Source organism: Thermococcus radiotolerans, from assembly GCF_002214565.1.
GTDB lineage: Archaea > Methanobacteriota_B > Thermococci > Thermococcales > Thermococcaceae > Thermococcus > Thermococcus radiotolerans.
The window spans coordinates 936751-991007 of record NZ_CP015106.1; the positions used below are offsets into that span (position 1 = coordinate 936751).

Here is a 54257-nt window from a genome sequence, read left to right on the forward strand (position 1 = left end):
CAGCCCGGGCTTCTCGTCGTGGCCGGCTATGAGAAACCAGCCGAAGTACGGCATGAACCTGCTGCCGTGAAGGATGTTAGAAGTCAGCGTAGCAAGGGCCTTCACGCTCATTTCATACCCAACCTTCGCCCTGTACAGCTTGGCCTCGGCCCTCAGAAGCCTAACGAGCGAGAGTATGTCTCCAACGCTCCCCGCACCGGCCAAGGCCAGGTGGTCGTCTATCTGGAACACCTTGGTAACGCTCTCTGAAAGCACCATGTTGCCGAGCGATGCTCTCCTGTCCGCCGCTAGGACGACGCCGTCCTTACATACAATGCCGACCGTAGTCGTTCCCTTTAGCTTTTCAGCCAATTACAACACCCCTGCTGGTATGTTTTTAGAATAGAAGAACCTCTACAACGCCAGTTTAGGGGAATAGTATTTAAAGGTTTCGTCCGAAGTGTACGTTTAGACACAGTGGGGTGGTATGATGAAGGAAGTTATCCTGCTCACCGGGCCGCCGCTCAACGGACGGGACGAGTACATAACCGAGGCGCTGAAGCTCGCTGACGGGGAGAGCTACGCCTACTACCACGTCTTCGACTACATCAGGGAGGTCGGAAAGGAGCTGGGCGTCAAGATAACGAGGAAGAACGTTCTCGACTTCGCCATAAGCCACCAGGATTTGATGAACGAGATACGGGACGAGGCTTTCAATAGAATAAGAAAGGAAATAGACGAGAGTGATAGAGGCTTTCATCTCGTTTCAACCCCGAGCCTCTTCCGCTGGGGAAGCGGAAGCGTCATCGGGTTCACAACCAGCAATCTGAAGCTTCTGAGGCCAAACCGCGTGATAATAGTCCTCGACGACGTCCTCTCGGTCAGACGGCGCATCATCAACGACCCGGAGTGGTTCGAGCGCTTCGGCGAGAACCCAGAGAACATCAAGCTGACGACCCTCGTTATGTGGCGCGAGGATGCCATAAACCACGTCAAAACCCTGATACATGAGCTGAAGAAGGAAGGCATCGAGGTCCGCTATATCCTCCAGTTCGGCATAAGGCACCCTTACCATGTCTTTCTTGATCTGATATTCCACGAGGCCGAGAAGCCCCTCGTATACCTCAGCTACCCAATGACCGGCCACGAGGAGGAGTACTACCACCGCGTTAGGGATTTCTACAACAAACTGAGCGGGCACTTCACGGTTCTCGATCCTGGGGCACTGGATGACTGGTGGGTGGTCGCCGAGTACGACGCCCAGGTCAACAGGGACCCCTCGATAACGCGCATCAGAATCAAACACCTCCTGGACGGTGAACAGGTGGAGGAGCTTGACAGGGAGGACATAGAGCAGGCCACGGACATACTGAGGCGCCAGCTCGTCGAGAGGGACTTCAACCTCGTCGACGTTAGCAAGGCCATAGCGGTTTACCACTACGCGGAAGGCGTTTCCGCCGGCGTTATCAGCGAGATGGCCGAGGCGTACAGGACTCTGGCGGCGATATATCTCTACTACCCGTTCAAGAGACGGCCGAGCCCGTTCATGGAGTTCTACGGCATGCAGAACCCATCGCGGAGGACAATGTTCAAGGATGAGGACGAGATGATAAGGGCGATGATTGAGGAGAAGGAATACTGGGCGAAGGTGTGAGGGGATGGAGAAGAAGACAGAGGAAGGGCTCGAGATTGAGCTCATAGGCTTTCGCACCTTCTTCCATGAATTTTTGAGGGTCCTCTACTACGTCAAAAGCATTCTCCTCGGCCTCTTTACGATAATAGTGGTCTTCGGGGTGATGCTCTCCCTCCAGGAATCCCTGAGCATCGGGGACGGAATATACTTCGCCTTCATATCCGCCTTCACCGTCGGCTACGGGGACATAACCCCCACAACACCTGTGTCAAAGCTCCTCTGCGCCCTCGTGCTGCCGATACTGGGAATGATAATGACGGGAATAATGGTCGCAGCCGCGATGCAGGCGATATCGAGGCTCTACCAGGGGAGGGTCAAAAAGGCTTAGAATCTCTTCTCATTAATTCTCAGACGAACAGAAACGAATAGAAAAGGGGAGAAGAAATCACTTCTTCACCCATCCGCGGTGTTTCATGGCGTCGTAGACCCTCTGGACGGCGACGACGTAGGCGGCATCCCTCATTGGGATGGCCTTCTCCTTGTGGGTGTTGTAGACGTCCCAGAAGGCCTTGGTCATCTTGTCATCGAGCCTCTTCCTGGTCTCCTCGACGGTCCAGTAGAAGCCGTTGATGTTCTGGACCCACTCGAAGTAGCTGACGGTAACACCGCCGGCGTTACAGAGGAAGTCCGGTATGATGAGGACGCCCTTCTCGTGGAGGATCTCGTCGGCCTCCGGGGTGGTCGGACCGTTGGCGAGCTCGGCGACGATCTTGGCCTTGATCTTGTCGGCGTTGTCCTTGGTTATAACACCCTCGATGGCGCTCGGGGCGAGGACGTCGACCTCGAGCTCGAGGAGCTCCTCGTTGGTGATGTTGGTCGCACCTGGGAAGTCCTTGACTGAGCCGTGCTCCCTCTTCCACTTGAGGACCTCGTCGGCGTTGAGGCCGTCCGGGTTGTAGATGCCGCCCTTGCTGTCGCTGACGGCGACGACCTTCATGCCGTACTCCTCGCTCATGATCTTGGCCATGAAGTAGCCGGCGTTACCGTAACCCTGGATGGCGATGGTCTTGCCCTTGAGGTCCATACCGAGGGCCTTGGCGGCTTCCCTGACGGTGAAGCTGGCACCTCTGGCGGTGGCGTCCATCCTGGCGACGATACCGCCAACTCCGGGCGGCTTGCCGGTGATGACACCGAAGCTCGGGCCCTTCCTCCTGCTGATGACCTCGTACTCGTCCATCATCCAGGCCATGATCTGCGGGTTGGTGTAAACGTCCGGGGCCGGGATGTCAGTCCACGGGCTAATGACGTCGTAGATGGCCCTTATGTAGTTCCTGGCGAGCCTCTCCTTCTCCCTGTCGGAGAGCTCCTTCGGGTTGACTATGATACCACCCTTACCTCCACCGTAGGGGAGGTCAACGACGGCAACTTTCCAGGTCATCCAGGTGGCGAGGGCCTTAACGGTGCTGAGGGTCTCGGCCGGGTGCCACCTTATACCGCCCTTAGTCGGACCGCGGGCCCAGTTGTGCTGAACGCGGAAACCGGTGAAAACCTTAACAGAACCGTCGTCCATCTCAAGCGGGACGGTAACTTCCACAATCCTCATGGGCTTCTTGAGCCACTCAAGGGCCTCTTCGCTTATGTCCATGAACTGGGCAGCCCTCTCGAGCTGCTTAACGGCCATCTCAAACGGGTCAATCTCGACCATCTTTACCACCTCGGGTTTCGGTAATTTGCGATAGGCTCTTAGGCATTTGCATATATAAACCTTTCGATAAAGGAGGCCGGAGAACGGTTAATTTTAAACAAAAAGTTATATATGGAAATTTTCGACGAAAAGAAAAACCCTCCCAAAATCTTCGGGCAAAAAGAGGGATGTACATCCAAGATTTTCTATACATCGACGCACATAAAAAAGCACCGTTGAATATAAATGCATGAAACGATATTGAAACGGGCGCCCTCAGCGAGAAGTCGGTCATCATCCCTTCAGATCACTCGCGTTCCAATCATCGGGCACCATTACAATTGTAATCGCCTTCAGTTAAATATTTTGGCGGGTATTGTCGGAAGAAGGTTCGTCATTTTGCATTATTTTGGTCTTTTGATTGTCATAATGTCAAAAAGGCGTTTACCCCCTATTAACGTATTAAAAAAATGACGAGGGCGTGGTTACCTTGGTTTAACGCTTGAGTAAATCGTCTTTTGTCGAAAAAAGCTATTAGAAAGCTTTTTATAGAATGCCTTGCCTTATACATAATGCCCCGGCGCAGTACACGGGGTACTAAAGCCCATACATTTAAGAACGGGGGTGAATTGTGTGGAACAAAGAGATCAATGGGCTACAAAGATCGGTTTGATTTTAGCGATGGCAGGCAACGCCATCGGTCTTGGTAACTTCTGGAGGTTCCCGTACCAGCTCGCCAGTAACGGTGGCGGAGCGTTCATGATACCGTACTTCATAGCGCTGTTCTTCCTGGGTATCCCAGTGATGTGGATTGAGTGGACCACAGGAAGGTACGGCGGTAAGTACGGACACGGTACCATCGGACCCATGTTCTACCTGATGGCCAGGGAAAGCCTGAAGCCCAAGACAGCGTTGATATTCGGTATTATCGGCGGAATGCTGGCGTTTTCAGTCGCTTCGCTGCTGAGCTCGTACTACTACCAGATCATTGGTTGGTCAGCAGCCTATACCTACTACAGCCTCACGGGAGCCTACTTCGGTAAAGACACAGTGCAGTTCTTCGTTGACTACGTCTCCAACACAGGTGCGGTCATAACCTTCTGGGGACTGACAATGGTTATCCTCGGAATAGCGGTTGGACAGGGTGTCAGCAAGGGTATTGAGCGCTGGGTCAAGGTTATGATGCCCCTCCTGTACGTGTTCGCTATACTCCTGGTTATTAGGGCACTTACCCTTGGCTCACCAGTGAAACCGGAATGGAGCGCTATTAAGGGTCTCGAGTACATCTGGAAGCCAAACTTCGAGGTACTAAGCCAGAACTTCTTCAAGATCAGCCTGGCAGCGGCAGGACAGATATTCTTCACGCTGTCCCTCGGTATGGGTATCATCCACAACTACGCCAGCTACCTCGGTCCTGAGGACGACGTTGCCCTCAGCGGTCTCGCGACGGTCTCACTCAACGAGTTCGCAGAGGTCATCCTCGGTGGTTCGCTCGCTATCCCAATAGCCTTCGCCTACCTCGGTCCCGAGCAGGCCGTCAAGAGCGGTGTCGGTCTGGCCTACATGGCCCTACCCAACGTCTTCATGCACATGCCTGGAGGACAGATATTCGGTGCCATGTGGTTCCTGCTCCTCTGGTTCGCAGGATTCACCTCAGCCATAGCAACATACAACTACCTCGTCGCTATGATCGAAGAGGACATTCACATCGACAGGAAGATCGGAACCTGGCTGGTCTTCATATTCCTGTTCCTGCTTGGACTACCCGTTGCCCTTGACAGCAGCCTCGTCTACCTCAGCGAGCTCGATATGTGGGTCGGCAGCTACTTCCTGGTACTGCTCGGTCTCTTTGACGTCATCGTTGCAGTATGGCTCTTCAAGCCAGACAACTTCTGGGAGGAGCTCCACAAGGGTGCCTTCATCAACGTGCCCAGCTGGTTCAAGCCAATAATGGTCTTCATAGCACCGCTCTTCATGATAATCCTCCTCGGAGGAAACACCTGGGACTACTACAAGATGGGTGCACTCAGCTTCCACGTTTCCAAGGCTTACGTTGAAGGTGTCCTTGGAGGAGCCTACCCAGATGCAGTGCCGATCGTCATGAGGGCGAGGATAGTTATCCTCGTGATAATCATCATCGGTGCCATTGAGGCATACATGGCCATCAAGAAGAAGTACGGTGAGGAGCTTGCAAAGAACGAGGTGCTAATAAAGCTCTGAGGTGGTGAAGATGGACACAGGCGCACTTGCATTCCTGGTATTTGCATGGGGCACGATATTCATCATGATGTACTGGAGCATTACCAAGCTCCTACACCATGAGAAACAGCAAAAGGCTTAAAGCCTTCTTTTCTTTTACATTTGGGAGGTGCGGTTTAATGAGGAGTTCAGAGATTCTGCGAGATGTTGCACAGACATTAGAGGATGTTGAAAAAAGAATAAACTCACTCAAAGCTCTTTCGGACAAGAACAAACAGAAAGCTCTCCGGCTCCTCAATGAAGCCAAGAGGAATTTTCTAGAACTCGCCGATAACCTCGAAGTGGACAACGAGGAGCTGGCCAACTTCTTCCTGAAGAGGGCAGTCAAGCTCAAGAACAACACAAACGACAAGTACATCGAGAAGGTTGGCGAGAAGGAGTACATGAAGGACGTCACCGCGATGAACAAGTACTCCAAGGTTGCGCCGTACGATTTCGCTGGCGAGGTCAAGGTTCTCCGCCGGGCGTACTTTGCGTTCCTCGCGGGAATGATCCCGTTCTACATCGTCTCGGGCATATTTGGCCCGATGTACGCGTTCACCGCGCTGATACTGATAATACCCACGCTCCTGGCGATGCTAAGCCTGAGAAAGAGGGGCAACCTTGGCCTGATGCTCTCGTTCGCCGTGATGCCCATTCCGATGGTCATGGGGGCGTTCTCGATAAGGTATGCAATCTACGCGTTTAACGACCCGAATGAGCTAGCCAGAATAGCGGAGGCCTTTGGAAGGAGCATATCGTTCGCCCAGGGGATCGTAGCACTCATAGGCACTCTCGGAGCTGCCACGCTGATCCTGCTCGGGTACGCAAGCTACATGCTCTACAAGCACAGGCACGCTTTCCTCTAAAAAAGAAAGCCCTCAGTAGAGGGCTTCGTTTCCCCTCTCCCCCGTTCTTATCCTGATCGCGTCTTCCACGGGGATTACGAATATCTTCCCGTCTCCTGGTGTTCCGCTCCTCGCGTTCCTGATGATAACGTCAATCACCTTCTCAAGGTCTCTGTCCTTCACGACGATCTCGATCTTCATCTTCGGAAGAAGGTCGTAGGGCGGAACGCCTCCCTGAACGCCCCTCCCCTGTACAGGATAGACCGTCAGGGGCACGATGCCTATCTGCTTGAGGGCGCTCTTCACGCGGTCGAAATCGTTTCCCCTAATAATCGCCTCAACCTTTTTCATGGCAACCACATAGATAGTTTGTAGAAACTCCAGAAAAGACTTTCGAAATGGAACAAAAGGAAAATTCAAGAAACCTGTGCCAGGAACTTTCTCAGCCTTTTGGGCGAAATGCGCGTTTTTCTGGCCAGTTCATCAATGTCCACCATCTTGAGGTCTTCGATGCTATGAACCCCGGCTCGCTGGAGCTTTGCCAGTGTTTTTGGCCCGATGCCCTTTATCCTCAGGAGGTCGCTCTCGACTCTGCCGGGTTTTCCCTTCTTCCACGTCCGGGGCTTTCTGGATTCCTCCGGGCTGGGCCTCTTCACCTTTCTGGGGGACTTAACGGCAATCTCCTTAACGACCTCGGTGGCGTACGCCCTCTCCGGAAGCTCCTCCCTCGGCCGTTCAACTGGTCCTTCACCCCTTTCGGGCGGAACCTCGGACGGTTCGACGTACTCCTGAACATCAGGGGGACTTTCGCTCACGTAGCTACCGACAATCACCGGTCTGAATGCGTTGTCCCTTTCCTCGAGCTCCTCGAGGAGCTTAACGTCGAAGTCTCCGGTTTTGATGTACCTCACCAGCTCGTTGGCCAGCCTGTGGAAGTCCCTGCTGTGCACCAGAATCCTCCTCTTCCCGTAATCCCTCGCCTGGCCGGTCGTTATGAGGAACTGCCAGTCGCTGGCTTCGAGTATCAGCAACTCCCTCGCAAGCTGTTCGAGGATTCTATCGGCGGTTCTGTCCCTTCCGTAGTACGCACTCGCCAGCGCCACCATTCTCTCCTCGGCTCTGTAGACGTGCCCCCACGTCCATTCGGTCTCCTCGTTCCACCAGGTCGAGTGGTCCGCGTTGGCACCCCACGATCCCTCCGGGAGCTCAATCTCATACCTCTCGCCGGTGTAGCCCTCAAGATAGGAGGAGAGCATTGTGGTGACGATTCCCCTTTCCGCCATCAGCTCAAGAACCCTTCCGAGCCACTTGACGCCCTCGAACCACCAGTGGCCGAAGAGTTCCGTGTCGTAGGGCGAGACGATTATGCCCTTCTCCCCGAATCTCTCCTCGAACTCACCCAGCAGCCTCTCCGCCAACGAGACGAAGTGCCTCGCGTGCTCCTCGACCCGCTCCATGGCCTTCTCCGGGTCGTAGAACTCCTTCTCGCCGAGGTCAACGTTTTTCCCCGTTACGCGCCAGTACTGGCCGCCACTTTTTTCGGCCTTCCTGTGGAACTCCCTGTACCAGAAGTCGCCGGGATAGCCGTAGTGCGCGCTCCAGACCTGGTGGCCCGTTTCCCTGTTGCGGGCAAAGACTGCCACCCGAGAACCCTTGATCCAGTAGGGCCTCAGCGTGCTCTTCTCTCCCTTGTAGAGCGGAATCTCGCCGTAGCCCTTCGTCACCGGACCCTCGTCGATCAGGTTGCTCTCCACGAAGAAGTACTCGATGCCGAACTCCTCCAGGAATTTCTCTATGCCCTGCCTCTCAACCTTCCTCCCGTCCGGCAGTTCCCACTCCCCCGCCGGCCGGTAGGCGCATTCGGGCAGCCATATTCCCCTCGGCCTCCTGCCGAAGTGTTTCTCGTAGGTAGCTATTCCATTGGCGAGCTGGGCCCTTATCGCCTCATCCCTTCCGAGGAGCGGCAGGTAGCCGTGCGTTGCCGCGGAGGCTATCACCTCGATGTATCCCGCGTCCTGGAACTCGCGGAACTTTCCTACGATGTCGCCGTTTATGGCCCTCCAGTAGTCGTAGACCTTCCTGAAGTGGTTCAGGGAGGCCCTAACTGCCCTCTCGTCGTACTTGCCCGATTTCAGGTCTTCCTCTGTGGTCTCAATCTTCCGTGTTAGGTACCTCTCGAACTCGGCCTTGATGTAATCGTCGGCCAGCTGCTCGGCCAGGACGGGGGTTATGTTTATCACGAGCTGGAACCTCACCCCGGAGGAGCGGAGGCGCTCGAACTCCATGAGGAGGGGCAGGTAAGTTTCACTCATGGCCTCGTAGAGCCATTCCTCCCCGAAGGGCCATTTGCCGTGCTTCCGGACGTAGGGGAGATGGGTGTGGAGGACGAACGTGAAGTAGCCTTTCATTCTGTATCACCGGGAGTGTTATCGCACTCGGAGTATTTAACCTTATCCGGAACAGAGTTGGCCCCGTGAACACTTGCGAACACCGGTTAGGTTTAAAGGGGAGAGGAACAATCCGTGAGGGGTGAGAGGATGAAGGAAGAGATGAGCAGCGTGGATATCCGCTACATCGTGAGGGAACTGCAGTCCCTAGTTGGCTCTCGCGTTGATAAGATTTACCACGATGGCGATGAGATTAGGATAAAGCTCAGGACGAAGGAGGGGAGGCAGGATTTAATCCTCCAGGCAGGGAAGCGCTTCCATGTGACGACGTACGTGAAGGAGGCTCCGAAGCAGCCGTCGAGCTTCACCATGCTCCTCAGGAAGCACCTCAGCGGCGGGTTCATAGACGCGATAGAGCAGCACGGCTTCGACAGGATAGTGAAGATCCGCGTTGGGGACTACACCCTTGTCGGCGAGCTCTTCCGGAGGGGAAACGTGATACTCGTGGACGGGGAGAACAGAATCGTTGCGGCGTTACGCTACGAGGAGTACAAGGACAGAAGGATAATGCCGAAGGCGGAATACCGGTATCCCCCCGCCAGGGAGAACCCGCTCGAGGTAACGCGGGAGAGGTTCATCGAGCTGATGAGGGAGGATGAAGAGCTCGAGCTCGTGCGCGCTTTAGCCAGAAAGCTCAACATGGGCGGAATGTACGCGGAGGAGATTTCCATCAGGGCCGGCTTCGACAAGACGACCCCTGTCAAGGAGCTGAGCGACGACGACCTGCTGAGGGTCTACGAGGCAATGATGAACACGTTCAACGATGAGCCGAGGCCCAACATAGTCCTCAAGGACGGGAACATGCACGACGTCGTTCCGATAGAGCTGAGAATCTACGAGGGGTTCGAGAAGCGCTATTTTAAAACCTTCAGCGAGGCCCTCGACGAGTACTTTGGAAAGATAACCCTGGAGAAGGCGAGGGTCGAGCAGACGAAGAGGCTCGAAGCCAAGAAGAGGCAGCTCCTCATGACGCTCAGGAAGCAGGAAGAGATGCTCAAGGGCTTCGAGGAGGGGGCAAAGGCCAACCAGGAAATAGGGGACCTGATCTACGCGAACTACGCCCTCATAGAGAGGCTTTTGGAGGAGTTCAGGAAAGCCACGGAGACCCTCGGCTGGAACGAGTTCAAGAAGAGGATAGAGGAGGGCAAGAGGGCCGGCAACAGGGTCGCGCTCATGGTGAAGGGAACCGACCCGAAGGAAAAAGCCGTGACGATAGAGCTTGAGGGGAAGAAGGTCAGGCTGTACCTCAACAGGAGCATAGGCGAGAACGCCGAGCTCTACTACGAGAAGGCCAAGAAGTTCAGGCACAAGCACGAGGGAGCGCTTAAGGCCTATGAGGACACGAAGAGAAAGCTGGACGAGATAGAGAGGCTCATCGAGGAGGAGCTTAAGAAGGAGCTCAGCGTTAAGAGGATAGAGAGGAGAAAGAAGAAGTGGTTCGAGAAGTTCCGCTGGTTCGTCTCAAGCGAGGGCTTCCTTGTTCTAGCTGGTAAAGACGCCGGCACCAACGAGATTCTCATAAAGCGGCACATGGACGATAACGACCTCTACTGTCACGCCGACGTTTACGGCGCTCCCCACGTCGTCATCAAGGACGGCCAGAAGGCCGGAGAAAAGACGATCTTCGAGGCCTGTCAGTTCGCGGTTTCGATGAGCAAGGCATGGAGCAGGGGCGTTTACAGCGAGGACGCATACTGGGCGCATCCGAACCAGGTCACCAAGCAGACACCGAGCGGTGAATATCTTGGCAAGGGTGCCTTCATGGTCTACGGCAAGAGGAACTGGCTCCACGGGCTTCCGCTCAAGCTCGCCGTCGGCGTAATCAACTACGAGGGCGAGGACTTCGTCGTCTGTGCGCCCATCGAGGCCATAAAAGCCCACACTGACAGGTACATCGTAATCCATCCCGGTCAGCTCAGGAAGAGCGAGCTGGTGAAGAGGATAAAGCGCATCCTCGAAAAGTGGGGCTACAAGGTAAGGGAAGAGGACATCATGTCAGCCCTGCCGCCCGGGAATGGCGAGATAGTCGAGGTCGTTGGCTAGAGCTTTTCGCCGCCCGCGACCACGAAGCCTATTACAAAGCTGAGCAGGGCTATAACGTAGCCCTCCGCCAGGATTCCGAAGTAGCCGGAGCCGTAGACGTACCATGAGACCACGGTGAAGACGAACATCCCGACGGTGCCGATTCCGGGCCCGAGCCTGCCGCCCAGGACTCCGAAGAGCACCGCCACGAGGATCATGAATATCCCCGCAAAGAACGCTATGAAGGTGAACATGCCCGCGGTGCTGTTGGGGTTGAGCCACCAGAAGGCCCCCTCGAACCCGCTCGGGATGGTCAGGACTTCGCGGAGGATGCCGATGAAGGTTATCTCTCCGCCGTCAAAGCGGAACCACGGCAGGGCGAAGGAGAGCACGACCAGCAGGGATGAGAGGAAGGAAAAGAGCCTCACCTTCGCCACCTCTCAAATTTTATCAAACCAGTTCCCTCCCGGTGGTCGTCATCACGAGCTTCCCGTGCTTTACCCCCTTCAGGCTTATCAGCCTCTCGGCTATCTCCTTTATCCTTGTGGCCTTGCCCTTGACCACGACGACCTCGAGGCAGTTGTGTTCGTCCATGTGGACATGGAGGCTTGAAATTATCTCGTCAACGTAGTCGTGCTGGAGATCGAGGAGCTCCTTCACGACGTCAGCCTCGTCGTGGTTGTAAACTATCGTGATTGTACCGGCAACGTCCCGGTCTCCCTCCTCCCACTCGTGTCTGACTATGAAGTCCCGCATCATGTCCCTTATTGCCTCGCTCCTGTTGACGTAGCCCTTCTCCTCGATTATACGGTCGAACCTTTCGAGCAGCTCATCCGGAACCGATACACCGAAGCGAGTGATCTTCATGACATCACCGTAATCTCTTTGGACGTCATCGTTAAAAACGTGACGCGAAACCCTTTTATTCCCCCGGGGAAAGATAGGCCCATGCCAATCGAGGAGCTGTACGCCATAGCGACCAGGGAGCTCGCCAAGGACCTTGTGTTCGAGATAGACGAGGAGCCGGTGACCCTCTCCATAAGGGGAGTTCTGCTGGCGAGAACCGACTCCAAAAGCTACAACTTCTCCTTCTTCGAGCTGAGCGAGGATGAATTCGTTCTCGCGGTTCAGATGAAGGGCTTCGTCGTCTACCTCGGCATCGAGTCGGACGAGGAGCTGGAGGAAGAGGTCTACCCCGAACTCGTCAGGGCGCTCTTGGAGCACCTCACGCCCCAGATAGCCCTCCTCATCACGAAGGCTGAGAAGGAGTACCCCGGAAGGGCCGACCTGCTCCTCGACGACGAAATGGGTCCTGACATGAAGGAGTTCTTCTACGGTCTCCTAGTCAAGCACAGGAAGGGCAGACCCGTCTACGAGCAGACGGAAGTGGCCTAGCTGAGGAGCTCCACAAGGACGAGGGTGGCGAGCATAACTGCCAGCACCAGCATCGTTCTCTTCGTGTAGAGCTTTGCGGCCCTTCTCTCGTAGTAACTCCTGGGGGAGACGTTCAGGACGTAGAGTCCAAGTAGAGAACCGCTGAGAAGGCCGAGGACGTTCTCAACGGTGAGGACGAGCGAGCCCCTAAAAATTCCCCACCAGCCCATAGCGAGGGATATCCCTATGACCGTTGTCGGCGGGACGAGGGCAGCGGCGATCGAGACGCCGGCCAGAATCTCCGGGATTCTGCTAACTATGGCAACTATTCCGGCGTAGCCGAGGATTATAGCCAGGAGTATGTAAACCAGCCCGGAGTCGCCGCGGACGAGTATCTCGTGGGTTGGTTCGAGGGGCATTGAGCCCGCAAACCTGAGGGCCAGGGACACAAGGAGAGCCGACAGGAATATGACGCCGAGGAGCTTTAGGATTGAGGAAACGGCATCGAGGGCATCCCTTCCCTTGCCCATGACGATGTTGAGGGAGAAGCCGTAGAGCGGGCCGAGGATCGGCGAGAGGAGCATGGCCGAGATTATCATCACTATACTGTCGTTGATGAGGCCGAAGAGGGCTATGATCGAGGCAACGGCGCCGAGGGTGAGCTGAATCGGGTCGACTTGGGCCTGGTTGTTGGCGTTCTCGATGAGCCCCTCTATGGCCGCCAGGGTCCAGCGGCGCTTGAACTTCTTAAGGGACTTTACCGAGTTTGCGTACTTCACGGACTTCCCGCTAACGGGGGCCCAGGTTATCGAGGAGTGCCCCTTCCGCAGGTCAACGGCCTTCATCAGCTCGTCGACGACGTCGTTAATCACGAAATCCGGCACGAGGACGGTGAATTTGAGCGCCCGGTGCTCGTTGCTCTGCACTTCCTCGGCGTAGAACTGGAGGCTCCATTCGGTCAGAACCTCCCTAACTTTCTCACCCTCGCCCTCGTCGCAGTAGATTTCCAGCCGGAGCATGGCACATCGTTTCAATTTGAACGGCGTCCCTAATAACGCTACCGCTTCAAACGGGTTCGAAGGGAAGGGAGCCGTTATAAAATCCAGCGCCGTAGTGACCATCATGAAGGGACTCGTCCCCTCACTCCTCCTCGGGATTCCCTTGCTCCTCGCGGCGTGGATGGTCGTTCAGCTGAACGAATTGGCCGGAGCTCTGCTCTTCATCACAGCGTTCACGCTCCCGCTCATCCTCCTGAGGGGATATTTTCACAAAAATCCGGGGAAGGCGGCCACCTTCGTGGGCGTCATGGTGGTGCTAACCCTCTTCCTCCGACCACCCTCGGCCTCCGGCCCCAACGTTTATTTCGGCCTCTACTTTGCCACCGGCTGCGGGAAGCCCGAGGAAAACCCCTGGCCTCTTAACGGGAGCGCGGACGTTGCCTATTCCTGCTATTACCTTACCGAATCGGGGGTTCTTCACGTCTCAGGCATGGCGTGGGAGAAGACGTGGGTGAAGCTTCCGGTAACCGGGCGCGTTATTGTTTTGGATACTCCCACAGAGGAAGCGGACAGAGCTTATCTGGCCGCCGTCGAAAGGGCAGAGAAATCGGGATACGAGCCAGTGGCGGAGAATCAGACCCCAAAAGCGACACTCCTGAGGAAGGGAAGTCAGTGCGTCTATATAGCGGAGATGGACGTTTTGGGAGGGGGCGTTGCGGTGGTTTCCGCGCGGGGGAACTGCGAGGCGGTGAAGGAATTCGCCCGAGCCATTGAGATGGCACTTCGAACCCTGGGGAAAGTTTTTATAACCCGAGGGCCAATCCAATAGAAGGTGATACGATGGACGTTCAGGATGAGAAAAAACTGGCCGCGATTCTGATGATCCTGATGGTTCTCGGGGTCGGGATTGCATTCCTCGTTCTCAGGTACGGTAACTGGATGTGGAGCCCGTGAGTCTCCCTAAGATTCTCCTTGGATAGAAGTTCAGGCTGGCTCTGGCCTTTGGAATTTCCATGCCGACGTTTATCCCGAGGCTCATCAAATCCCTCGGGGAGCGAACCTCCCACCTGCTCTCGGCCGAGCTCGTAATGAACCTCGGAACCGAGTACTTGTCAACGAGCTGCCAGGTCTTGGTCATGAAGCGGAGGAGCTGGACCCTCTCGTAGGGATTGGCAGCGAGGAGAGGGGAAAGGGAAAACCCTATCGCGACCCCCTTCTTGGCCGCTATCTTCGCCAGAACGTGGTCGAAGCCCGGGTCCTTTCTCCCCAGCCACGGGCTTATGAGTGCATCAACGCCGGCCTCGAGGGCGAAACGGTTGACCCTCATGTCGCCGCCCTGGACGTAGAGCAGGACCTTTAAATTGCGGTTCTTCACCTCCCGGATGAAGCTCGGCTTTTTGGTGACTATGAGCAGTGCAACCCTTCCGTACCTCTCGCGAAGCTCCCTAATCTCTTCCTTGAGCTCGCCCCAGTTGGGAGAACTTTCGAGGACGAGCTTTTTTGTGAAGACGACTTCATCAAACCACTCTTTGGCCAAATCGTAGGCTTCCTCGCTCCTTACATCCATCTCAACGAAGTAGTCCCTTGAGAAGGAGACCTCCTCGCTCATTCCTCCAGCCACTCCCTAACGGCTTTAACGACCGCTTCCTTCCTCATTGGAAAGGCCTTGACCTTTATCTTGACCTGGATGGTGTCGCCGCCCTCGTCTATCTCCGGCTCGCCGAGGTAAGCTTTCTGCTTGTTGAAGCGGACGTATAGCGTTCCCTCCTCGTCCACCTTTTCATCGAGGTTCTCGATGATGTAGCGCCTGTCCTCCTTGCTCAGCAACTCCTTGAAGTAGTCAATGAACTTTCTAACGGCCTTGCTCCGCTTTATCTCCACGTTGACGACCTTGATGGGGTTTCCGAAGAAGCCCGTGGTCTCGTCTATGTCGAATATAATGTCTTCCTCGTCTATCTCCTCGGGGATGAAGGTAGATATCGCCTCGAGAACCTTGTCCTCGTCCTCGGTGGCGTGGATGAACGTGGTAATCCTGACGTGATGCGCCCTTATCTTTGCCATCGCTCTCACCGGGGTTGATTCGACGCCGTGCTTTAAAAGGTAACCGCTCAGCTCGTACGGCCACATTGCAAAAGACTCCAACCCAGATAGAACAGCGGAACTGGCTTTGGAGAAACTCAACAGAAACCGAAACGAAGAGAGAAAAGGGCTGGAAAATCACTTGCCCTTACCCTTGTTGGCCCTTATGCTGGGCCTGACCTTCTCGGCGCCCTTGCCCTTGTTCCTCAGGCCGCGGCTCTTCCTGCCGGCGCTGGTGAGTCCGCGGAAGACGCGACCCTTGTGGGCCTTGCCGGTGATCCAGTTAATCTTGGGGTCAGCCTTGATGACCGGGTGGTGCGGGTCGACCATTATGACCTCAAACCACCTGTACATTCCGTCCTCGCCGACCCAGTAGCTGTTAAGGACCTCGAGGTTCGGGAACTTTCTCGCGGCCTTCTCCTCGGCTATCCACTGGAGGCTCTTCTTCGGGCTGTACTTGACCTGACCCATCTTGCTCGGCTTCCTTCCGCCCTTCCACCTGGGCCTCTTCCTTCCGCCCTTCCTGACTCTAACCCTGACCATGACGTAGCCCTGCTTGGCCTGGTAGCCGAGGCTCCTGGCCCTGTCAAGCCTGGTCGGCCTCTCGATCCTAACGACGACAGGCTCACGGCGCCACTTTATCATCCTAGCCTTGAGAAGCTCCCCGACGTAGCTCTTCTTGGGGCTCTTCCAGGCTTCCCTAATGTACTTGTACATTCCCATCTTGCTCCCTCCTTCCATGTTTGTGGTTCTCCCTTACGGGAACATCCCGCGGGCTTGGCCCGCCCAGTCGGTCGAGGTTCGAGGTTGAGTTTTTAAGCCTTGCGGAGTAGTTAATACGGTGAAACCGATGCGCCTTCAAAGACTCGTATCCCTCATGAAGGAAAGGAACTTCGACGGTGCTCTAATAAGCCCCGGGACGAACCTCTACTACCTCACGGGGCTGAGGATACACGAGGCGGGCGAGAGGCTCACAGTTCTGGTTGTAAGCGCCGACGGTGAGTACCGGCTCCTGGCCCCGAGCCTCTACGAGAACGTGGTCAGGAACTTTCCGGTGACGTTCTGGCGCGACGGGGAGAACCCCTACGACAAGCTCGCCTGGATTCTGGCGGAGTTCCACCTATCTGACGGAAGGCTTCTCATAGAGGACACGATGCACGCCGACTGGCTGATGAACGTCATAAGGCTCGGCCCCTTCGAGTTCTATCCCCTGAGCTCGCTCGTCAGGGAGCTCCGCATGAGAAAGGACAAGCACGAGATAGAGATGATGGGGCACGCCGCCAAGGCAGCGGACAGGGTCTTCGACGAGATTCTGAGCTGGGACCTCGTGGGAATGCGCGAGAGGGAGCTGGCCTTGAAGATAGAGCTGGCTATAAGGGAGCTCAGCGATGGAATCTCCTTCGAGCCGATAGTGGCCAGCGGTGAGAACGCGGCCAATCCACACCACGAGCCGGGAAACAGGCGGCTCAGGAAGGGGGACATGGTGATACTCGACTACGGGGCCAAGTGGAAGGGCTACTGTTCGGACATCACAAGGACAATAGCCCTCGGACGGCCGAACGAAAAGCTCGTAGAGATCTACGAGGTAGTTAAGGAGGCCCAGGAGAGGGCGTACAAGGCCGTCCGTGCGGGTGTTCTCGCAAGGGGCGTGGACGAGGCGGCAAGGGAGACGATAGCAAAAGCCGGCTACGGCGAGTACTTCACCCACAGGACAGGACATGGATTGGGCCTGGACGTCCACGAGGAGCCCTACATAGGGCCGGACGGAAACGTGGTCCTAGAGAACGGTATGACCTTTACGATAGAGCCCGGAATCTACGTTCCCGGCCTCGGAGGGGTTCGTATAGAGGACGACGTCGTCGTTCACGATGGAAGAGGAAAGAGGCTGACGAGGGCGGAGAGGGAGCTTATCAGGCTTTGAAGACCCTCTCCCCTCCTAGGTACGTTTCAAGGACCTTTATTTCCCTCAGCTCCTTTTCATCGACCTCGAAGGGGTCATCGCTGACGACTATGAAGTCCGCGAGCTTGCCTTCTTCGAGACTCCCCAGCTTTTCTTCCATGAGGACTTCCGCGGAGCCTGCGGTGTATGCATGAAGCGTCTCTTCAAGGCTCAAAGACTCATTCGGGGTGAGCTCCGCGAGGGGAACGCCCTCATACTTCCCGCGCGTTACCGCGGCGTAGACTGTTTCCCAGGGATCGAGGGGCTCCACCGGCGAGTCCGTGCTGAGCCCGAAGGGTATCCCTGCCTCGGCAATGCTCCGGAAAGGATAGACCCACTTTGCCCGCTCCTCGCCAACCCTCTCAATCACCCACCAGTCGGTCATGACGAAGTGCGGCTGGAGCGCGAGTCTGATACCGAGCCTCTTGGCGCGCTCTATCTGGTCGGGTCTCATGAGGGAGGCGTGTTCTATCCTGTGGCCGGCCCCTTCAACGTTCCCAAGGGATTCGTAGACGTCGAGGACCATGTCCATAGTCGCGTCGCCTATCGCGTGAACCGCCATTTGAAACCCGGCCTCGTGGGTTTCCCTCGCCACCAGCTCAAGCCACTCCTTCGTTACGTTTGGATGTCCACTCGTCTCGGCATCGCTGTAGGGGCTTGATAGCCACGCGGTCCTCGCCCCGAGGGAGCCATCGGCGAGAACCTTTATCCCACCTATTTTTAGTCTCCTGCCGCCGAAGCCGCGCCTTATCCCGAGCCTTTTAAGCGATTCGAGAACCCCGAGGTCCTCACCCGGGTTCAGGTAGACCTTCACCCTCAGCCTGAGTTTCCCCTCGGCATCGAGCCTGCTTAGTGCCTTCAGGGCCCTCTCACCAACACTGACGAAGCCGACGGTTGTTACACCCTTCGAGAGGGCGTATTCAGCCGCCTGGAGCATGTACTCCCCGTATTCATCCTCGGTTACCATCTCGTCAAACTTCCTGACGGCATAACTGAAGGCATCTTCCTTCACGATGCCGGTGGGCTCTCCGTTTTCGTCCCTGAGGACGTCCTCTGAATCCCACTCAATCAGGCCAGTCTCCTCGAGGGCCCTCGTATTCAGAACGGCAGCATGGAGGCAGACGCGGGAGAGCATGACCGGCCTGTCGTTCACGACCTCATCCAGATCGTGCCTCGTGGGCCAGCGCCTCTCCTCGAAGAGCTCCTGGTCCCAGCCGTGGCCGCGGAGCCAGCCGTCTTTTTTCTCCGCGAACCTTCTAAGCTTTTCCTTCAGCTCTTCGATGCTCCGCACTCCCCGGAGGTCGAGCATGTTGAGGTACTCCCCGAGCTCGTCGAGGTGCATGTGGGAGTCTATAAAGGCCGGTAGAACCGTCCCCCCGTCGAGGTCGATTATCTCGGCGTTCAGAACTTCGGCAGTCTTGAGGATTTCCTCCGTGCTTCCGAGCATTGTTATCCGCCCATCCATGACTAAAAACGCCTCGACGCGCCTGACGGGACGGAATGAGACGTAGATGTTCCCGTTTATAAAAGCACGTTTCAAGCACATCACCGGTTAGAGATGGCAAAACGGAAGAAAAGGGTTTCGAAGTATCAGAGGATGTCCTCGACCGAAACCTCTATCTCCCATCCCATCATCCTTATGTCCGGGGACTTGCATATCCTGCCTATCAGCCTGTTGCCATCGAGCCTGACGTCCAGGAAGGTGCTCGCGATCTTCTCCAGCTCGGGCAGGGGATTGATGGGGATCCTTTCGCAGATGTTCCTGTCGAGCAGGTAGAACGCTTTTCTCTTCCGGTTTCCGAGGAACCGGTCTATGCTGGAGATTATCTCGTAGAAGTTGCGGTAGTCCTCAACGAAAGCGAAGAGCTTTTCCAGCCCGATAACCACGTTTATGGACTCTTCCAGACCAGAGAAAGCCTTGGCACTTGCTTCCGCATATCTGCGCAGGTAGATCGAGGCCTCACTCTCCACCTTCACCCTGTCAATAACCTTTCCGACGTTGACGACTCCCCCGGTCTTCAGAACGATGGCATCGTCGAAAATATTCCTCACCCCGAAGAACCTGAGGTGCTCGTTGATAACGTGGAGGGTATCTAGGTGATCGTCGACGACGAACGGATGGCCCCTGTCATCGGCGTAGCGTTTCAGAAGGAGCACCATGAAGTCCAGGGTGTAGTTGGGTGAAGTGTACTCAACGAGCACGGTTTCCCCAAATCCGATGGAATCCAGGAACTGGAACACCTCACCGAGCTTTCCCACAGCCATCATCCCACCAATCTAACCAAACGAACCCAAGATATATAACAACTTTGGTTCGGAAGACGCCAAAAAGTGAACGGGGAGAACCACCCGAACCCAGCAAAAGATTTAAATATCAGGAATCCTACTCGCTCCGATGCCAATGAGGGGGGAGTGTCTTCTCCATCGCTGGAATCGCAACCGTGCCTGATTTCCCGAATAGCCCCCCTATTCTGGAGTATCACTCACGCTCTTTTGAAAAAATTCTGAGGAGGTATGGCCATGGCTGAGCTTAACTTCAAGGCCATTGAGGAGAAGTGGCAAAAGCGCTGGCTGGAAGAGAAGGCCTTCGAACCAAAGGCGAATGAGAAACCAAAGGAGAAGAAGTTCTACATCACGGTCGCCTTCCCGTACCTCTCGGGACACCTCCACGTCGGCCACGCGAGGACCTACACGATTCCAGATGTCATAGCACGCTTTAAGAGAATGCAGGGCTACAACGTCCTCTTTCCGATGGCCTGGCACATCACCGGTGCGCCGATAGTCGGAATCGCCGAGAGGATAAAGCACCGCGACCCAAAGACGATACACATCTACCGCGACGTCTACAAGGTTCCGGAGGATATACTCTGGAAGTTCGAGGACCCAAAGGAAATCGTCAAGTACTTCATGAAGGCCGCCAGGGAGACCTTCATTAGAGCGGGCTTCTCCGTCGACTGGACGCGCGAGTTCCACACGACGAGCCTCTTCCCGCCCTTCAGCAAGTTCATAGAGTGGCAGTTCTGGACGCTCAAGGACAAAGGACTGGTCGTTAAGGGTGCCCACAGGGTCAGGTGGGACCCGGTCGTCGGAACGCCCCTCGGAGACCACGACATAATGGAAGGGGAAGACGTCCAAATACTGGACTACGTCATCATCAAGTTCATCCTAGAGGAGGACGGCGAGGAAATCTACATGCCGGCCGCGACGCTAAGGCCCGAGACGGTTTACGGCGTCACCAACATGTGGCTGAACCCCGAGGCAACCTACGTCAAGGCGAAGGTCAAGCGCGGCGAGAAGGTGGAGACGTGGATAATCAGCAAGGAGGCGGCATACAAGCTCTCCTTCCAGGACAGGGAGATTGAGGTTCTGGAGGAGTTTAAGGGCGAAAGGCTGATCGGAAGGTACGTGAGGAATCCGGTCACCGGCGACGAGGTCATAATCCTGCCGGCAGAGTTCGTTGACCCGGACAACGCGACCGGAGTCGTCATGAGCGTTCCTGCTCATGCTCCATTCGACCACGTTGCCCTTGAGGACCTCAAGAAGGAAACCGAGATTCTGCTCAAATACGACATCGACCCGCGCGTCCTTGAGGAGATAAGCTACATCTCGCTGATCAAGCTCGAGGGCTACGGCGACTTCCCGGCGGTTGAAGAGGCTGAGAGGCTCGGCGTGAAGAGCCAGAAGGACGTTGAGAAGCTCGAGGAAGCGACAAAGAACATCTACAAGGCCGAGTACCACAAGGGCGTCTTCAAGATAGAGCCCTATGCCGGCAAGTCCGTCCAGGAGGCCAAAGACCTCATAGCCAAGGAGCTGCTCGAGAGCGGAAGGGCGGAGATAATGTACGAGTTCGCCGAGAAGCCGGTGATAAGCCGCTTCGGCAACCAGGCGGTCATCAAGATAATCCACGACCAGTGGTTCATAGACTATGGCAACCCTGAGTGGAAGGAGAAGGCCAGGGAAGCGCTGGCAGAGATGACGATCTACCCCGAGAGCAGAAGGGCTCAGTTCGAGGCGGTGATAGACTGGCTCGACAAGAAGGCCTGCGCGAGGAAAGTCGGCCTTGGAACGCCGCTCCCGTGGGACCCCGACTGGGTCATCGAGAGCCTGAGCGACTCGACCATCTACATGGCCTACTACACGATAAGCAGGCACATGAACAGGCTGAGGGAGGAGGGCAGGCTCGACCCGGAGAAGCTCACGAGGGAGTTCTTTGACTACCTGTTCCTGGAGGAGTTCAGCGAGGAGCGCGAAAAGGAACTCGAAGAGAAGACCGGAATCCCGGCCGAGACGATCCACGAGATGAAAGAGGAGTTCGAGTACTGGTACCCGCTCGACTGGCGCTGCTCTGCCAAAGACCTCATCCCAAACCACCTGACGTTCTTCATATTCAACCACACGGCGATTTTCAGGAAGGAGCACTGGCCGAAGGGAATAGCCGTCAACGGCTTCGGAACGCTGGAAGGCACCAAGATGAGCAAGAGCAAGGGCAACGTGCTGAACTTCATCGACGCCATCGAGGAGAACGGTGCGGACGTCGTCAGGCTCTACATAATGGGCCTGGCCGAGCACGACAGCGACTTCGACTGGCGCAGGAAGGAGGTTGGAAAGCTCCGCAGGCAGGTTGAGAGGTTCTACGAGCTGGTGAGCGAGTTCGCCACCTACGAGGCGGAGGAGACCGAGCTCAAGGACATCGATAAGTGGATGCTGCACAGGCTGAACAAGGCCATCGAGGGGGCAACCCAGGCTCTCGAGGAGTTCAGGACGAGAACTGCCGTGCAGTGGGCGTTCTACAGCGTACTCAACGACCTGCGCTGGTACATGAGGAGAACCGAGGGAAGAGATGATGCCGCCAAGCGCTACGTCCTTAGAAAGCTCGCCGAGGTCTGGGTCAGGCTGATGGCGCCGTTCACGCCGCACATCAGCGAGGAGCTCTGGGAGAAGCTCGGCGGAGAGGGCTTCGTGAGCCTGGCGAAGTGGCCGGAGCCGGTTCCGGAGTGGTGGAACGAGACCATCGAGGCCGAGGAGGAGTTCGTCAAGGCCCTCATCGAGGACATCAAGGAGATCATCCGCGTTGCAAAGATAGAGGACGCCAAGAGGGCCTACGTCTATACCGCACCGGAGTGGAAGTGGCGCGTTGTGGAAGTGGTCGCTGAGAAGAGGGACTTCAAGTCAGCCATGGCCGAGCTTATGAAGGACCCGGAGATGAGGAAGCACGGCAAGGAGATAAGCAAGCTCATCCAGAGGCTCATCAAGGAGAGGGCCTTCGACGTCAAACGCATCAATGAGGAGAAAGCCCTGAGGGAAGCCAAGGACTTCATGGAGAAGGAGCTCGGCATCGAGATAATCATCAACCCGGAGGAGGACAAGGGAGGAAAGAAGAAGGCCGCGATGCCGCTGAAGCCGGCGGTGTTTGTGGAGTGAGCTCCTTACTTCTCCTTTTATTCTGTTCAAAAGGCATAGAGAGAGTTAAGGCCGCCAATATTTGACCCAGAGACCAAAGAGGATCGCCCCAAAGAAGAGCGCTGAACTTGCCCACATCTGTTTTTTGGCGTCATCACTCCGCAAACCCTTTATCCCGACTATCACAGAATAAAGAAGAAATGTGACACCAACGAGGGCACCCGTTACGTCTGCCCCCATACCACATCACCCGTTAATGTTAGCTACTCTACTCCTTTCCCTCCGGTTCTTTCACCGCTTCTGGTTCCGGAACGGCCCCGGCCTTCTCACCCTTCGGCAAGAGGAACGAGAGCAGGGCGCTGATAATGAGTATGCCCATCATGAAGATTATCGCGACCTTCATGGTGTCTATGAAGGAGTTGTTCACGATTTGGAGCACCGCGTCGTGGTACTCGGGCGGAATGTTAAGCTCCCCCTGCTGCATCTTGATTATCCACTGAATCACAGCTTCCTTTATTTGCTCCTTGCTACCCTCGAAGAGGCCGGACTCGTAAATCTGCCGGGTTATGCTGTGGATAACACCGAGAACCAGAACCGCACCGATGAAGGCCGTTCCGAGGGATAGACCGAACTGCTTCTGGGCGTTGAATATTCCCGAGGCGTCCGCCTGCTGCTCCGGCTTTGCCCCCATCATGGCGAGGTTGGTTATCTGGGAGAATATCAGGCCAAAGCCAGTGCCGTAGAGGGCGAGGCCGATGGCGAAGTCTGAACCTTCCACGCCGGGCTTCAGGACGCGCAGGACGAGGTAGAGACCGAGGAATGTTAGAACTATGCCGAGCTGGATTATCTGCTTCGGAGTGAGGTACTTTGCGAACCTCTGTCCGCTCATGGAGAAGATGAACATCATTATCGAGAGAGGGACTATAACGAAGCCCGTCTCGATGGCGTTGTAGTGGAGGTACTGCTGGACGAAGACCGGGACGGTGAACATTATGCCCGCGAGGGTTATCTGGAAGAAGATGCTCACTAAGTTGGCGGCGGTGAAGACCTTCGACTTGAAGATGTCAACGTCTATGAGCACGTCCTCGCCCCTGTCCTTCCTCCTTTCCTCATACTTCCAGAACGCCACCAGAACGACCAAGCCGGCAACCATGAGGAGCAGAACCGGCGGGTTCGAAAGCGGATCCATTATGAGCACGGAGAGCGTGAGCAGGAACAGGCCGATGCCGACAAGTGCCGCCCCGATAACGTCGAGCTTTATCCGCCTCTCCGGCTTGTAGTCGGAGAGTATCTTCATGTAGGCGAATATCCCCGCGGCGATGAAGGCTTCCATGAAGAAGCCGAGACGCCAGGTGATGTAGGTCGTGAAGAAACCACCTATTATCGGACCGAAGGCTGCCGCCGCTCCGCCGACGCCTCCCCAGACGCCGAAGGCGAAGGCCCTGTCCTTGCCGGTGTAGGCCTTGGTGATGTACGTAACCGTTGCGGGCATCATCATCGAGGCGCCGATGCCCTCAAGAATCGACCAGCCGAGAAGAAGAACCGCGAGGTTTGGAGCGAAGGCGGCCATCAGCGTTCCAACGGTGTATACGACCAGCCCCCTGAAGAAGACCTTCTTCGTCCCCCATATATCGGCGAGCTTCGCGCCGGTTATCATGAAGGCGGCCATTACAAGGGCGTAGAGCGTTATTGCGCCCTGGACGCCGGCCACGGTTGTGTCAAGATCCCTCACAAGGGCGCTTATAGAAACGTTCATCATCGTGGTGTCGATGAACATTATGAAGAGCGCCGCGCTCATTATGATGAGAACTCCCCACTTAGACTGTCCCATGTTTTCCACCAGAGAAGGATTAGGGGGAGCGATGTTATAAGATTTTGCATGAGAACCCATTGGTAGGATAATCAAAGGAGAGAGGCCAAAATCAGAACTCTCTTTCGACGAGGAACTCGGCGAGCAGCTCCAGATCCTTTCTCGCTTCGCTCTCGGGAAGAACCTTCAGGGCTTCGTTGGCCTCCCTAACGAGGTTCTTGGCGTACTGAGCGGCATAGTCTATGCTGCCGTACTTCCTGAGGAGCTCGATGGCCCTCTCAACCTCCTCCTTGACCTTCTCGTCGTGTATCAGCGCGTCGCCCTTTGCATCGCCCGCGTACTTGCCGAAGACCTTCAGGAACTCGGCTTTATCCTCTTCGCTCGCGTGGTCGAAGAAGTGACTGACTATCAGCGTCTTCTTGCCCTTCCTTATGTCGCTGCCGACGGGCTTTCCGAGCTTCTCCTCGTCGGCTATGAGGTCGAGCACGTCGTCCCATATCTGGAAGGCTATGCCAACGTTCATTCCCCACTTGGCGAGCGCTTTGATGTACTCCTCGTTCTCAGTTCCGACTATCGCGCCTATCTCCGCCGAACCCTCGAAGAGCGCCCCGGTCTTGCCGCTTATCATCTTGAGGTACTCCTCAACGCTGACCTCATCCCTCGTCTCGAACTCTATGTCGAGCGCCTGACCCTCGCAGAGCATGTTGGAGGTTCTGACAAGAACGTCGAGGATGCGAGCCTTTTTCTCAGGGGTTACCTCGGCCCTAGCGATGGCCTCGAAGGCCTTGCTGAAGAGCAGGTCACCTGCCAGAATCGCCATGTTGACGCCCCAGAGCTTGTGAACGGTTGGCCTTCCGCGCCTCAGCTCGTCCATGTCCATTATGTCATCGTGAACCAGCGAGTAGTTGTGGATGAACTCGACAGCGGCTGCCGGGTAGAGGGCCTTTCTCGGGTCGCCTCCCACTGCCTCGGCAGCACGGAGAACTACGAACGGCCTGACGCGCTTTCCACCGGCGAGCGGATAGTGTCTGGATGCGTCGTAGAGGTTCTTCGGCTCCTTCTCAGGGATGAGCTCGAATATAGCCGCGTCAACGTCCTTCGCCATCTCCTTAACCCTTGCGAACAGCTCATCGTACTTCCCCATTATATCACCCCGTGAGTGATGAAAGCAATCTAAAGGAAAAATAGGGCAACTCTTTATCAGTTTTACCCTACCTTATCTCGACCAGGTAGCCGTTCCTCGACACGAAGACGTCCCTGCCTATCAGGTAGCCCTCCTCCTCGGCGAGCTCGGCGTAGTGGGTGAGCATCCTGAAGTCTCCGTGCGCTGGAACTATGTTCTCCGGATTGAGCATCCTGAGAAGGTAGCGGTGGTCCTCCCTGCTGGCGTGACCGCTGACGTGGAGGTCCTTTATCATCCTAACTCCCTTCATCTTGAGCTTCGTCTCAAGGACGTAGCGCTGGGCCCTGTTGAGCGGGTTGGGTATCGTTCCGGCGGAGAAAACCACGGTGTCGCGCTTGCCGATGTCATAGAGCTCACCGTTGGCCATCCTCGTGAGGACCGCGCCGGGCTCTCCCTGGTGGCCGGTGACTATGAGCAGATAGTTCTCCCTCGCTCCAGAAACCTCCTTGAGAACCTTCCTGACGGCGTTTGGGCTCCTCACGGCCTTCGCACCCTTCATCTTGATGAGGCCGAGCTGCTTGGCTATTCCAGTGTACTTGGCGAGCGAGCGGCCGACCAACACCGCCTGCCTGCCCATCTTGTTGGCTATCCAGATGAGCTCCTGGAGGCGGGCAATGTGGCTGGCGAAGGTCGTCGCTATCAGCCCATCGGCCTCCATGCCCTCGTAGAGGAAGAAGTCCTCAAGGAGCATCTGGGCCACTGCTTCGCTGGGTGTTTTGGTCGGCTGTTCTATGCGTGTTGATTCGGGAATGAGAACTTTAACGCCCTCCTTGCCGAGCTCCCTCAGACGCTTGTAGTCCGGCCTCTCCCCGAGCGGGTTGTTGTTGTCGAACTTGAAGTCGCCGGTGTGAACTACCGCACCCTCTGGGGTGTGGACGACGACCATGGAGGACTGGGGGATTGAGTGGGTTATCCTAACGAACTCTATCGCCAGGTTCTCACTCACCTGAACTATCTCGCCGTACTCGGTCTCGTACATCGGGTTCTTGACCTCGAAGTACTGCTCGCTCTTGACCTCGCCCTTCGCGAGCTTTATCGTGTAGGGCGTGCCGTATATCGGGACGTCAGGGTAGTGGGGGGCGAGCTTGGCAACCGCGCCGATGTGATCGAGGTGACCGTGGGTGAAGGTTATGGCGACGACCTTCTTGTTCCTTATCGACGAATCGTCAGGAATCGCACCGAGCTTCTGAAGTTCCTTCGTGGGGAACTGCTGGATGTTGACATCTTCATGAATGAGAACGCGGTCAAGCCTAATTCCCATGTCGATTATAACGACTTCCCCGTTGTATTCGACGGCGGTCATGTTCTTGCCTACTTCCTCGTAACCGCTAACTGTATGGATTTTTATCATGTCTATTCCTCCTTACGCCCCCAGGCCTCTCCTGAGGCGTGGGGCTGCGTTGGTCTTAGTTGTGGGCAGGGGTTTAAAAAGGTGTGCATTTCTGAGAACTGAAGAAGAGGGATAAAAATCACCGACTCCGGAGGTAGGCCGGCAGGTCGATCCTCTGGTCCAGCCACTCCCTCGTGAAGCCCGTAACCACGAGCGGAACCTTCCTCAGCTCCTCGACATTTCTTGCCCCGACGAGGAACATCGCGTTTCTGAGCTCCTCGATGTAGCGCTGGAGGACTTTGATGACTCCCTCGACGTCGCCCTTCACAGCTGGCTTGAGGAGCGGCAATGCAACGCCAGCGAAGGTAGCTCCCATGGCTAAGGCCTTCGCCATCGTTATCCCATCGCGCATTCCGCCGGTGGCTATAATCGGCAGGTCGGTGGCGTAGCGAACCTCGGCGACGCTTACCGCTGTCTTTATTCCCCAGTCCCAGAACCTGAGGGCAAGGTTCCTGCCCATCTCGTCCTTGGCGCGGTAGTACTCAACGGCACTCCAGCTCGTCCCCCCGAGGCCGCCGACATCAATCGCGTCTATTCCAATGCTTTCGAGCCTTATTGCAACCTCCATAGAAACGCCGGCGCCGGTTTCCTTCGCTATTATCGGGTAGGGGAACTCGGCCTTGAGCTCGGCTAAGGCCTTCAGAACGCCCCTGTACTGGGTATCGCCCTCCGGCTGGACGCTCTCCTGGAGCGGGTTCATGTGTATCGCCAAAGCGTCCGCCTGAATGGTCTCGACTGCTTTCAGCGCCTCCTCAAGGCCGTATCTGCCGGGCATCGTCTCGGCGAACTGGGGAGCGCCGAGGTTGCCGACGAGGAAAACGTCGGGCGCGACATCGCGAACGTAGTAGCTCTCCCAGGTTTCGGGCTTTCTTATCATCGCCCTCTGGCTGCCGACGCCCATAGGTATGTTAAGCTCCTGGGCGGCCTTCGCTAAAGTCTTGTTTACTTTTCCGGCCAGCTGAGAGCCCCTCGTTCCACCGGTCATTCCGGCTATGAAAATCGGATAGTCGAACTTCCGTCCGAGAAACTCGACGCTCAGGTCTATTTCCTCCTTGTCTATCTCGGGCAGGCTCATGTGGACGAAGTGGATGTCCTCAAAACCGTTGGAAACGTGGGCCTGGACGTTTCTCTTCAAGCAGTGCTCGATGTGCTCAAACTTCCTGATGATCGTGAGTTCCTCCTTATCAAAAGCCTCCATTTCAACCACCGAAGAGAGAATGGAGACGAAGGTTAAGAGGTTTTTGGAGCGCAACTCGGGTTACAACCCCGGCAACGCTTATATACATCAACGTAGGATTTGGTATATTACGGCTCATTTCACGGAGGAATGAAAAAATGTCAATATCATCTGAGCGGAATGTTGGGGACATCCTGATCATCGACCTAACTCGGGAGAAGGTCGTCAAACGGGAAGTTTCGCCCGAGACCGTGAAGCGGTATCTCGGGGGAAGGGGCTTCAACTCAAAGGCCCTCTTCGACATGATACCCGGCAGGATAGACCCCCTGAGCCCGGAGAACGTTCTCGCACTGGGCAACGGGACCTTCGCGGGAACGGCACTTCCGATGACGAGCAGGCTTCATATAAGCACCCTTTCGCCCCTCTCTGGCATCCTCGGAGACGGTAACGCCGGCGGCGAGTTCTCGGCGATGCTGAAGTTCGCCGGTTACGAGCAGATAATCGTGACCGGGAGGGCCCAAAAACCGAAGTACGTCTTCATCGAGGACGACGAGGTTGAGATAAGGGACGCAGAGGATCTCTGGGGCCTGACCACAGGTGAGACCGTTGACTGGCTGAGGGACGAGCACGGAGATGAGGTGAGCGTTGCGGGGATAGGGCCAGCCGGAGAGAACCTCGTGCGCTTCGCCACGACGATGGTGGACAAGTACCACTCCGGGGCGAGGGGAAGCGGCGCCGTATGGGGCTCCAAGAACCTCAAGGCGATAGCGGTAATCGGAACGAAGGGCGTTGAGCCCGCCGACCCGGAGCGGTTCTACGAGATGGCCAAAGAAGATATCGACTACTTCAACCGCAACGAGTTCGTCAAGAGGATTTACTCGGTCATTGGGACCCACTACGGGCTGATACAGTGGTACCCGAGCTGGAAGTACTTCCAGGTTCCTCTCAGCGCGGAGGAGCTGCCTATCGGGTTAAGGCCGCAGGATCTGGCCGAGTACGAAGTCGGGAGGACCCAGTGCTTCTCCTGTCCGCTCGCGTGTAAAGACGTTTACTACCTGCCGAGCACGGGCGAATACGGGACGGCGAGCGAGTTCGAGTCGATATACGCTCTCGGGAGCAACAACTGTGTAACCGACACCGAAGCCATTCTGCGGATGGAGCACATGGCTGACGAGTACGGGATGGACGTTATGACGCTCGGCGACACGATAGCCCTCGCTAGGCTCCTCCACGAGAAGGGAATCCTGAGCAGAGAGGAACTCGGGGGGGTTTCGCTTGAGTGGGGAGATGCCGAGGGACAGATTGAACTCATCGAGATGACGGCATACAGGAGGGGCTTCGGGAACAAACTAGCCGAGGGCTACCGCAACTTCGCAAAGCTCTACGGGGAGGAGGCTTTAGCCTACTGCTACGACGTGAAGGGCGTGAACAGGGGCTGGTACGAGGTTGACTTCATCAACGGAATCTTCACCCTCTCCCACGCGACCTCGACGAGGGGGGCCGACCACCTGAGGGGACGCTCGTGGGCCTACTGGGAGAACGACAAGCTCATGGACATCGAGGCAGTTAGGAGGATGCTCGAGGCCGACCTGCCCGACTACAGGAAGGACCCCGTCGGGGCGCTCATCTACGGTGAAAGGGCCTGCACCCTAGCGGATTCCCTCGGGAGGTGCAAGGGCTCGATAAACAGCTGGCTCCAGGCGGTTCCGCTCGTCTGGAAGTATCCGGTCTTCAAGGGGACGGCGATGCTCCTGACGGCCTTCACCGGCATGGAGTTCACAGAGAAGGACATCATAGACGCAACCGACAGGATATACCTAACGGAGATGGCCTTCAACGTCAAGCAGGGGATCAAGAAGAAGCACTACGACGTCAAGTTCCCGCCCGAGTTCACCGCGACGGAGAGGGCAAAGGCACAGGTAAGGCGGCACTGGGAGCTCGTTGACGAGTATCTGAGAAGGCGCGGATGCGACGTGGAGACCGCCTATCCGGCGAGGGAAACGCTGGAGGAACTCGGCATCGGCTACGTCGCAGATGAGATAGAGGGGAAGGAGTTTCCCGAGTGGGACGGCCCGGTAAGGGAGGTGGCCTGAATGTTCGTGCTGGCGGTTATCTACGAGAACTGCACCGGCTGCCACCTCTGCGAATTAGCATGCTCCTTCAAGCACCACGGCGTCTTCGACCTCTCGCTGTCGAGGATAACCATCCTCACCAAGCCCGAGGTGCAGACGTCGGTTCAGGTCTACTGCCTCCAGTGCCAGGATGCGGCCTGTGAGAGGGTCTGCCCCGTGGATGCCATAAGCAGGGACAAAAACGGGGCCTACATCATAAACTACGATCGCTGCATAGGCTGCAGGGAATGCGCCTACGCCTGTCCCTTCGGGGCGATAAGCTTTGAGGTGGAGGCGAGGCCGATAAAGTGCGACCTCTGCGAGGGTGAGCCCGAGTGCGCCACGGTTTGTCCGCACGATGCCATAGTCTACATGGAGGAAAAGAAGGCCGTGAGGGAGCTGAAGAAGGCCAAGGCGGCAGGAGTTGCCTACGGACTCTACGGCGGGAAGGAGACGTCAGAATATCCAAGGAAAAAGGCGGAAGAGGCCGTTGAATATCTGCTGGAGCTGGTGGAGAAGAGCGGGGAGCTGGACGTCTGATGGAGTACCTTCTCCACGTTCTGACGGAGAAGTGCACCGGCTGCATGGACTGCGTCGAGGCGTGCCCGATCGAGGACGGGATCAGGGTGATTCCCCTTCCCACCCTTCCGGAGCGATGGGACATCGTAGTCTGCCGCCACTGTAACCCAGCACCCTGTGTCGAGGTCTGCGAGTTCGGGGCGCTCAGCGTTTCAGCGAATGGGGCTGTGATCCTGAACCAGTCACTCTGCACCTCCTGCAAGGCCTGCACTGCGGTGTGTCCATTCGGCGCGGTCTTCCTAAGGCCAGACGGGACGATGGCGAAGTGTGACCTCTGCTCCGGAAGCCCGAGATGCGTCGCGGCCTGCGAAGAGGGTGCCCTCGTCTACGAGAGGGTCGAGAGAAAGAGGGTTCTGATAAGGGGGAAACCTTCGATGGTGGAGCTTCTCGAATTCAAGGGGCTGCGGTGAGAGCATGGAAGGGAAAATCGTGATAGTCGGCGGCGGAATCGGGGGGCTCTACACGGCCTTCAACCTCATTGAAAACGGGATTGATGCGGGCAGAATAACCATCGTGGCGAAGGAATGGCCCCCGTACACGAGGCACCGCCTTGCGGAGATAGTCTCCGGGGGACTTTCCCCAGACGAGGCCGTACTCGACCTTGCGGAGAACCTTCAAAGGGCGGGCATTGAGGTCATTGAAGGTGAGGCCCTAGAACTCAGAGAGAAGGAAAAGCTCGTTGTAGTCAGAACCGGAAACGGAAAACGCCGGCTGAGATACGGCAAGCTGGTGGTGGCAACGGGAGGAAAGCCCTTCGTGCCGCCGATAAAAGGGATTGAGAAGAGGGGCGTTATCGGATTCCACGGCCGGAAAGACGTTGAGTTTCTTGCATCTCTGCCACCTGGAAGTAAAGTGACGGTAATCGGGGCCGGGCTCGTCGGGCTGACGGCGGCGGTGGCACTGAAGGAGAGGGGACACACCGTCACGGTGATCGAGGCGAGGGAGAGCGTTCTCCCCAGCATTTTAGCGGGAGAACTCTCGGAGTTCCTTGAGGAACACTTGAAAAACGAGGGAATTCAGATTTTTCCTGGCTCTTTCGTGAAGGAAGTTGAGGGGAATGGAAGGGTAGAAGAGATAAAACTGGCGGACGGGAGGAGACTCGATGTAGATGCGATTGTTCTAGCCACGGGTGTGAGGCCCAACTCCTCGCTTTTGAGGGACGATGGGAAGCCGATAGAGATTGACAGGATTGGGAGAACTGTGATTCCCGATGTGTACGCCCTCGGGGACTGCGCGATGAGCTGGGACTTCATCACCGGAAAGGCCGTTTACCGTCCCCTCGGTTTCGTCGCCGGACATTACGCGCGGTTGATAGCGGAGGAGGTCGCGGGGAAGGGCGCTCTCGACAGGGGAGTAATCCCCGCGGTGTACGAGAGGATTGGACGGGCGGAGGTCTACTCCATCGGACTGACGCCTGTGGAAGCAGAGCGGCTCGGCTTTGAGGTGAAGGTGAAAATTTCGGAGGGGCGGAACTGGAGGGAAGCCACCCTAACGGATGAGAGAGGACGCGTGCTCGGATGGCAGAGGGTTCATCTCGGTCATTTCCATTCGATAGGCTCCGCGGAGGCGTACATCAAGATAAAAGAAGCATGGGGATAATCAGCCGCTTTCGCAGGGAAGTGTGACGTTGAAAACCTCTACCCTGAGCCATCCACCCCTTTCGTCCCAGAATGCTCTGTGGACGAGCTCCGTGCCGTTTATTAGAAAAACGCTTTCAGCACTCCCGTTGCCGAAGAACGGATATTCCGGTCCGGGACGGAGAGTGAGTTTGAGGGAGGACTCCACGGGGGTTACTTCGCGCCCACCGGTGTCGTGGAAATAGGCAAAAACGACAGGTATTTCGGAGCACTCCGAAGGGCCGGTTGGAATCAGAGGAAGTTCAATCCTCCCGGAATTTGAGCGCTCAGGCAGTGGATAGGCTATAGATCGTAGGACTACCCTGAAGGAGAGGTATCCAGAGACGGGAAGGTACTCCATGTGGAACGGCATCTCCGAAAGGGAAACCACTTCAGAATCCGTTTTCAGGGTTATGTTCACCCGCTCCTCATCGAGAAAAGACCTCGAACTGGCAGGCCCGGTTATCATGAGGGGATACATGAGGAAAACGGCATCCCTGCTTCTTCTGAGGCGCTGAACATAGGTTTCCTTCAGGTTCCACTCCAGAACAAAGGTTTCGGTTCCGTTTACGGTGATGGCTTTGGTCTCTATAATGAGATCACCCGGCTTTGCATCGTGGGCCGCCAAAAGGCCGTGCTGGGCGAGGGAGGAGAGTATCAAGCTGACCCAGCCGAAGAGCACGAGGATCACTATCAGTGCCTTGAACGACCTTCCCATCCTTTCCCCCGGGGGTGAGTAATCCAGAAACAATAAAAAGTTTACGATTTGCGAGCGTTATCCACTGATTCTCGTTCCAAAGCCATCGCCCCTTATCGCCCCGCTCAGCCGTCCAGGAACCTTCCCGTTGACAAACCAGACCTCCGAGTGCTCGGCTATCTTCTTCGCCTCCTCCAGCTTGTTGCAGATTCCGCCGGTGACGTCGGTGCCAGCCGCCGTGCATTGGAGCCTTTCGAGGAGGGAGTCTATCTCCTCCCTGCTGAGGTTCTGAATCAGTCTCCCCTCGCCGGGCCTGCCGTCGTAGATTCCGTCAACGTCCATGAGGAAGATAACCTTGTCTGGCCCAAGCATCTTGGCGAGGTATGTGATGATCTGGTCGCCGGAGAGTATGTCGATGCCCTTCGCGAGGTCTATCGAGACGTCTCCAAAGAGAACGGGGATGAACCTGAGCTCCAGCAGCCTTTCCACGACTTCCATGTCCCCGTAGGCGACCTCACCGTTCTCGGTTATGAAGACGGAGGAGGTTGAGACGGAGAAGGCCGGCAGACCCTCACGGACGAACACTTTGATGAAGTTCGCGTTTGCCCGGAGCATGGCCTGATGGGTCTCGGTGAAGCCTATCCTCTTGAAGTTGGCGGTATCCCAATCCTCTGGGAGGCCTTCCCTTATACCGTACTTTTTCGCCTCGGGGTGGCCAAAACTCCCTCCGCCGTGGACGATGATGAAGTCCTCATGGGGATAGAACTTGGCTATTTCCTTCGCTATGTTCCCCACGGTCTCATGGTCAAAGTTCTCGGGCTCACCCTTCTTATCGCTGAAGACGCTGCCGCCAACCTTGACGATTATCATGGCAGAACCTCCTCTATCCTGAGTCCCTCGCGGCTTATCCTCGTTATCATTGGCGTTCCGCCGGCTATCGTTATGGCGGTTGCAACCTCGCTCTGGTTCTCCGGGGCCAGGGCGTACATGCAGCCGCCACCGCCGGCGCCGGTTATCTTCGCCCCTATCGCTCCGGCAACCCTCGCGGCGTAGACCAGCTCGCTGAGCTTTTTCGTTGAAACCCCGAGGGCATCTAGGAGGCCGTGGTTGATGTTCATGAGCCGCCCGAGCTGGGCGAAGCGGAGCTCCTCGTCGAGGTCGGAGGTTATAACGTCGCGGGCCTTCTCGACTATCTTGCCCATCGCAACGAGCACCGGTTCTATGACCTCGGGCATCTCCTCGTAGGTTCTCCTCACCATGGCCACCAGTTCCTTCGTTGACCCGCTTGAACCGGTGTAACCGACAACAATCGGCAGCTCCATGAAGGGCAGGTGCTCGAAGTCCCCCTTCTCGTAGTGGATGAAGCCGCCTATGGCAGATACGGTGGGGTCTATACCGCTCGATGCCCCCTGGACGAGGAGCTCGACCTTATGACCAAGCTTTCCTATCTCCTCGTTGGTCAGCTCAAGGCCGAGGAGCTTCGAGACTGCTCCGATGGTCGCTACCGCCACGGCGGCGGATGAACCGAGGCCGGCCCCAACGGGAATCTGTGACGTTATAGAGACCGTTACACCCTTACCGTTCGCATCGGCTTCCTCTCTAACCAGCTCTATCGCCTGCCGGACGTAGCTGAGAACTTCAGCCGCCTTTCCGTAGTCGCTCTCAAAGTAAATCTCGTCTTCGGAGAACGAAACGGTAAGGCCCGGAACGCGTATGTCTTTGGCCTCTATCTTTATCGCACCCCTATCGTTGAACCCTGCTCTTACGTAGGTTCTGAGGTCTATGGCGGCAGCTATCGCGGGTTTGCCGTAAACGACGCTGTGCTCGCCGAAGAGTATAATTTTAGCCGGGGCAGATGCCAGAACCCTCATCTTTGACCCTCCAGGAATTTTTCAATTAGTTCCACGAACTCGTGAATGTCCTCCAAGTGCTCATGGAGCACTTCAAAGGCCAGCTCGTCGTTAATTTTTCCGTACCTGTGAACGAGAACATTACGGAAGCCCTTCATAAGTCTAAGCTTATCAGCTATTTCCCTGGAGATTATTCCGGCACGCATGAGTCCTTCAAAGACGTCCTCCTCCCTTTCGGGCATCGTAAGCCTCAAGTCGGAGTTTATTATCGCACAGATATCAATGACGTTCTGGATCGCGAACTCAGTGCGCTTGTAGATTCCGTCCTTAACTATCCCAAGGGACTCAAAAGTTTCAAAATCATCTGGAAGGTTTTCCTCTATCAGCCTGAGGCTCTCAAGTATCTCCTCGAGTTTGGAACGTATCAACTCGATCCTCATTCTATCGCCTCCAGTCCGAGGTAGTCGTAGTAGTAGCGCCTGAAGTCCTCCCACTCCTTGAGGGTTTCGTAGGCAAGGTCGTAGAGGAAAGTCTCGTCCCTGCAGAAGAGAACCTTTCCCCTGAGGCACTCTTTTTTGAGATAAACCGGAAGGAGCTGGAAAATCTGGACGTCGTATTTGTCAGATAGGTGTCCAAGAACGAGCTCCCTGAATCTAAAGGCCTCTGTGGGGCTTCCTTCGTAGTAAACGCACAGGTCTATATCGCTGTCCTTCCTCGCCTCACCACGCGCCTGGGAGCCGAAGAGAATGATGAACTTTACTCTATCCCCACCGAGCTCAAGGATTCTCTCCATGGCATCTTCCAGTTTCATGTGTAAAAAATGGGAAAAGCCCCTTATGGCCTTTTCGTTCACCGCCTGAAGACTATGCTCGCGTAACCGACGATGGCATCCGTAGAGCGGCTGACCTCGAAGCTCGTCGTGTAGTGGAGCAGTTCCGCCTCAAGCGCCCCGGCGGAGCGGGAGTAAACCATCGCAGTTCCGACTCCTCCAGGCCCGCACATGGTGTGGTTCATCTCGCGGAGCTCCCTGAACATGCCCTTAACGTCGAAGTCGAGGATTCTCCTTATCACGCGGAAGTCCCACTCCTTTATCCTGTGCGGAAGCTCGCTGGCCCTCGCCCTGAAAGGCACGTAGCCGTACATTGGGCCGTAATGCATGAAGTCGGTGCTTGCAATAACGACAACGTCCCTGCCGAGCTCCCTGCTTGCCTCAAAGACCGCCTTTCCGAGGTCTTCGGAAACCTCCTCGTCCTGAATGCCGAGGGTTATTGGCACTATTCTAACTTCCTTCCCGGCGAGCTCGCCGAGGTACTGGATGAAGGGAAGCTGGACCTCTATCGAGTGCTCGTATTTGTGGGCAAGCTCGTCCAAGTCAGCTATTCCTGAGAGCTTCGCTATGGCCTTGGCCATCTCGGAATCAACATCGACGTCACCGAGGGGTGTACGCCACTTTCCAGAGGGATAGACCGCTATCGGAGAGCCTAGGAGCCTATGGTTCGGACCGAGGATTACAAAGGTCTCGGGGAGACCGTCTTCAAAGATAGCCTTGTACGTTCTCGAAGCCGTGTAGCCCGAGAAGACGTAGCCTGCATGGGGCGCAACGCCGGCAGTAATTCTTCTCTCGCTTCCCTCCTCACCAAGGTCACTGAAGAACTCCCTTAGCATCTCGATGAGCGCTTCGCCCGACGGGTAGAAGCTGCCGGCAACTGCGGGGTACCTCACCTCAGCCATTCTCCCACCTCCAGCGGTTCTTGGGATTCAAACCTTAAATACCTTCAACCATCTTCAGCCCGGAGCCGGTAAGCGGAAGGAGAACCCTTGAGCCAGATGGGATAAAGCCGCTCTCCTGGAGCTTCCACAGGGCCGCGAGAACCGTTGCAGAGGTCGATTCCACTATGAAACCCCTCCCCCAGAGCCATTCCAAAGCCTGCTCTATTTCAGAATCCCCGACGCTTATGCAAATCCCTCCGGTTTCGTCAAGAACTGCCTTCATCTCTTCCAGTCGTGGGGGTTCGGTTATCGCTATCCCCTCCGCGAGGCGGCTTTTAACCGATGAACGCTTGCAGAGGCTCTCGTGGCCCGAAGCCTGGACGGCGACAAAGGTGGGGAGCTCGTCAATCTCTCCCATGATTTTGAGCTCTGAAAATCCCTTCCAGAGACCGAGGAAGAGCGTTCCGCTTCCGGCTGGAGCAATAACGTAGTCGGGGACGCTTAGTTGCTCATAGGCCTCAAAGGCAACAGTCTTCGTCCCTTCAATGAAGTAGGGGTTGAGCCAGTGAGAAACGTAGGTCAGTCCTTTCTCCTCCGAGAAGCGCACTGCATCCCAGTGAACGGTCATTCTATCGCCGTTGACGATGTGAAGCTCGGCCCCCAGTTTCCTCAGGAGTCTCAGCTTTCCGGGATTTGTGTGGGCCGGAACGAAGAGGTGGGCCGTTATCCCTGCCCTCCCAGCAAAGGCGGCCAGGCTTATCGCCGCGTTGCCGGAGCTGTCGAGGACTACCTCTGGAATGCCCTCCTCCCTCAGCTTCGCCACAGTCACCCAGGTGCCTCTATCCTTGAACGAACCGGTCGGCTGAAGGTATTCGAGCTTGAAGAAAGTTGTTACATCTCCGATATCGAGTTTGGAGAGGGGAGTTATCGCGGGAACCGGTTCGGGGAGATGCTCTTCAGAAACCGGAAGGAGCCCTACGTACCTTCTCATATCGAGATGTCCAGTGAGGGCATCGCTGAAGCCCGGGGGGAGTTCATGTCTGACCAGTAGCGTGCCACCGCAGTCACAGCGCAGTCTGAATCTTTCTGGATATTCCCTGCCGCATTTCGAGCAGACCAGCACGGGAACCACCCAAGGCTTTTTAGGACGTGCGTTGATATCTATGGCACAGGTGAATAAAAAGGTGGTTGCCATGGGAGAGAAGTTCGTTTCGGCAGACAGGCCCCAGACAAAGGAGGGTTACCAGTACCATATCGCGTGCAAGCCAGGGGACGTTTCGAGGTACGTTTTGCTCCCCGGCGACCCGGAGAGGGTTCCAAAGATAAGCTCCCTCTGGGACGAGGCGAGGGAGATAGCCTTTCACAGGGAATACAGAACGCACACCGGGAAATACAAGGGAATGCCGATAAGCGTCACCTCAACGGGAATAGGCGGCCCCTCAACGGCGATAGCCATAGAGGAGCTTGCCGCTATAGGCGCGGACACCTTCATAAGGGTCGGCTCGACCGGTGCAATCCAGCCGGGAATGGAGATAGGGGACCTCATCATAGCCAAAGCTGCCGTCAGGCTCGAGGGGACGTCGAAGCAGTACGTTCGCGTTGAATACCCCGCCGTTGCAGACCTTGAGGTTACCCTAGCGCTCATCGAGGCGGCTGAAACTCTGGGAGTGCGCTACCATATTGGCATAACGGCCTCGACCGACAGCTTCTACCTCGGCCAGGGAAGGCCCGGACTCAGGGGGTATTTCCCGAGCTTCGCAAAGCACATAATGGACGACCTGAGGCAGGCCAACGTTACCAATTTCGAGATGGAAGCCGCTACCCTCTACACCCTCGCCAACATCTACGGACTGAGGGCAGGCTGTGTCTGTGCGGTCTTCGCCAACAGGATAACCAACGAATTCGGGAAGGCCGGAGAGAGGGAAGCGGCCCTCGTTGCCAGCGAGGCGGTGAAGATACTCGCCGAGTGGGACGAGGAGAAGGAGAAGGCCGGGAAGAAGGTCTGGTTCCCAGGGCTTAGAAGGGTTTGACACCCAGGTTTTTGTGTTTTTGTTTTGTTGTTTCCCCGAAACGCTTGCAAAGATTTCTTTTCTCTTATTAACACTCATAGACATCTAAACCATCTAACAGGCGACAACAACTTAAAATCAAAACCTGCCTGAAAATATTATAGAAAAGGCACTTGATTTCCCGCCAGTGCTCCTTGGGAAGGAAGCTTTTTCCAAAGGCTTCACCAAAAGTTCGTAGCTCTTCACCCAGAGACTCGTATGAAAGAGATTTTGCTCACAAGCCCTCACCTTTTAGAAGAGAACGCATCAGATAAGAACCATGACAGAGGGTTTACTTCCCTTTTGACGCCCTGCGGGCGTCTATCTTAGAGTTAAACCAGCCAAAGGGGGCAATTTGGAAAGTTCTCATTCTTAAAGCGGCCATTTGAATATAAATCGCCCAAGAATTTAGCTTTTCAGAAGGGGCTACGAACTTTGATGCATCTCTGACGAGCAACTTTGCGCAGGCAAAGTTTCTATGGCGCCCCGGCGGGGATTCGAACCCCGGACCTCGAGGTCCGCAGCCTCGCGCCCTATCCAGACTAGGCCACCGGGGCACTGCCCGCTAACCCTTCTCGGCAACGCTTTATAAATTTAACCGTCTCAGCTCACCGAAAGATTTATAAAGCGCCCGAAGGTGAGTATTCTACGGGCCTGAACTGCGGTGGTAGTCTAGCCTGGTCTAGGACAGCGGCCTGCCACGCCGCTGGCCCGGGTTCAAATCCCGGCCACCGCACCACACAAACTTTTCTGGAGAAAAGTTTGATCAAATGTTTCTTACTGCACGACTTATTTTTGCCTTTCGGAGAGAAGAATATTTTTGGTCAACCTTTGCTTGCGCGAAGGTTGTTCGCCAGCCTTTCCCAAGGCCTGGTCAAGCTTTTCCAAAAGGCCAAAACAAAGAAGAAGGGGTGAGACTGCACAACCTCTTCAGGTTCTCAGCTTCGCCAAGGCATCCTCCGCGGCCTGGAGAATCTGGTAGCCGACCGGTGAGGCTGTAAGGAGCGGGTGAGTGGCTATCTGGAGTGTGTAAAGCTCGCTCGCCGTCAGTCTCTTCTGTATCGCGAGGGCGAGGATATTTATCATCTCCCCGACGCTCTTCCCTCCAGCTATCTGCGCCCCGAGTATTGCCCCCCTGTCGCGGGAGAATATGAGCTTCACCGTGACCATCGAGGTGTCGGGGAACTTCGCCGGGTGCCTGTCCGGCCCTTTTCCATAGCCAACTATGACCTCAAAGCCTTCCCTCTTGGCGGCTTCCTCAGTGAGTCCGGCCGCGGCGAGTGTGAGGCCCGCCACGTTGGTGGAGTAAACGCCTATCGTTCTCCTGTTCTCCCTGACGATCTGGAGCTTGAAGAGGTTCGCACCCGCTATTCTGGCCTCGAAGGTTGCCGTTGAAGCGAGCATGAGGCCGTAGGGCTTGCCCGTGAAGAAGTCCCTGTGTTCGACGCAGTCTCCAACGGCAAAGATATCAGGGTGAGAGGTTCTCATGTACTCGTCCGTCCAAATGCCATAGCGGGTAACTTTAAGGCCGGTCTTCACAGCCAGCTCGACGTTTGGCCGGTAACCGATGGAGAAAATCACGAGGTCTGCAGGAAGCTCCCTTCCGTCCACGAGCCGCACTCTCTCGACCTTTCCGTCGCCAACGAGGGCCTCGACTTGGCCGTAGACCACGTTTATGCCCCTCTCCCTCAGCCGTTCCTCAACCATCCCGCTGAACTCCGGATCGAAGGAGTTCCTCAGCAGTCTGCTCCTGACCAGGAGCGTCACGTCCTTTCCGAGCTTCCGTATCTCGTCACCGACTTCCAGGGCTATGAAACCGCCGCCGACAATGACTATCCTCTCGGCCTCCTTGATCTTCTCCCGAAGGGCCTTCAGATAGTGGTAATCCTTGGGGACGGTGTGGACGCCCTCCAGCTCGGAGCCCGGCACGCTTGGAAAGACGGGCTTCGAACCGGTCGCAATGACGAGCTTTTCCCAGGCGATTTCCCTTCCGGCCTTCGTTCTCACCACCTTACCCTTGGGGTCTATCTCGAGGACTTCATCCACGAGAACCTCGACACCAAGGGGTTCGAGGAATCTCTCCACGGGGAGAATGTCGTCGTCAACGCTCTCGAAGGTTCCAAAGACGTAGGGGATTCCGCACGGAACCATGCCAACGTCTTCCTTCTTGATGACCAGGACGCTCTTGTCTGGATAAAACCTCTTGGCGGCTATTGCGGCGGTTAACCCTCCCGCACTCGCACCGATAACTATAACATCGTACCTCATATTAGGCCCCCCTAAATGTTTTCGGTCTTATTTACACACCAAAGGATTTTAACCTTTCGTTAACCTAGGGTTCAAAACTCGGGCACTGGGAATTTCATTGATGAAGAAAAAAGAACAGTAGGGTCAGTCTCCGGTGGCGCCCCTGAGGGCATCCTTACAGCCACAGCGGCGCTCCTTCGGGATGTACTTGATGGACTTCATGAGGATGTACTTTATCTCCTCGCTCTTCTGGGCCATCAGCTCGACGACCTCGGTGTGGGTGAGCTTCTCCCTGCTTATTCCCGCGGCGAAGTTCGTGACGATGGCCACGCTGGCGTAGCACATCTCAAGCTCCCTCGCGAGGATCGCCTCCGGGCACTGGGTCATACCAACCACGTCGGCACCGAGTATCTTGAGCGCTCTTATCTCCGCCCTTGTCTCAAAGCGCGGCCCCTCCATGCAGGCGTAGGTTCCCATGGGGTGGTACTCAAAGCCCAGCTCTCTGGCGGCGGTTATGAGGGCCTTTCGGAGCTCCGGGCAGTAGGGGTCCGTGAAGTCCACGTGGGCGACGAACTTCCTGTCGTGGGGGCTCTCCTCGCCGTCGTAGAAGGTGTAGTGCCTCGTTTTTGTGAAGTCCATGAGCTGGTCAAGAATGACGAAGTCGCCGGGCTTCATTGCCTCGTTGAGGGAACCCACGGCGGAGGTTGAGAGGATCCTCTCAACACCCAGCTCGTGAAGGGCCCAGATGTTGGCGCGGTAGTTTATCTTGTGCGGGGGGACGCTGTGACCCTCGCCGTGCCTCGCGAGAAAGGCTATCTCCTCCCCGTTGTACTCCCCGATTTTGACCCGTACCTTTCCGTAGGGCGTGCTCACGAACTCCTCCCTGACGTTCTGGAGCAGCTTCGGATCGTAGACTCCGGAACCTCCAATAATCGCTATCCTCGGCATGGTATCACCTGAAGAGAAGAGACGAAGGGAAGCTTAAAACGTTAGCCCTTCTCCCAGAGAATCCGCTGATGTTTGGCCCTCTCCTCTATGTCCTCGCTCACCTCGCCCTCGGCGTGGAGTTCCAGTATCTTGGTCAGAATCTCACTGAGGAGCCATGAACCCCACTTGGGGTCCTTGACCTCAAGGGCAGCGTCTATGGCCCCGTCGATGTCCCCAGCCTTGAGCTTCGCGACGGCTATGCTTCCAAACGCCAGTGAGCGGAGGTAGTGGCCGCGGACGAGCTGGGCGAACTTAAGGGCGTCCTCAAAGTCGCCGAGTTTGGCCAGATAGGTCGCCACCTTCACCCTCACGGAGTCCTCCATCGTGCGCTCGCCGATGGTCTTAACGAGACGGCGATACTTTCCATGGGCGGATTTTGAGAGTAGCTGGTCCATTATGAACCCCGCTATCCTCTCAAACTCCTCCCCTTCAAGGTGGTTTATCAGGTCAAAGAGAACGTCCTCCTTGTCCACGGAGGTCTTGACGATGCCCTCAATTATCGAGAGCCTCTCATCCGGATAAACCCTGCCCAGGATGTCCATGACGAAGTCCAGCTCCCCCTGGTTGCCCAAGCCTATGAGAAGGGATCTCAGGACGTCAAAACCCGTGTCGGAGGACATTCCAAGCGCTATGTCCACGAACTTTTCGTAAGTCGCCGTCGGAACGTCCGAGTTCTTCAGGTAGACGGCCACCTCCTTCATGGCCTCCCCAAGCCAGTACTCGCTCTTGAGCTCGGAGAGAACCCTGATGGCACTCCCGAACTCCTCCCTCTTAAGGTGCTCCTTTATGGCCTCTATGGCGGCTATGGAGTGCCAGGGCTCGTCGTCTATCTGCTCTATGATGAGCCTCGCCCTGCGCATGTTTCCTTTCTTGAGGTAGACCCGAAGTATCTTCAGAAACAGGTCGTTGCGCTTCACGGAGTCCTCAACATCGGTGGCGTAGAAGAGTGCATCGTCGGGCATGTCCAGTTCAAGGAGCCGTATAACCAGCTCTTCAAGGAGGTCGTCCTTCAGGGGTTCCGGAAAAGTCAGTATGGATTCGTAAGCCTGGTGAAAAACCTTCTGGGCGGTTTTTGAATCGGCGCGCCTGAGGTACGTTCCTATCTCCACAAGCGCCTTGACGAGGAGAACGGGGTTCTCAATAGAGGCGGCGGCGTTAAAGGCGTATTTGAAGGCGGTTTTATACTCTGGTTTTTTGGCACGGTACATATAATAGCCAATTTTAGCGTAGGTGACCGCCCTGAGGTACTTATCCCGTATATCAGAAGCCAGCCGAAGGGCCTCGCGATAAACGTCCACAGGCATTATTTTCACCGGGAAAATTTACGATATCGGGGTATTTAATTATTTCCAACACCCAAAACAGAAGGCAAAAGGTTAGTCAAAAAACGAAAGTTCAGCCGAGCTCGTCGTAAACCACGCCGACGACCTCTCCGTCGTCCAGGGAGACGAAGCTTACCTTGGTTTTTCTACCGCTCTTGGGGTCAACAACAACGAAATCCGGCTTGGACAGATACTTACTGGTAGGCATCCTCCAGACATCGCCGTAATGGGCCCTAAGCTCCCTCAGAAACCTTTCCGCATCACGTCTAATAACGGTTGTCATCGATATCACCACTAGTATGTACTACTTCAAAATATAAAAAGCTTTCCTATAGACATTCGTCAAAGATAATATCGGCAATCGTCTAATATTTTCCCCTTACGCAAACCATGGAACCCCTCGGAACCCCCAGCTCCCGTGATATGGGGTTGCACTTCGCCTTGAGCAGGAAAAAGATTCTCGGGTCTTTTAGGTCGCTCAGAGTCTCGAAATTGGCCTGTCCCTTCGCGATTATCACGTCCACCCTTTCAAAGAGCCGCAAAAACTCGGACGATGCGTACTCCAAGGGCGTTCCCGGCAACCTGGAACCGGTGGAGACCACCTTCGCGATTTCATCGAATCTTGCCTCGCGGAGGTCTTCGACGGTTGCATCGTTGATTATGGGCCCCTCCTTGGCGGCGACGTACACCTTGAGGCCCGGGAACTCCTCGCATATGCGCTCTATGAATATCCTGTCGAAGTATATCTCACCGCAGTTGTCCACGAGGTAGAGAAGCGATTTCGCGTTCCCCAGTTCAGAGAAAAGCTCATTGCTGTGGTCGATGTAGAGCTCCTGGGAAGCAAGGCTGAGAACGTCTTCCTCGATCTTCTTTGGGTCATAGCCAACGGCGAAGTCTATCAGATTTCCGGCTATTGCGAGTTTGAGGGCGGTTCTCAGGTCATCCACGCGACCTATGTCCTCCGCCACATCCCTGGCGAGCTCGGTGGAGATTCTCTTGTACTCCCCAAACGGGTCATCGTTTCCGAGGAACGCATAGAGCTCCAGAAACAGCCTCCCCCCGTCCGTCGCGGGGATCGAGTCCTCCCTGAAAAATTCTCCCAGCCTCTGAGCGATGAAGAGCATCGCCCTTTTTCTCTGAGCCACGTCCTCCGTGCTCATCTCGACTATCTTTTGAGCCTGATTGACCGCACACGCTATGCACTCGTAGTGAATTTTCATATGACCACCCAAGGGGAATAGAAAAGAGCCTTAATAAATCAAGCCCTCAGCATCTCGACGTACTCCAGCTCCTCGGGAATCGGCCTCCTCCTCTTCCTCATCTCCACCTCAACCATGTAACCGTAGAGCGCGGTCATCCACTCCATCTTTCTCACCCTGTTTGAGTTCTCCAGGATTTTTTAACCCCAAGTCATGTTTAAAAGCTTTGTCAGTCCCTAAAGCCCCATTTATGTCCATGAACATCCCTCACCCTTCCGGAAAAGCAGAGATGCAGGGTTTTGTCAGGGAATGTACATTAATTGGCAGTTCAAAGGGCCTTCGTAGCCTTTCTCCTTTCAAAAGCATACATTTGAACGGGGGGTTGAAAACCCAACCGTTTATAAACTTTGGAGACTCCATCACTACGGTGGGAGAAAATGGCTTTAGAGAAGCTTGGGAAGGCACTCAACACGGCCCTCAGGAAGCTCGCCCGTTCGAGCACCGTTGATGAGGCCACCATCAAGGAGGTTGTGAGAGACATCCAGAGGGCGCTCATCCAGGCGGACGTTAACGTCAGGCTGGTTCTCCAGTTGACTAAGACCATAGAAAAGAGGGCACTTGAGGAGGAGCCTCCTGCGGGGGCCTCGAAGAAGGAGCATATAATCCAGATAGTCTATGAGGAGCTCACCAAGTTCCTCGGAACCGAGGCGAAGCCCCTTGAAATAAAGGAGAGGCCGACGATTCTCCTGACCGTTGGTATCCAGGGCTCCGGTAAGACTACGAGCGTGGCAAAGCTGGCGAGGCACCTCCAGAAGAGGGGCTACAAGGTCGGCCTTGTCTGCTCGGACACCTGGCGTCCCGGTGCGTATTACCAGCTCAAACAGCTCGTTGAGCCCTTTGGAATAGAGGTTTTCGGCGATCCCGAGGAGAAGGGCGCCGTGAAGCTCGCCCGGGAGGGCGTTGAATACTTCAAATCCAAGGGCGTTGACGTCATCATAGTCGACTCCGCGGGAAGGCACAAGGAGGAGAAGGGCCTCATCGAGGAGATGAAGCAGATAAGCGAGGCGATAAAGCCCCATGAAGTTATTCTCGTCATTGACGGAACCATCGGCCAGCAGGCCCACAACCAGGCACTGGCCTTCAAGGAGGCAACACCGATAGGCTCGATAATAGTTACCAAGCTCGACGGCTCCGCCAAAGGTGGAGGCGCCCTCTCAGCGGTGGCCGCAACCGGGGCACCCATAAAGTTCATCGGTGTCGGCGAGAGGATAGACGACCTGGAGCCCTTTGACCCCAAGCGCTTCGTGTCGAGGCTCCTTGGCATGGGTGACATAGAGGGCCTTCTTCAGAAGCTCGAGGAGCTCCAGAAGGAGCAGGAGTTCAAGGAGGAGGACCTCGAGAAGTTCCTCAAGGGCAAGTTCAACCTCAAGGACATGTACGCCCAGCTCGAGGCGATGCAGAAGATGGGGCCGCTCAAGCAGGTTCTCCAGATGATTCCTGGAATGGGCTACTCCCTTCCTGAGGATGCGGTCAAAGTTGGCGAGGAGAAACTGAAGAGATACAGGATAATAATGGACTCCATGACGGAGGAGGAGCTGGAGCATCCCGAGATAATCAACTACTCGAGGATAAAGAGGATCGCCAGAGGTTCTGGAACGAGCGCCCAGGAGGTCAGGGAACTGCTCCACCAGTACAACCAGATGAAGAAGATGTTCAAGAGCATGGACAAGAGAAAGCTTTCTAAGATGGCAAGGAAATTTAACTTTGGAGGGTTTGGCGTATGATAGAGGCCTTCGTACTGGTCGTTGTTAAGCCGGGAACCGAGGAGAAAGTGTACAACGCCCTGGCCAAGGAAGAGAAGATAAAGGAGATATACCGCGTCTACGGGGAGTACGACGTGATAATCCGCGTGGAGGTCGAGAACATCCACGAACTCGACAGGTTCCACGATGAGACCCTGAGGAAGATAAGCAACATTGAGATGACAGAGACGCTGATAGCCAGCTCCTACAGGGGGTGAAGGTTTGGAGAAGAGGTGGGTCGCCAGGATTCACCTCGACACCCTAGAAGTCGAGTACGACTCTTCTTTTAAATTTAAGTGCATCGAAAACTGCGGGAAATGCTGCTACGAGCTGGAGATACCCGTCAAGGATGAGGATATAACCAGAATAGAGGAGCTGGGCTACAACGCCTGGGAATTCGTTGATTATGAGAAGATGTTCTACCGCGGGGACAAGTTTCTGAGCTACGCCCTCAAAAAGCGCCCCTTCGACGGAGGATGCGTTTTCCTTGACCCCGAGACCAAAAGATGCAGGATATACGAGAAGAGGCCCCTCGCCTGCAGGCTCTACCCCTTCGTCTTCGTGAAGCAGGGAAACGTCATGGAGGTTTACGTCAAGATGGACTCCTTCTGCCCCGGCCTCAACCATCCCGACGGGGAGCCCATAACCAAGGAGTTCTTGCTACGCGAGTACGGGGACGTTATAGAGGCATACCGCAGGAAAGTTGTGAAGAGCCGGGAGTGACCGAAACATATTTATACATTTTCTTGTTAATTTTTGGCCACCGGAGGTGAGAGAATGAGTCAGCTAAAGTCCGTTCAGGAAAAGCTCAGACTCGTCAGGGTGCTCAGGCTGCTCAAGAAGACCTACACCTACGAGGAGCTGTCCAAGATAACCGGCCTCCCCATCACGGTGCTCAACAGGTACGTGAGGGGGAAGGTCCTGCCGAGTGCCGAGAGGACCAAGGAGCTCCTAGACCTGCTGCTCCCCTACATCAACATAGAGGAGGAGGTTAGGAAGAGGATAAAATTCGACGAGTACGGGTTCTTCGACAACATGCCCGTCCTCAGCGACACGGCTTTGATGAGCCTCATAGCTGAGGACGTTGCGAGCAGGTACATGGACAAGAACGTGGACAAGGTGCTCACCGCGGCAACCGACGGAATCGCCCTCGGTGTCCACGTTGCCAGGGAGCTCAGCGTTGATGTCGTCTACGCCAAGAAGAAAAAGGAGGTCGGAGTCGAGAAGTTCTACGAGGTCAGCTACGTGCCGAGCGCCTCTGGAAGCGTGACAACTCTCTACCTGCCACAGTGGGCGCTCAAAAAGGGCGAAAACGTCCTTATCGTTGACGACGTAATCAGAAGCGGTGAAACCCAGAGGGCCCTCCTTGAGATGTGCAGAAGGGCCGGAGCGAAGCCGGTCGGCATGTTCTTCCTCATAAGCGTCGGCGATGTCATAGACCACCTGAAGAAGGACTACAGCATCCCCGTCGAGAGCCTTATCAGGCTGGAGTGATACGGATGAAAGTGTTCATCTACAACGCCGATGGCCTCACGATACCGGTGGAGGTCGAGCTCGGCCTCCCCTTCAAATTCGTCTGTACTGAAGAGGAGTGTGGCAGAGAGGTCGTGATAGAGGGCGTCGTCAGGCTGGCAAGCGAGGAGGAGTTCACTCAGACCATTGAGGACACCATAGCGGAGAACTCGGACTTCAAAAAGATACGCGAGATAACCGCCAAGATGCTCATCTTCGAGGGGAAGGTGAACGGAAAGGAGGTAAAGCTCCCCGTTGAGAGCTTTGACGACTTCGCAAAGCGTTTCTTGGACGAGGTCTTAGTCCTCCGTTAGTTTAAGCCGCAGATCCTCCTTCACAACCTGCATCGCCACGCTCGTGTTCGTTTTTTCCACCCCTTCCAGTGAGAGGAGCCACTTGACGAAGCGGTTCATATCGGCCCTGTCCTTGAACTTGGCAACCACGACTATGTCGAACTCCCCCGTTATGTCGTAGACCATTATCACCCTGTCGCTCTGGGCTATTTCCCGCTCTATCTCGACTATCCTCCTGCCCTGGGCTTTGACCCCTATGACCGTGGTGAGGCCGAAGCCAAGCTTCTCGTAGTCGAGAATAGGCGCAAAACCCCTGATGATTCCCTCCTCTTCCATCCTCTTGATGCGGTTGTACACGGTTCCCACGGCAACCTTCAGTTCGCGGGCTATCTCACGATAGGAGAGCCTAGCGTTCTCCTGGAGCAGAGAGAGTATCTTAAGATCCAGCTCGTCCACCATTCTCACCACCGGGAAGAATACACCGTAAACTTTAAATACCCTTCCCTTGGAGGGAATAGCGGGCAGTGGACCGGTAGCCTAGCTAGGATAGGGCGGCGGCCTCCTAAGCCGCAGGTCCGGGGTTCAAATCCCCGCCGGTCCGCCAGCAATACAAACTTTTGCGGGGCAAAAGTTTGATCAAAAGCTCATGGTTCTTCTCAAGGCTCCTGGTTTTGATGTGGTTTCCAGCAGATGGATTGTTTAAAAGGAGAACTAACTCAAGTGCTTCTTTAGTGAGGGTTTAACTTTGAGAAAACGCCCAGAGGGCGTTGGAAGGAAAGTAAAACCCCAAAATTATGATTTACAGGAAATCGTTCTCGTTTAACCTGTGAGGATTCGAATTTAGAAACCGCCTTTGAAGGGAAGTGGTGTAAAGAACCACTGATTTTATTTCCAGCTGATTTGAGCTCTTCAAGACTCGCATATAGTCCCGGCACTCTAGATACCAGTTCCCGGGAACACAAGCCTTCAGCATATGTCAAACCGAGCGTGAAGCAGGGGTCCCTTCATCCCGTTTCCCGAAAGATTTAAATATCCTTGAGCTTTTAGTTAATTTAGGTAAGAAAAAGTTGGAGGGTGAGAGCATGGTGTACGTTGCGGTTCTGGCAAACGTCAACGGCAACCTCCCAGCCCTCGCAAAGGCTCTCGAAAAGATAGAGGCCCTCAAGGAGGAGGGCTACGAAATCGAAAAGTACTACATCCTCGGGAACGTAGTTGGCCTGTTCCCCTACCCGAGGGAGGTTCTGGACACCCTGGACGACCTCATAAAGAACAACAGGGTCAGCGTCATCCGCGGTGAGTTCGACCAGGCCATAGCCGCGAGCGACCCCCACGCGGAGGGACTGGACTACATAGAGAGGGTGGACTATCCGGAGTACGTCAAACGGGCGCTTAAGTACACGTGGGAGAGCCTCGGCCATGAGGGCAGGGAGTTCATAAGGGACCTGCCGATTTACCTCGTTGATAGGGTTGGAAAGAACGACATCTTCGGCGTCTACGGAAGCCCACTCGACCCATTTGGGGGAAAAGTCCTGCCGGAGCAGCCGACGAGCTACTACGAGGGAATAATGCGCCCCTTGAAGGACTATGAGATGCTCTTCGTGGCCTCGCCGAAGTACCCGGTCAACGCCATGACCCGCTACGGAAGGGTTGTCTGCCCGGGAAGCATAGGATTTCCCCCCGGCAGGGAGCACAGGGCCACGTTCGCCCTGGTGGACGTTGATACACTCCACACGAAGTTCATAGAGGTCGACTACGACAAGAGGCTCATCGAGGAGAGAATACGCAGGGAGGGGCTTCCCGAGGAGCTCGTCAAGATCCTCTACCACGGAAGGATTTGAGGAGTTCAATCCCCTCCATTATTTCCGTTCTCTCATAGGCGAGGAAAATAAGGAATCCGAGGAGTACCGCGTACTTGGAGAGGAATACCAGGGACTGAAGGAGCAGCGCCACGACCAGTGGAACGTATATCCCGGGGGATATTCTCAAAAGACTTCTGGCATAGTGGGCGACTCCGATGAGTATGAGGCCGTAGCCGAGGGTGAGGCCAACCATTACACCTACCGCCTCAAAGGCAGGGATGAGGTATAACCACGAGAGGAGAACCGCAAAGGCTCCAAGGAGCGCCACAAAGGTTCCTTTTTTAACGTAGGCGGTCGAGTTGAGGGCGACTATGCTGGGGTTGTAGGCTATGTAGACCTCCATCGCCATGAGGGCGAGGTGGAAGGCAGGACCAACGTCGAAGCCGAATATTACCGAGAGGACCTCCCTGCCCAAGAGCATTAGGACGAATATGGCAGAGCCGGTGGCGAGTATCAAAAAGGCCGTTGTCTTCTCGGCGAGGAGCCTAACGTAGTCGTCCTCGTTCCTGCCGTATTTGTACGAGAAGAGGGGCATTATGGCAGACTGGAGAACCTGGGGTAGGTACGTTAGAAGGAAGGCCGCGGAGAGTATCGCCGACACCACTCCCGCAACTTCAGGGCTGGATAGGTACTCACTCATGAAATAGGGACCCTGTATCAGGAAGACGCCAGAGAGGGTTCCTAGGAACGCAAAGGATGAATACGAGAGGAGCAGGCTCATCTCGCTTTTCCGGGGCTTTCCAATGAGGTTGAACCTCACCAGATAAGCGGCGGAGAAAACCGCTATCAGGCCCAGGAAAAGCAGGTACGGGGCAAAGATGTTGGGAAGTAAAAAACCCGCCAGGAAGCCCACGAAAGCCAGGGTTATTATGTACGCGTAATGTTCCCCCCTGTGGATGCCGTAGAGGAAGTTTCTGAGGGTCAGCTGAATCCCCCTGAGGGTTGCAAGGATTCCCAGGTAGAGGTTCAGTGGGAGCAGAAGCAGTCCGGCAAGAGGGAGGAGAAAGGCTGGAAGGGTTATGGAGCGTATTGAGTCTGTTTTGCCACCCCCCAGGAACTCGGAGGCGTACTTGCCGAGGGCTACCGCGAAAAAGCTCAGGGGTATCGCAGCGAAGAATGCCTTCGAGATCAGAGAGTTGGCCATCCCCAGCTCCTCAACGCCGAAGCGCCTGGCAACTATTGCGCTGTACAGAAACCGGGTTAACCCCGTGAGGCCCAGGGCAATCACCGATGCCAGTGAATGGCGTAGAATGACCCGGCGCTCGTAGCTCATGGATGGAGAAGGAAAGGGGGAAATTTAACCTTTGTGGAAGCCGAGGGCAAAGCCGCCGAGGAAAGCGGCCGTTCCCGGAAGGAGGGCCATTACCTTCTCCCCGAGGGTCAGGATTTCATGGGTCCACTCACCGGCCAGATTGAAGAGCTTGTCCTTGTCGATTATAAGGACCCCCTTCTGCTCAAGCCACAGGAGACTAACCAAGTAGGCGCCGATTAGTGCCAGTGCCAGCTTCATCACTTTCTTGACAGCGTAGCCTGTTACAAAGCCTACCACTGCACCAACGCCCATGTCGCCCATCATGGCGCTCACGTCGAACTCCATAGTACGCTCACCTGTAGAATACTAGCCTCCCCGAGGATAAAACGTTTTTGCCAAAACGTTTAAATTACACGACTTCAAAATATTTCCAAAGCATAAAAGTAGGTGTGAGAACATGACGACCCCGATGGAGAGGCTCAAGAACAAGATAACGAAGGAGGTTCTGTGGCTCTACATCCTGAGGCTCCTGAAGGAGAGGCCCATGTACGCGTACGAGCTCAAGGAGAGGATAAGGGAAGCCTTCAACTTCGAGCCCGCAACGGTCAGTTCATACGTCGTCCTCTACAAACTGGAGAAGGACGGCTACGTTACCGCGGAGTGGCAGGAGAGCGAAACTGGGAAGCCGTCGAGGAAGTACTACAGGCTCACCCCAGAGGGCGAGAAGCTCTTCGAGGAAGGAATAGCCTTTCTTGAGGACATGCTCTCGAAGCTCAAGGAGTGAATTTCTCCAAACTTTCTCAGTTTAATATGCGTAGAAAAGTGCAAAAGAGAAACCTTTGAGGGCAGAGCCCTCAGCGTCCCATTCCACCGCGCGGCTCTCTCGCCTTCGGGCGGAGACCCTTGTAGCCGCACTTCCTGCACTTCTTGGCCTTCCACGGGTTGGTAGCGCCGCAGCGCATGCAGATGTACTTCCTAAAGATTCTGGCCTCAGCCTCTGGGAATCTCGCCATCGTGATCACCTCATGATCTTAATCCAACACACCTACCGCAACGGACTTTTAAAGCTTTGGTGCGGGGGACGGGATTCGAACCCGCGTAGCCCTGCGGCAGCGGATCTTAAGTCCGCCCCCTTTGGCCAGGCTCGGGCACCCCCGCGCGAGGGAGTGTAAAGCGAGGGGAATTAAAAGCTTTCCCCCTCAGGTTCTGATGATCCTCATCTCAAAGTCCTCAACCGGAACCTTGAAGTCCTCCCTGCTCTCTATCTCCTTCCTGTTGTAGAGTACCTCCCTCGCGAGGATCCAGTAGATGAGCGCGAGAGCCTTCCTACCCTTGTTGTTGGTCGGAATCGCAACGTCGACGTAGCTGAGGAAGTTCTCGGTGTCGACGAGGGCCACTATCGGGATTCCTATCTCGATGGCCTCCTTCATGGCCTGGTGGTCGGCCCTCGGGTCGGTGACTATAAGGACGTCCGGCTCCATGAAGTTCTTGACCTTCGGGTTGGTCATGGTTCCCGGCAGGAAACGGCCCGGAATGGCCCTGGCGCCGGTGACGTCGCCGAACTTCTTGACCGGCTTCTGACCGTAGAGCCTGACACTGACGGCGAGGATGTTCGCCGGGTCGAACTTGGCCAGGAACTTGCCGGCAACGCGGAGCCTCTCGTCGGTCTTCCTGACGTCAAGGACGTAGAGACCGTCCTGTCTAACGCGGTATATGAACTTCTTCATGTCCTGGGTCTTCTGCTGGGTGCCGATGTGGACACCGGCGGCAAGGTACTGGTCGAGTGGAACAAGGTATTCCTCCATTCTTCACACCTCCTCATCCTTCAAAGGTTATTATCCTACCCCTTTCACCCAAATCTTCGGCTATTCTTATCAGCTCGTTCAGCTTGGCGATGGAGTCCCCCCGGAGCACCATCGCCGGGCAGCGCAGACCCACCGCGAGGTGGGCCAATGCCTCATCGGAGGACTCGTAGCGAGCCTCCGCGAGGATGGGGGTTATCCTCTCCGACTTCGCGTCGTTCACGAGGTTGTATAAGTCGGTGAGCGTGCCTAGGTTTATCGGCTTTATTGACAGGGCGTTGTAGTAGCGCCTGTCGAGTATGTCCTTCTCGCGGAAGAGGTGCTCGCCATCAACGAACACCCCGTGGGTGCCTGCTATGAGCTCGAGGAAGAGCTCCTCGTCGCCGAGAGGCTTTATGTAGGCGACGTTGTTGTCCTCAACCAGGGAGAGTACCTCCTCGGTCTCCATCGGAACCTTCTGCACGAGCCCGATGGCAACTTCGAGGCCGAGCTCGTCGGTTGCCTTTTCCGTGGCCTTCGAAAAGGCCTCCACCGTTCCGGTTTCCGCGTGCTCAAGGACCTTGTTGGCGGCGTCGACGACGTCGGTTATCTCCATGAGGTCTCGGACCATCACGTAGTAGTCGAAGGCCTCACCGCTCGCTATCTCAAGGATTGGAACCGGCAGCTCGGTCGTGAAGGTGCCGCCGATATAGCTGTACAGGGGCATCCTCTTGACGCTTGCGGCTGCCTTGGCGACCGCTATCGAGACGGCCAAAGCCGTGTTGGCCCCGATGTGGCTGAAGTCCTCGGTGCCGTCTATCTCCCAGAGGTAGCTGTCTATGAGCTCCTGCTCGCCCGCGTCGAAGCCTATCAGCTCGGGCCCGATTATCTCGTCAACTTCGCTCACGGCGCGGTGAGCCTCGGCTATGTAGAGGCTCGGGTTCTCGTCCACGGGCGCGGCAAATCTTCCAAAGCCCGAGCTCGTTATGACGTCTACCTCGACGGAGTACTTTCCACCCTTGAGCACCGCGACCCTGCCGATTACGTTCTCTATCACGGTCATCTTTCATCAGCTCGGCCTGATTACGGTGAGCGGGATTATGCCTTTCTCGAACTCGAGCAGCGCGGCGTCGAGCGGCGTGATTCCTTCCGGGACGTCGATGAGTATGGGCGCACCCATCGCTATCTGGA

At 55.8% G+C, this 54257-nt stretch carries 56 protein-coding genes and 4 tRNA genes (2 of these 60 only partly in view); 23 read left to right on the top strand and 37 right to left on the bottom strand.

Going from position 1 to position 54257, the window contains the following annotated elements; translation table 11 throughout:
- A protein-coding gene (gene psmB, locus A3L10_RS05045) for an archaeal proteasome endopeptidase complex subunit beta (RefSeq protein WP_088866666.1) crosses the window boundary here: on the bottom strand, window positions 1-351 show its 5' portion. The gene continues 261 nt to the left of window position 1, outside the view; only the first 351 of its 612 coding nucleotides appear in the window; it begins with the start codon at window positions 349-351; its stop codon lies off the left edge, out of view.
- A 118-nt stretch (window positions 352-469) separates the two neighbouring features.
- On the opposite strand from psmB, the gene A3L10_RS05050 reads away from it, so the two are divergent.
- Both A3L10_RS05050 and A3L10_RS05055 read left to right on the top strand, forming a co-directional pair.
- Window positions 470-1633: a hypothetical protein gene (locus A3L10_RS05050; RefSeq protein WP_088866667.1), complete on the top strand. Its 1164-nt coding sequence runs from the start codon at window positions 470-472 to the stop codon at window positions 1631-1633.
- Window positions 1634-1637: 4 nt separating this feature from the next.
- Window positions 1638-2000 carry a potassium channel family protein gene (locus A3L10_RS05055; protein WP_088866668.1) on the top strand — a complete coding sequence of 121 codons (363 nt, stop codon included), beginning with the start codon at window positions 1638-1640 and terminating at the stop codon, window positions 1998-2000.
- Between the two features lie 57 nt (window positions 2001-2057).
- Here A3L10_RS05055 and gdhA read toward each other — a convergent pair whose 3' ends face one another.
- On the bottom strand, window positions 2058-3317 hold the full coding sequence (gdhA, locus tag A3L10_RS05060) for a glutamate dehydrogenase (protein WP_088866669.1): 1260 nt from the start codon (window positions 3315-3317) through the stop codon (window positions 2058-2060).
- Between the two features lie 612 nt (window positions 3318-3929).
- Between gdhA and A3L10_RS05065 the strand changes: the two genes are divergently transcribed.
- Together A3L10_RS05065 and A3L10_RS05070 are read left to right on the top strand one after the other, a co-directional pair.
- Window positions 3930-5516 carry a sodium-dependent transporter gene (locus A3L10_RS05065; RefSeq protein WP_088866670.1) on the top strand — a complete coding sequence of 529 codons (1587 nt, stop codon included), beginning with the start codon at window positions 3930-3932 and terminating at the stop codon, window positions 5514-5516.
- Between the two features lie 158 nt (window positions 5517-5674).
- Entirely contained in the window at window positions 5675-6403 is a 729-nt protein-coding gene (locus A3L10_RS05070; RefSeq protein ID WP_088866671.1) for an alpha-glucosidase, read from the top strand.
- Window positions 6404-6415: 12 nt separating this feature from the next.
- On the opposite strand, the gene A3L10_RS05075 is transcribed toward A3L10_RS05070, so the two are convergent.
- Both A3L10_RS05075 and A3L10_RS05080 read right to left on the bottom strand, forming a co-directional pair.
- Window positions 6416-6733, bottom strand: coding sequence for a P-II family nitrogen regulator (locus A3L10_RS05075; RefSeq protein ID WP_088866672.1), 318 nt, complete (start codon window positions 6731-6733; stop codon window positions 6416-6418).
- A 65-nt stretch (window positions 6734-6798) separates the two neighbouring features.
- The gene (locus tag A3L10_RS05080) at window positions 6799-8790 is read right to left on the bottom strand and encodes a 1,4-alpha-glucan branching protein (protein ID WP_088866673.1); all 1992 of its coding nucleotides are present in this window, start codon (window positions 8788-8790) and stop codon (window positions 6799-6801) included.
- A gap of 129 nt (window positions 8791-8919) precedes the next feature.
- On the opposite strand from A3L10_RS05080, the gene rqcH reads away from it, so the two are divergent.
- Window positions 8920-10872: a ribosome rescue protein RqcH gene (gene rqcH, locus A3L10_RS05085; protein ID WP_088866674.1), complete on the top strand. Its 1953-nt coding sequence runs from the start codon at window positions 8920-8922 to the stop codon at window positions 10870-10872.
- On the opposite strand, the gene A3L10_RS05090 is transcribed toward rqcH, so the two are convergent.
- Window positions 10869-11279 (bottom strand): hypothetical protein, encoded by a 411-nt coding sequence (locus A3L10_RS05090; protein WP_014012472.1) that lies wholly within the window; start codon window positions 11277-11279, stop codon window positions 10869-10871. The genes rqcH and A3L10_RS05090 overlap by 4 nt on opposite strands.
- 22 nt (window positions 11280-11301) lie before the next feature.
- The gene (nikR, locus tag A3L10_RS05095; protein ID WP_014012473.1) at window positions 11302-11718 is read right to left on the bottom strand and encodes a nickel-responsive transcriptional regulator NikR; all 417 of its coding nucleotides are present in this window, start codon (window positions 11716-11718) and stop codon (window positions 11302-11304) included.
- Window positions 11719-11799: 81 nt separating this feature from the next.
- Here nikR and A3L10_RS05100 point away from each other — a divergent pair, with 81 nt between their 5' ends.
- A complete protein-coding gene (locus tag A3L10_RS05100) occupies window positions 11800-12246 on the top strand; it encodes a hypothetical protein (RefSeq protein ID WP_014012474.1) in 447 nt (148 codons plus the stop codon).
- On the opposite strand, the gene A3L10_RS05105 is transcribed toward A3L10_RS05100, so the two are convergent.
- Window positions 12243-13259 (bottom strand): TIGR00341 family protein, encoded by a 1017-nt coding sequence (locus A3L10_RS05105; RefSeq protein WP_232460945.1) that lies wholly within the window; start codon window positions 13257-13259, stop codon window positions 12243-12245. The two genes, A3L10_RS05100 and A3L10_RS05105, sit on opposite strands and share 4 nt — an antisense overlap.
- 88 nt (window positions 13260-13347) lie before the next feature.
- Between A3L10_RS05105 and A3L10_RS05110 the strand changes: the two genes are divergently transcribed.
- Window positions 13348-14052 carry a hypothetical protein gene (locus A3L10_RS05110; RefSeq protein WP_157726897.1) on the top strand — a complete coding sequence of 235 codons (705 nt, stop codon included), beginning with the start codon at window positions 13348-13350 and terminating at the stop codon, window positions 14050-14052.
- 93 nt (window positions 14053-14145) lie between these two features.
- Here A3L10_RS05110 and A3L10_RS05115 read toward each other — a convergent pair whose 3' ends face one another.
- The 3 genes from A3L10_RS05115 to A3L10_RS05125 form a co-directional block, all read right to left on the bottom strand.
- The gene (locus tag A3L10_RS05115) at window positions 14146-14832 is read right to left on the bottom strand and encodes a Ribonuclease P protein component 3 (RefSeq protein ID WP_088866677.1); all 687 of its coding nucleotides are present in this window, start codon (window positions 14830-14832) and stop codon (window positions 14146-14148) included.
- On the bottom strand, window positions 14829-15284 hold the full coding sequence (locus tag A3L10_RS05120; protein ID WP_088866678.1) for an RNA-binding protein: 456 nt from the start codon (window positions 15282-15284) through the stop codon (window positions 14829-14831). Before A3L10_RS05120 ends, A3L10_RS05115 begins: the two co-directional genes overlap by 4 nt.
- A gap of 156 nt (window positions 15285-15440) precedes the next feature.
- Window positions 15441-16025, bottom strand: coding sequence for a 50S ribosomal protein L15e (locus tag A3L10_RS05125; RefSeq protein ID WP_088867544.1), 585 nt, complete (start codon window positions 16023-16025; stop codon window positions 15441-15443).
- Between the two features lie 127 nt (window positions 16026-16152).
- Here A3L10_RS05125 and A3L10_RS05130 point away from each other — a divergent pair, with 127 nt between their 5' ends.
- Window positions 16153-17223 carry a M24 family metallopeptidase gene (locus A3L10_RS05130; protein ID WP_088866679.1) on the top strand — a complete coding sequence of 357 codons (1071 nt, stop codon included), beginning with the start codon at window positions 16153-16155 and terminating at the stop codon, window positions 17221-17223.
- Here A3L10_RS05130 and A3L10_RS05135 read toward each other — a convergent pair.
- Both A3L10_RS05135 and A3L10_RS05140 read right to left on the bottom strand, forming a co-directional pair.
- Window positions 17213-18787 (bottom strand): amidohydrolase, encoded by a 1575-nt coding sequence (locus A3L10_RS05135; protein ID WP_088866680.1) that lies wholly within the window; start codon window positions 18785-18787, stop codon window positions 17213-17215. The genes A3L10_RS05130 and A3L10_RS05135 overlap by 11 nt on opposite strands.
- 44 nt (window positions 18788-18831) lie before the next feature.
- The gene (locus A3L10_RS05140) at window positions 18832-19506 is read right to left on the bottom strand and encodes a DUF257 family protein (protein WP_157726899.1); all 675 of its coding nucleotides are present in this window, start codon (window positions 19504-19506) and stop codon (window positions 18832-18834) included.
- Between the two features lie 255 nt (window positions 19507-19761).
- Here A3L10_RS05140 and leuS point away from each other — a divergent pair, with 255 nt between their 5' ends.
- On the top strand, window positions 19762-22662 hold the full coding sequence (leuS, locus tag A3L10_RS05145) for a leucine--tRNA ligase (RefSeq protein WP_088866682.1): 2901 nt from the start codon (window positions 19762-19764) through the stop codon (window positions 22660-22662).
- Between the two features lie 247 nt (window positions 22663-22909).
- On the opposite strand, the gene A3L10_RS05150 is transcribed toward leuS, so the two are convergent.
- The 4 genes from A3L10_RS05150 to fni form a co-directional block, all read right to left on the bottom strand.
- Complete coding sequence (locus tag A3L10_RS05150) at window positions 22910-24472, bottom strand: MFS transporter (RefSeq protein WP_088866683.1); 1563 nt, start codon at window positions 24470-24472, stop codon at window positions 22910-22912.
- Window positions 24473-24563: 91 nt separating this feature from the next.
- The gene (locus A3L10_RS05155) at window positions 24564-25595 is read right to left on the bottom strand and encodes a polyprenyl synthetase family protein (RefSeq protein ID WP_088866684.1); all 1032 of its coding nucleotides are present in this window, start codon (window positions 25593-25595) and stop codon (window positions 24564-24566) included.
- 67 nt (window positions 25596-25662) lie between these two features.
- Window positions 25663-26985: an RNase J family beta-CASP ribonuclease gene (locus A3L10_RS05160; protein ID WP_088179906.1), complete on the bottom strand. Its 1323-nt coding sequence runs from the start codon at window positions 26983-26985 to the stop codon at window positions 25663-25665.
- 118 nt (window positions 26986-27103) lie between these two features.
- Window positions 27104-28222, bottom strand: coding sequence for a type 2 isopentenyl-diphosphate Delta-isomerase (fni, locus tag A3L10_RS05165; RefSeq protein WP_088866685.1), 1119 nt, complete (start codon window positions 28220-28222; stop codon window positions 27104-27106).
- Window positions 28223-28359: 137 nt separating this feature from the next.
- On the opposite strand from fni, the gene A3L10_RS05170 reads away from it, so the two are divergent.
- The 4 genes from A3L10_RS05170 to A3L10_RS05185 are packed head-to-tail and all read left to right on the top strand — an operon-like array spanning window position 28360 to window position 32490.
- A complete protein-coding gene (locus A3L10_RS05170) occupies window positions 28360-30294 on the top strand; it encodes an aldehyde ferredoxin oxidoreductase family protein (protein WP_088866686.1) in 1935 nt (644 codons plus the stop codon).
- Complete coding sequence (locus A3L10_RS05175) at window positions 30295-30852, top strand: 4Fe-4S dicluster domain-containing protein (protein ID WP_088866687.1); 558 nt, start codon at window positions 30295-30297, stop codon at window positions 30850-30852.
- A complete protein-coding gene (locus A3L10_RS05180) occupies window positions 30852-31301 on the top strand; it encodes a 4Fe-4S dicluster domain-containing protein (RefSeq protein WP_088866688.1) in 450 nt (149 codons plus the stop codon). Before A3L10_RS05175 ends, A3L10_RS05180 begins: the two co-directional genes overlap by 1 nt.
- 4 nt (window positions 31302-31305) lie before the next feature.
- Complete coding sequence (locus tag A3L10_RS05185; RefSeq protein ID WP_088866689.1) at window positions 31306-32490, top strand: NAD(P)/FAD-dependent oxidoreductase; 1185 nt, start codon at window positions 31306-31308, stop codon at window positions 32488-32490.
- Here the strand turns inward: A3L10_RS05185 and A3L10_RS05190 are convergent, their stop codons facing one another.
- Genes A3L10_RS05190 through A3L10_RS05220 form a run of 7 tightly spaced genes read right to left on the bottom strand, consistent with a single transcriptional unit; the run spans window position 32491 to window position 37887 of the window.
- Window positions 32491-33225 carry a hypothetical protein gene (locus A3L10_RS05190; protein ID WP_088866690.1) on the bottom strand — a complete coding sequence of 245 codons (735 nt, stop codon included), beginning with the start codon at window positions 33223-33225 and terminating at the stop codon, window positions 32491-32493.
- 57 nt (window positions 33226-33282) lie between these two features.
- Window positions 33283-34074 (bottom strand): isopentenyl phosphate kinase, encoded by a 792-nt coding sequence (locus tag A3L10_RS05195; RefSeq protein ID WP_088866691.1) that lies wholly within the window; start codon window positions 34072-34074, stop codon window positions 33283-33285.
- Window positions 34071-35075 carry a mevalonate kinase gene (locus tag A3L10_RS05200; protein WP_088179897.1) on the bottom strand — a complete coding sequence of 335 codons (1005 nt, stop codon included), beginning with the start codon at window positions 35073-35075 and terminating at the stop codon, window positions 34071-34073. Before A3L10_RS05200 ends, A3L10_RS05195 begins: the two co-directional genes overlap by 4 nt.
- Window positions 35072-35494 (bottom strand): type VII toxin-antitoxin system HepT family RNase toxin, encoded by a 423-nt coding sequence (gene hepT, locus A3L10_RS05205; protein WP_088866692.1) that lies wholly within the window; start codon window positions 35492-35494, stop codon window positions 35072-35074. The genes A3L10_RS05200 and hepT overlap by 4 nt, the downstream gene beginning before the upstream one ends.
- Window positions 35491-35865, bottom strand: a complete 375-nt coding sequence (gene mntA / locus A3L10_RS05210) for a type VII toxin-antitoxin system MntA family adenylyltransferase antitoxin (RefSeq protein WP_088867545.1) — start codon at window positions 35863-35865, stop codon at window positions 35491-35493. Before mntA ends, hepT begins: the two co-directional genes overlap by 4 nt.
- A 38-nt stretch (window positions 35866-35903) precedes the next feature.
- Window positions 35904-36785 (bottom strand): MEMO1 family protein, encoded by an 882-nt coding sequence (locus A3L10_RS05215; RefSeq protein ID WP_088866693.1) that lies wholly within the window; start codon window positions 36783-36785, stop codon window positions 35904-35906.
- 34 nt (window positions 36786-36819) lie between these two features.
- Window positions 36820-37887 carry a pyridoxal-phosphate dependent enzyme gene (locus tag A3L10_RS05220; RefSeq protein WP_088866694.1) on the bottom strand — a complete coding sequence of 356 codons (1068 nt, stop codon included), beginning with the start codon at window positions 37885-37887 and terminating at the stop codon, window positions 36820-36822.
- Between the two features lie 70 nt (window positions 37888-37957).
- Here A3L10_RS05220 and udp point away from each other — a divergent pair, with 70 nt between their 5' ends.
- Window positions 37958-38794, top strand: a complete 837-nt coding sequence (gene udp, locus A3L10_RS05225) for a uridine phosphorylase (RefSeq protein ID WP_088866695.1) — start codon at window positions 37958-37960, stop codon at window positions 38792-38794.
- 497 nt (window positions 38795-39291) lie between these two features.
- On the opposite strand, the gene A3L10_RS05230 is transcribed toward udp, so the two are convergent.
- Window positions 39292-39369, bottom strand: a tRNA-Arg gene (locus A3L10_RS05230).
- Between the two features lie 104 nt (window positions 39370-39473).
- On the opposite strand from A3L10_RS05230, the gene A3L10_RS05235 reads away from it, so the two are divergent.
- Window positions 39474-39551 (top strand) — tRNA-Gly (locus A3L10_RS05235).
- 191 nt (window positions 39552-39742) lie between these two features.
- On the opposite strand, the gene A3L10_RS05240 is transcribed toward A3L10_RS05235, so the two are convergent.
- From A3L10_RS05240 to A3L10_RS05260, 5 genes are all read right to left on the bottom strand, one after another.
- On the bottom strand, window positions 39743-41080 hold the full coding sequence (locus tag A3L10_RS05240; RefSeq protein WP_088866696.1) for an FAD-dependent oxidoreductase: 1338 nt from the start codon (window positions 41078-41080) through the stop codon (window positions 39743-39745).
- 123 nt (window positions 41081-41203) lie between these two features.
- The gene (gene mtnP, locus A3L10_RS05245; protein WP_088179892.1) at window positions 41204-42007 is read right to left on the bottom strand and encodes an S-methyl-5'-thioadenosine phosphorylase; all 804 of its coding nucleotides are present in this window, start codon (window positions 42005-42007) and stop codon (window positions 41204-41206) included.
- Between the two features lie 41 nt (window positions 42008-42048).
- Window positions 42049-43350 carry a hypothetical protein gene (locus tag A3L10_RS05250; protein ID WP_088866697.1) on the bottom strand — a complete coding sequence of 434 codons (1302 nt, stop codon included), beginning with the start codon at window positions 43348-43350 and terminating at the stop codon, window positions 42049-42051.
- Between the two features lie 91 nt (window positions 43351-43441).
- Window positions 43442-43651: a hypothetical protein gene (locus tag A3L10_RS05255; RefSeq protein ID WP_088179890.1), complete on the bottom strand. Its 210-nt coding sequence runs from the start codon at window positions 43649-43651 to the stop codon at window positions 43442-43444.
- Between the two features lie 82 nt (window positions 43652-43733).
- On the bottom strand, window positions 43734-44588 hold the full coding sequence (locus tag A3L10_RS05260; protein WP_088866698.1) for a damage-control phosphatase: 855 nt from the start codon (window positions 44586-44588) through the stop codon (window positions 43734-43736).
- 416 nt (window positions 44589-45004) lie between these two features.
- Between A3L10_RS05260 and A3L10_RS05265 the strand changes: the two genes are divergently transcribed.
- From A3L10_RS05265 to A3L10_RS05285, 5 genes are read left to right on the top strand one after another with little or no spacing between them, the layout of a single operon-like run.
- Complete coding sequence (locus tag A3L10_RS05265; protein ID WP_088866699.1) at window positions 45005-46351, top strand: signal recognition particle protein Srp54; 1347 nt, start codon at window positions 45005-45007, stop codon at window positions 46349-46351.
- Window positions 46348-46587, top strand: a complete 240-nt coding sequence (locus A3L10_RS05270; protein WP_088179887.1) for an Lrp/AsnC family transcriptional regulator — start codon at window positions 46348-46350, stop codon at window positions 46585-46587. Before A3L10_RS05265 ends, A3L10_RS05270 begins: the two co-directional genes overlap by 4 nt.
- Before the next feature lie 4 nt (window positions 46588-46591).
- A complete protein-coding gene (locus tag A3L10_RS05275) occupies window positions 46592-47092 on the top strand; it encodes a YkgJ family cysteine cluster protein (protein ID WP_088866700.1) in 501 nt (166 codons plus the stop codon).
- A 54-nt stretch (window positions 47093-47146) separates the two neighbouring features.
- A complete protein-coding gene (locus A3L10_RS05280) occupies window positions 47147-47863 on the top strand; it encodes a phosphoribosyltransferase family protein (RefSeq protein WP_088179885.1) in 717 nt (238 codons plus the stop codon).
- Between the two features lie 5 nt (window positions 47864-47868).
- Complete coding sequence (locus tag A3L10_RS05285; RefSeq protein WP_088179884.1) at window positions 47869-48195, top strand: hypothetical protein; 327 nt, start codon at window positions 47869-47871, stop codon at window positions 48193-48195.
- Here the strand turns inward: A3L10_RS05285 and A3L10_RS05290 are convergent.
- Entirely contained in the window at window positions 48181-48633 is a 453-nt protein-coding gene (locus A3L10_RS05290) for an Lrp/AsnC family transcriptional regulator (protein WP_198362091.1), read from the bottom strand. The two genes, A3L10_RS05285 and A3L10_RS05290, sit on opposite strands and share 15 nt — an antisense overlap.
- Window positions 48634-48700: 67 nt before the next feature.
- Between A3L10_RS05290 and A3L10_RS05295 the strand changes: the two genes are divergently transcribed.
- Together A3L10_RS05295 and A3L10_RS05300 are read left to right on the top strand one after the other, a co-directional pair.
- Window positions 48701-48778, top strand: a tRNA-Arg gene (locus tag A3L10_RS05295).
- Between the two features lie 478 nt (window positions 48779-49256).
- Window positions 49257-50012 (top strand): metallophosphoesterase family protein, encoded by a 756-nt coding sequence (locus tag A3L10_RS05300; RefSeq protein ID WP_088866701.1) that lies wholly within the window; start codon window positions 49257-49259, stop codon window positions 50010-50012.
- Here A3L10_RS05300 and A3L10_RS05305 read toward each other — a convergent pair.
- On the bottom strand, window positions 49984-51306 hold the full coding sequence (locus tag A3L10_RS05305) for a lipopolysaccharide biosynthesis protein (RefSeq protein ID WP_088866702.1): 1323 nt from the start codon (window positions 51304-51306) through the stop codon (window positions 49984-49986). The genes A3L10_RS05300 and A3L10_RS05305 overlap by 29 nt on opposite strands.
- A 24-nt stretch (window positions 51307-51330) precedes the next feature.
- A complete protein-coding gene (locus A3L10_RS05310) occupies window positions 51331-51630 on the bottom strand; it encodes an FUN14 domain-containing protein (protein WP_088179881.1) in 300 nt (99 codons plus the stop codon).
- A gap of 112 nt (window positions 51631-51742) precedes the next feature.
- On the opposite strand from A3L10_RS05310, the gene A3L10_RS05315 reads away from it, so the two are divergent.
- Window positions 51743-52069: a PadR family transcriptional regulator gene (locus A3L10_RS05315; protein WP_088179880.1), complete on the top strand. Its 327-nt coding sequence runs from the start codon at window positions 51743-51745 to the stop codon at window positions 52067-52069.
- A gap of 70 nt (window positions 52070-52139) precedes the next feature.
- Here A3L10_RS05315 and A3L10_RS05320 read toward each other — a convergent pair whose 3' ends face one another.
- From A3L10_RS05320 to A3L10_RS05340, 5 genes are all read right to left on the bottom strand, one after another.
- Entirely contained in the window at window positions 52140-52298 is a 159-nt protein-coding gene (locus A3L10_RS05320) for a 50S ribosomal protein L40e (RefSeq protein ID WP_012571071.1), read from the bottom strand.
- A gap of 57 nt (window positions 52299-52355) precedes the next feature.
- Window positions 52356-52443: transfer RNA gene (locus A3L10_RS05325), tRNA-Leu, on the bottom strand.
- 41 nt (window positions 52444-52484) lie between these two features.
- Complete coding sequence (gene rpsB / locus A3L10_RS05330; RefSeq protein WP_088179879.1) at window positions 52485-53090, bottom strand: 30S ribosomal protein S2; 606 nt, start codon at window positions 53088-53090, stop codon at window positions 52485-52487.
- 13 nt (window positions 53091-53103) lie between these two features.
- A complete protein-coding gene (locus A3L10_RS05335; protein WP_088179878.1) occupies window positions 53104-54129 on the bottom strand; it encodes a hypothetical protein in 1026 nt (341 codons plus the stop codon).
- A 6-nt stretch (window positions 54130-54135) separates the two neighbouring features.
- A protein-coding gene (locus tag A3L10_RS05340) for a DNA-directed RNA polymerase subunit K (RefSeq protein WP_055430129.1) crosses the window boundary here: on the bottom strand, window positions 54136-54257 show its 3' portion. The gene runs 52 nt beyond the window's last position; 122 of the gene's 174 nt are visible here — the last part of the coding sequence; its start codon lies beyond the right edge, outside the window; the stop codon is at window positions 54136-54138.

Coding starts and splice junctions, on each gene's coding strand:
- fni (WP_088866685.1), bottom strand. CDS start 28,222: ATGGAGGCTTTTGATAAGGAGGAACTCACGATCATCAGGAAGTTTGAG.
- hepT (WP_088866692.1), bottom strand. CDS start 35,494: ATGAGGATCGAGTTGATACGTTCCAAACTCGAGGAGATACTTGAGAGC.
- A3L10_RS05055 (WP_088866668.1), top strand. CDS start 1,638: ATGGAGAAGAAGACAGAGGAAGGGCTCGAGATTGAGCTCATAGGCTTT.
- A3L10_RS05140 (WP_157726899.1), bottom strand. CDS start 19,506: ATGGCTGTGGGAAAGCTCGGTGAGGTGTTCCAGTTCCTGGATTCCATC.
- A3L10_RS05260 (WP_088866698.1), bottom strand. CDS start 44,588: ATGAAAATTCACTACGAGTGCATAGCGTGTGCGGTCAATCAGGCTCAA.
- A3L10_RS05285 (WP_088179884.1), top strand. CDS start 47,869: ATGAAAGTGTTCATCTACAACGCCGATGGCCTCACGATACCGGTGGAG.
- A3L10_RS05125 (WP_088867544.1), bottom strand. CDS start 16,025: ATGGGAATGTACAAGTACATTAGGGAAGCCTGGAAGAGCCCCAAGAAG.
- A3L10_RS05135 (WP_088866680.1), bottom strand. CDS start 18,787: ATGTGCTTGAAACGTGCTTTTATAAACGGGAACATCTACGTCTCATTC.
- A3L10_RS05250 (WP_088866697.1), bottom strand. CDS start 43,350: ATGCCTGTGGACGTTTATCGCGAGGCCCTTCGGCTGGCTTCTGATATA.
- A3L10_RS05080 (WP_088866673.1), bottom strand. CDS start 8,790: ATGAAAGGCTACTTCACGTTCGTCCTCCACACCCATCTCCCCTACGTC.
- A3L10_RS05155 (WP_088866684.1), bottom strand. CDS start 25,595: ATGGGGAAGTACGATGAGCTGTTCGCAAGGGTTAAGGAGATGGCGAAG.
- A3L10_RS05110 (WP_157726897.1), top strand. CDS start 13,348: ATGAAGGGACTCGTCCCCTCACTCCTCCTCGGGATTCCCTTGCTCCTC.
- A3L10_RS05175 (WP_088866687.1), top strand. CDS start 30,295: ATGTTCGTGCTGGCGGTTATCTACGAGAACTGCACCGGCTGCCACCTC.
- A3L10_RS05255 (WP_088179890.1), bottom strand. CDS start 43,651: ATGACAACCGTTATTAGACGTGATGCGGAAAGGTTTCTGAGGGAGCTT.
- A3L10_RS05130 (WP_088866679.1), top strand. CDS start 16,153: ATGCGCCTTCAAAGACTCGTATCCCTCATGAAGGAAAGGAACTTCGAC.
- A3L10_RS05100 (WP_014012474.1), top strand. CDS start 11,800: ATGCCAATCGAGGAGCTGTACGCCATAGCGACCAGGGAGCTCGCCAAG.
- A3L10_RS05335 (WP_088179878.1), bottom strand. CDS start 54,129: ATGACCGTGATAGAGAACGTAATCGGCAGGGTCGCGGTGCTCAAGGGT.
- A3L10_RS05265 (WP_088866699.1), top strand. CDS start 45,005: ATGGCTTTAGAGAAGCTTGGGAAGGCACTCAACACGGCCCTCAGGAAG.
- mtnP (WP_088179892.1), bottom strand. CDS start 42,007: ATGCCGAGGATAGCGATTATTGGAGGTTCCGGAGTCTACGATCCGAAG.
- A3L10_RS05185 (WP_088866689.1), top strand. CDS start 31,306: ATGGAAGGGAAAATCGTGATAGTCGGCGGCGGAATCGGGGGGCTCTAC.
- gdhA (WP_088866669.1), bottom strand. CDS start 3,317: ATGGTCGAGATTGACCCGTTTGAGATGGCCGTTAAGCAGCTCGAGAGG.
- A3L10_RS05120 (WP_088866678.1), bottom strand. CDS start 15,284: ATGGCAAAGATAAGGGCGCATCACGTCAGGATTACCACGTTCATCCAC.
- rpsB (WP_088179879.1), bottom strand. CDS start 53,090: ATGGAGGAATACCTTGTTCCACTCGACCAGTACCTTGCCGCCGGTGTC.
- A3L10_RS05075 (WP_088866672.1), bottom strand. CDS start 6,733: ATGAAAAAGGTTGAGGCGATTATTAGGGGAAACGATTTCGACCGCGTG.
- A3L10_RS05270 (WP_088179887.1), top strand. CDS start 46,348: ATGATAGAGGCCTTCGTACTGGTCGTTGTTAAGCCGGGAACCGAGGAG.
- A3L10_RS05290 (WP_198362091.1), bottom strand. CDS start 48,633: ATGGTGGACGAGCTGGATCTTAAGATACTCTCTCTGCTCCAGGAGAAC.
- udp (WP_088866695.1), top strand. CDS start 37,958: ATGGGAGAGAAGTTCGTTTCGGCAGACAGGCCCCAGACAAAGGAGGGT.
- A3L10_RS05310 (WP_088179881.1), bottom strand. CDS start 51,630: ATGGAGTTCGACGTGAGCGCCATGATGGGCGACATGGGCGTTGGTGCA.
- A3L10_RS05320 (WP_012571071.1), bottom strand. CDS start 52,298: ATGGCGAGATTCCCAGAGGCTGAGGCCAGAATCTTTAGGAAGTACATC.
- A3L10_RS05315 (WP_088179880.1), top strand. CDS start 51,743: ATGACGACCCCGATGGAGAGGCTCAAGAACAAGATAACGAAGGAGGTT.
- A3L10_RS05240 (WP_088866696.1), bottom strand. CDS start 41,080: ATGAGGTACGATGTTATAGTTATCGGTGCGAGTGCGGGAGGGTTAACC.
- A3L10_RS05200 (WP_088179897.1), bottom strand. CDS start 35,075: ATGAGGGTTCTGGCATCTGCCCCGGCTAAAATTATACTCTTCGGCGAG.
- A3L10_RS05070 (WP_088866671.1), top strand. CDS start 5,675: ATGAGGAGTTCAGAGATTCTGCGAGATGTTGCACAGACATTAGAGGAT.
- A3L10_RS05300 (WP_088866701.1), top strand. CDS start 49,257: ATGGTGTACGTTGCGGTTCTGGCAAACGTCAACGGCAACCTCCCAGCC.
- A3L10_RS05115 (WP_088866677.1), bottom strand. CDS start 14,832: ATGAGCGAGGAGGTCTCCTTCTCAAGGGACTACTTCGTTGAGATGGAT.
- A3L10_RS05195 (WP_088866691.1), bottom strand. CDS start 34,074: ATGATAATCGTCAAGGTTGGCGGCAGCGTCTTCAGCGATAAGAAGGGT.
- A3L10_RS05150 (WP_088866683.1), bottom strand. CDS start 24,472: ATGGGACAGTCTAAGTGGGGAGTTCTCATCATAATGAGCGCGGCGCTC.
- A3L10_RS05215 (WP_088866693.1), bottom strand. CDS start 36,785: ATGGCTGAGGTGAGGTACCCCGCAGTTGCCGGCAGCTTCTACCCGTCG.
- A3L10_RS05050 (WP_088866667.1), top strand. CDS start 470: ATGAAGGAAGTTATCCTGCTCACCGGGCCGCCGCTCAACGGACGGGAC.
- nikR (WP_014012473.1), bottom strand. CDS start 11,718: ATGAAGATCACTCGCTTCGGTGTATCGGTTCCGGATGAGCTGCTCGAA.
- A3L10_RS05190 (WP_088866690.1), bottom strand. CDS start 33,225: ATGGGAAGGTCGTTCAAGGCACTGATAGTGATCCTCGTGCTCTTCGGC.
- rqcH (WP_088866674.1), top strand. CDS start 8,920: ATGAAGGAAGAGATGAGCAGCGTGGATATCCGCTACATCGTGAGGGAA.
- A3L10_RS05160 (WP_088179906.1), bottom strand. CDS start 26,985: ATGATAAAAATCCATACAGTTAGCGGTTACGAGGAAGTAGGCAAGAAC.
- A3L10_RS05305 (WP_088866702.1), bottom strand. CDS start 51,306: ATGAGCTACGAGCGCCGGGTCATTCTACGCCATTCACTGGCATCGGTG.
- A3L10_RS05280 (WP_088179885.1), top strand. CDS start 47,147: ATGAGTCAGCTAAAGTCCGTTCAGGAAAAGCTCAGACTCGTCAGGGTG.
- leuS (WP_088866682.1), top strand. CDS start 19,762: ATGGCTGAGCTTAACTTCAAGGCCATTGAGGAGAAGTGGCAAAAGCGC.
- mntA (WP_088867545.1), bottom strand. CDS start 35,865: ATGAAACTGGAAGATGCCATGGAGAGAATCCTTGAGCTCGGTGGGGAT.
- A3L10_RS05180 (WP_088866688.1), top strand. CDS start 30,852: ATGGAGTACCTTCTCCACGTTCTGACGGAGAAGTGCACCGGCTGCATG.
- A3L10_RS05170 (WP_088866686.1), top strand. CDS start 28,360: ATGTCAATATCATCTGAGCGGAATGTTGGGGACATCCTGATCATCGAC.